The sequence below is a fragment of the Comamonas endophytica genome (genome assembly GCF_023634805.2).
Classification (GTDB): Bacteria; Pseudomonadota; Gammaproteobacteria; order Burkholderiales; family Burkholderiaceae_C; genus Comamonas; species Comamonas endophytica.
The window spans coordinates 3,235,688-3,290,874 of sequence record NZ_CP106881.1 but is presented as its reverse complement, the minus strand read 5'-3'; the positions used below and the strand labels follow the sequence as shown (position 1 = coordinate 3,290,874).

Here is a 55,187-nt window from a genome sequence, read left to right as displayed (position 1 = left end):
TCTGGGCCAACAGCACCAGTCGAACCCCGGTCAGCAACAGCAATCGAATCCTGGTCAGCAGCACCAGTCGAACCCTGGCCAGCAACAGCAATCGAATCCTGGTCAGCAGCACCAGTCGAACCCCGGCCAGCAACAACAATCGAATCCTGGCCAACAACAGTCGGGCGGCCAGCAGCGCGTGGGCCAGCAGCAGCAATACGATCCGGGCCAGCAGCAGCCCAGCAACAAGTACAGCACCAGCGGCCAGCAGGAGCAGAGCAATCCTGGCCAGCAACAGACCGGTAGCCAGCACCAGCCGGGCCAGCAGCAGCAATCCAATCCAGGGCAACAGCAGCACGGCAATCCGGTTGCCGGCCAGCAGCGCTCGCAGAGCTGAGCGTGCAATGGAGGGGCTTGCATCCCCTGGTATCCAGATGCCATGACTGCACAGCAAAGGGCCTTCGGGCCCTTTTTGCATGGAGCGGCCAACACCTTGCCCACCAGCTGTCGTGTTCCATGCCGGATGCCGCGCCATTGCCTGTAAGCATGCGCATCAATGCGGCGGCATCCTACCTGCGTGCATTCACCCGCCAAGTATGGTTTGAACCAGGGGCGCATCCAAGGCTGCAGGCCGAGGGCAGCGACCGAAACCCTAGCGGATCGACGGAGGGCTCGCCCTACAACAAGATCGATCTGCACACGCTACAGGAGCGGGGCCTTTCAGGCACGCGCTCACTGGCCCACCGAGTCGCGGTGTGCCTCCCAGCCGGCGCAAGCCGCTGCAGCCTGTCCTGGTGGAGCATTTTTCGTGCACTGTCCGGACAGGAGGTCCACCGGAATGTATCTCGGACCAACTTTCGCCATATTGCTATCGAGTCCACGACTTTTAGGAGGCCCTGACATGAAATCCATCAAACGAATCACCCTGGCTTCGCTGACCGGCGCTGCCCTGCTGAGCCTGGTTGCCTGCAGCGGCATGGATACCCGTGATCGCAACACCGCCATCGGCGCTGGCGTCGGTGCCGTGGGCGGCTCGGTGCTGTCGGGCGGCAGCGCGCTGGGCACGCTCGGCGGCGCAGCCGTGGGCGGCGTCATTGGCAACCAAGTGGACAAGCGCTGATCTGCGCCTTGAGGTGCCGATTTCCATCAACCACAAAGAAAAGAGTGAACCATGGCCATTAGCACCATTTTGTTGATCGTTCTCATCCTGCTCCTCATTGGCGCTCTGCCTTCCTGGAACTACAGCCGCAGCTGGGGCTACGCCCCCAGCGGTGTGCTGGGCCTGGTGGTGGTGGTGCTGATCGTCTTGCTGCTCATGGGCCGCATATAGCCTTGACGGCACGTTGAGCGATACAGGCGCCCGCGCCTGCCCGCTCATCAGGCAAACGCCCGGCAACTGCGCAAGCTCTGCTTGCAGCAATTGCCGGGCGTTTGCCTGTGCGCTAGATGGTGCCGGCCCAGTGGGCGCGAACACGCACGTCCCCGCTTCACTGCTGCAGGCGCCGGCTCCTGCGTTGCTGCTTGATGCGGTACATGGCGGCGTCCGCTGCCTGCAGTGCCTCCAGCGCATTGCCCGTGCCGGGCGCCACACCTAGCACCCCCACGCTGGCCCCGTCGTAATGGATCTCGACGGCGCCGAGCTGGTAATCGCCCTGCGTGGCCTCGAACACCCGCCGCTGGAATGCGCTCTCGGCCGCGGACAGTTGCTCAGATTCCTGCGGGCCCAGCGCAAGGACTGCGAATTCATCGCCGCCCAGCCGCGCCGCGAGGTCCTCGGCGCGCAGCAGAACGCGCAGTCGGTCGGCCAGGGCCATCAGGAACCGGTCTCCCACCTCGTGGCCGTGGGTGTCGTTGATGGCCTTGAAGCCATCGAGATCGACGAATGCCACCAGCACGGCCCGTTGCTCCCGCGCGCCCTGCTCCAGCAGTCGGGTCAGCGCCTGCTGCAGCGCGCGCCGATTGGGCAGCTGGGTCAACGCGTCGGTCGAGGCATAGACCATCAGCCGCGCGTTCGCATCCATGAGCTGCTGCACCAGTTGCTCGCGCTCCACCTGCTGGGCAATCAGTGCGGCAAACAGCGTGAAGATATGCTGCGCCTGCGGCGGCATCACGTGGCGCCCGGAACTTGCGGCGCACAGCGTGCCGTACAGCTCGCCATCGGCCAGGCGCACCGGTGTGCTCATATAGGACTGGATCTGCAGTGCGCGCCCGATCTCGCAATCGCTCCAGCGCTTGTCCACGTCATTGACGAAGGGCTGGTTCTCGTCGATCGCGCGCCGGCACAGCGTGTCGCCCCAGGGCACGGAGATGCCCTCGCTGATCTGCATCTCGCCCTCGTTGCGCGCATACAGCACCTCCAGCACTTCGCGCTTCCAATCCATGGTGGTGAGGAAGGTCGACTCCATGCCGGTGACCGCGGCCAGCATGTCCAGCAAGGGGCGTGACATCTCCTCGAGGGTCTTGGCCGAGGTGACGGCTACGGACAGTTGATCAAGTAAAGGCTCCATCGCTGCATTATTCCCCGGTATCCGGCGCGCTTCCAGGCGCCAGGGTCAGCCATCGCGGCTTGCGCCTGTAGGCACCGGGGCCTGCGCCAGCGCATTGCCGCGTTCAGCGTCTTCGCGCCACGGCCCACACCAGCGCGCAGGCCATGGCTGGCGCGGACCAGTCCAGCATCGATGCGACATTCCAGGCGCTGGCATCGAAGCCGCCCCACCAGGGCAGGTTGGCGCGCAGGCCGGCGCCATGCTGCGCGATCCAGCGGTACTCGGCCTGGGTGTGCTCGCGCGCCAGGAACCAGCAGCAGGCCAGCAGCCCACCCAGCCACCAGTTGCGCAGGCGCAGTCCCAGAGCCAGCTGCAGGCCCACGGCAATGGCGGCATGCTCGAGCGGCGTCCAATCCATGGCGGGCAACAGCGTGTGCCGTCTAGGAGCCGCGCACCATGGCCATGATCTTGGCGGTGTTCAAGCCGCGCGCGGTCTCCTGCATCTGCGGCAGATAGCGCGACTGCAGCTCGCGCCCGTCCTTCATCACGTGCTGGTAGGCATCCTTGAGCATGGCCGTGGAAAGCGTGCGCCCGCCCGCGTAGTACTGGTTCGCCACGTGGCCCAGCGCGTAGGTCGAGGCAAAGCTCATGCCGCTGCTCACCGCCTGGCGCCCCAGCCCGCCCAGCAGCCCCTTGCCGGCACGCCCCAGCAGGCCGCCCAGCAGCTTGCGTCCGGCCTCCTCCAGGTATTGCGAGGTCAGGCCCACGCCCAGCGCGCCCAGCAGGTCCTTGATGTGTCCGCGATCGAGCTCGTAGCCGTAGCTCTGGCCGATCTGGTACACCAGGCGCATCTGCAGCGGAATGATGGCCAGCGTCGACAGGTTCTCGGGCAGCAGCTCGATGGCGCCGTTCATGATCGAGGACTTGAGGATCTTGCTGTCCATTTCCGCGGCGGAGAGCGTGCCTGGACGGCGTTGGGCCGCGGTGGTGGCGAGCTCGTCCACGGCCGCGGGGTGCGGCACCAGCGCTCCCTGGGGGAGGGGCGCCTCGGGGACGGGCGTCTGCAGCGGCGCGTCGGCCACCGTGCGGGCCTGCGCATCGAAGCTGTCGGTGGCGCGTCCCCACTCCGTGCCCATCGCAGCCGTGGAGGCACCGGCTGCCGCAGCACTGGCTGCCCCAGCACCGGCTGCCGCAGCCCCAGACGCCGGCGCCGTGCCTCCCATGCCCCAGGCCTGGCGCACCTGCGCCAGGAAAGCTTCCTCCTTGGCGCTGGTCTGGCCATCGGCATCGCACACGCATACCGCCATCTCGTATGCCAGCTGCCGGGATTCGGTGCCGCTCAGGCGGGCCAGCACGTCCTCGAGCTTCACACGGCGCAGCAGCACATCCTGGTAAAGGCCGGGAAGGTTGACGGCCTCGTCGCCGGCCAGCCCCTCGGCCACCTGGCGGATCTGCTCGCGTTCGCGGTCATGCTTTTCGCCGTCGGCAAACGAGGCCAGCAGGCACAGGGTCAGGGTCGCGCGGATTTCGTCATGTGTCATGGGTACTTCAGCTCCTGGATGGATAACGGACTGTTCGAGCACTGGATCGGGCCAGGGTTCCAGCGCCCTTACCAAAAACAACAAAGCCCCGGATGCTTGCCGCATCCAGGGCCGCGGTGAATCTCGCTGACGCGCCTTACCAAGGTATGAAAATGGCGAACAGCAAGAAAGCCACCACGATGCCGATGACCATGAGACCACGGGAAGTGAAGAAGCGGCTGCGGAAAGACGCATGGCGCTTGGCCTGGGTTTCGTCGGGGGGTCTGTTCATGTCGGATCCTTTCATGGCTTGCCTAAAGACAAGGCCCCAGCCGCATGCGCAACCAGGGCCCGGGCCGGGCCGGTCATGCCGGCCTGGCAGGAGAGACGAAGAATTACTTCGTTGCGTCCTTGGCAACTTCCTTCACGTCGCCATAGGCCTTCTGGGTCTTGCCTTCGACCTGCTTGGCAGCGCCCTTGGCCTGCTGCTCGGGGCTGTCGAACACTTCACCCGTCTTTTGCTGGACCTTGCCAGCTGCGTCCTTGAGCGTGCCCTTGATTTGATCGGTATTCATATGCGTTCCTCTCTGTGGCGAGACCCTCTTGGTGGCCCCTGGGTTGAAGTACAGCTCGAGGATGCCTCAGGCCGCATGCCGCCGCGGTAGGAGTCCGGGAGAACGCGCAGTCGGTCCAGGCTTACGCATGGCCACGTTCATCGCATCACCAGCCCGCCATCCACGGTCAGCACCTGGCCGGTCATGAAGGCGCTGAGATCGCACGCCAGGAACAGCACCGGCCCGGCCACATCCTCAGGCCGCGCCAGGCGCCGCAACGGGGTGGCCGCCATCAGCGATTCGCGAAACGATTCCCGGGTGCCCTGGCTGCCCCGCGTGGGGTGGACCAGCCCCGGCGCCACGCAGTTGACGCGGATGCCCATCGGCCCGAGCTCGCTGGCCAGGTTGCGGCTGAACGCCACCAGCGCGGCCTTGGCGGTGGTGTAGTCATGGTAGGGCACGACCGGGTGCTCGACCAGATTGCTGGCGATGTTGACGATGCTGCCGCGCGCGCGCCGGCGCATCTGCGGCAGCACCGCATGGCAGACATTGAAGGCCGCGCCCACGGCGCCATCGAACTGCGCCTGGTAGTCGCGCCACGCCAGATCGTCGAAGCGCTGGCGGCGTTCGGGGTCGAAGGCATAGGGACGGAACGCGTTGTTGACCACGATATCGATCGCCCCGGCCTCGCGCCCGATGTCCTCGGCCATGGCCCGCACCGCTTCCGCCGAACCCACATCGGCCTTCACGGCCCAGGCGTCGCCGCCGGCGGCGATGCATGCCGCCACGGTCTGCGCCGCCGCCGCATCGTTGGAGAGATGGTTGACCACCACGCTGGCGCCCTCGCGCGCCAGCGCCACGGCGATCGCCGCTCCGATGCCGCGGCTCGCGCCCGTGACAAGCGCCACCTTGCCGCGCAGATCCATTGCTGTCGGCACCATGTCAGGCTCCCGGCAACAGGCTCGTGTCGACCACGTCCGATACCTTGATCCGGCGCTGCACCAGGCCCAGCGCCTGGTAGGCATCGGCGCCCTTTTGCAGCGCAACGAGGTCGAAGTTGCCCAACCGGGACGCGGCGTCCTTGCCCTCGGGCAACGAGGCCACATTGCGCAGCCGGATCACCTCGAGGTTGATGTCGCGCTGCGTGCCGTCAATGGCTCGCCTGGCGGCCAGATCCGCCGCCTCCTGGGGATGCGCCATCATCCACGCCGCGCTGTCGCGATAGCCCTTCAGGAAGGCCTTGAACAGCGCCCTCTTCTCGCGCAGCGCCTCCTCGCGCACCACGAACAGGTCGCTGGACATGTTCAGATGCTCGCGCACCGGCATCACGTTGACCTGGCCGATGCCCTTGCGCAGGCCCACGGCCAGCCCGGTGTCGGTGGCGGCCGTGGCATCGACCTGGCCCTGCATCAGCGGTGCGAAGTTCAGCAGCCCGGTGACGACGATCTGCACGTCCGACTCCTTGAGCCCGGCCTGATGCAGCAGCACCAGCAGGTTCTGGCGCGTGCCGCTCGACAGGCTGTAGACCCCGATCTTCCTGCCCTTGAGGTCGGCAGGCTTGCGGATGCCCGAGGACTTGAGCGACACCACGTTGAACACGTTCTGCGGATAGATGTCGTAGATCGCGACCAGCTTCGCGCCCTTGTCGAGCGCCATGAAGAACGAGCCCGGGTCGGTGAAGGCCACATCGGCCTGGCCGCTGAGCAGGTTGCGCACGGCATCGCCGCCACCCGCGCCCGGCAGGTAGTCCAGCTCCACGCCCTGGGCCCTGAAGAAGCCCTTGTCGGGTTCCGCAAGGATATTGGTGATCTCGCTGATCGGCTTGCTCCAGCCGGCAAGGCGCACCCTGCCCGCTGGCGCCGGCGCGGCAATGCCCGGCCCCGCAAGTGCCAGGCCGGCAATGCCGCCGAGCAGGCCGCGGCGCGAAAGAAACATAGGCAATTCAGTCATATCGGGCAATCAACAAGAGTCTTCGGAAACGGCATGCGCGCGCAGCAGCCGGCGCTCCAGAACCAGGCAGCCCTGGTACAGCAGCAGCCCCAGCGCCGCGATCAGCGCCAGCGCCGCAAACATCAGCGGGGTGTCCATCATTCCCTGGGCGGCAATGACCACCGCGCCCAGGCCGCGGCTGGCGCCCATGAATTCGGCGACCACCGCCCCCACCAGCGCCAGCACCACCGCCACGCGCAGGCCGGCGAGAATCGACGGCAGGCCCGCGGGCAGCTTCAGGCGCAGCAGCGTCTGCAGGCGCGTGGCGCCCAGCATGCGAAACAGCTGCAGCCGCTGGGCGTCGGCCTGGCGCAGGCCGGTCAGCGTGTTTTCCATCAGCGGGAAAAAGCAGATCAGCGCCGTGATCAGCACCGTCGGCAGCAGCCCGAAGCCGAACCACAGCACGAACAGCGGCGCCAGCGCCAGCTTGGGCACGACCTGGCTCACGACGACATAGGGCTTGAGCACCCGCTCGAGCAGCGCGAACTCGGCCAGCGCCATGCCCGCCAGCAGCCCCACCAGGGAGCCGGCCGCCAGCCCCAGCAGCAGCGCCTGCAGCGTGGCGGCGATGTGCGGCCAGAAGTAACCCGAGTCCAGGCCCGTCCACAGCGCTGCGGCCACGGCCGAGGGCGCGGGCAGCACCAGCGCCGAGAGGCCCCAGCCGCGCACCGCAAGCTCCCACAGGCCGAGCAAGACGAGCAGCAAGGCGGCGGCCATGAGCCGTATCCGGAATGGCGTCGGATTCATGTACCGGCCCGGTCCATGCAGGCGCGCACGCGCGCGCAGTATCCGTTGAAGGCCGCGCCATGGCGCATGGCCTGGGTGCGCGGTGCGGGAAGCACGATGGCGATATCGTCGACGATGCGCCCGCCATGCATCAGCGCGATGCGGTCGCCCAGGTAGACCGCCTCGTGGATGTCATGCGTGACGAACAGCACCGTGGTGCCCAGCGCGCGGCAGGTGCGCAGCAGATCGTCCTGCAGCTCGGCGCGCGTGATCGCATCGAGTGCGGCGAAGGGCTCGTCGAGCAGCAGCAGCGGCGGCTCCAGCAGCAGCGCGCGCGCCAGCGCCACGCGGCTTTGCTGTCCGCCCGAGAGCTGGCGCGGATAGCGCTGCGCATGCCCGGCCAGGCCCAGCTGCCCCAGCAGCTGCAGTGCACGCTCGCGGTCCTGCGGCGTGGGCCGGCGCTGCAGCGACACCGGCAGCAGCACGTTGTCGAGCACCCGGTGCCATTCCAGCAGCGTCGGCGCCTGGAACATGAAGCCCAGCTGCGGCCCGGGCGCGGTGAGCGCGGCGCCGCGCAGCAGGATGCGCCCCGACTGCGGCCGCAGCAGGCCCGCCGCCAGCTTGAGCAACGTGGTCTTGCCGCAGCCGCTGCGCCCGAGCAGGCAATGGATCTCGCCGGCCGGCATGCGCCAGTCCACGCCATCCACCACGGGCGCGCGGCCGGGGTAGCCGAAGGCCACCTGCTGGATCTCCAGGAATGCCATGCTCGTCTCAGTCCGCATAGGTGGCAAAGGGCTGGGCCGCGATTTCCGCGGACTGCTCGATCTCCGTCATGCGCACCAGATCCAGCAGATTGAAACGCCCGTCGTTATGCCAGCCGGCCTCGGGCGTGCTCATCGCGCCGATCGCGCAGATGCGCGTGGCCCCGGCCGCGCCCAACAGCCCGGCCAGCCGGTAAAGCTCTTCGGGCCCCGCGGCAACGCCCGCGGTCTGCAGGTATTCGCGCTGTGCCGCCACCACCGGCACCACTTCATCGAGGCTGTCCACACCCACCACCGCAATGGTGCGGTACAGCGCCGTGGGCGCCAGCGGCTGCAGGCTGTCGCTGTATGCCACGCTCCAGGGCGCATCGACCGGCCCGATCAGGATGTTTTCGTCAGCGCCCCACTCCACCCCCTGCTGCCATTTCGCCACGGCCGCGCCCTCCTCCAGCGCCAGCGCGCGGCGCGCGAAGCGTCGCTGCAGATTGGCCAGCTCGGCCGCGAGATGATCGGCAAACGCGCGCGGCTCCACCTGCGCGCCGCGCTGCACATAGAACACATGCGGCGAGTAGCAGCCCTGCTGGTCGTAGCGCATCACATCCCAGGCCGCCAGCCGTGCCAGCGCCGGAGCCTTCAGCGCATCGAGCGCCGCCACGCCGATCAAGCCAAAGCCCAGCCGATGCCCATGCGGCACGAAGCGCGTGGTCACCGGCAGCCGCCGGCGCAGCGCATCCAGCGTCTGGTTGCCGCCATAGGCCAGCACCGTATCGGCACGGGCATACAGCGCCTGCGCCCCTTCGGCGCCGATGCCTCCGGCGCCGTCCCACCAGACCACGGCCAGGCATTCGGCCAGCGGTGGATGCACCTCGGTCAGCAGCCGCGCAAACCACCCGGCAAACAACGGCTCGGCGCTGGCCAGCTTGCCGATGCTTGGCGCCTTCACCAGCAGCCCGCAGACCAGGCTCCACAGCGACAGCGCCGGCACGTTGCCGGCCCAGCTGTGCACCAGCAGATCGGGCCCGAAGGCGCGCACGGCCCCGCCCTTGGGCGCAGGCTGGAAGCCGTCGAGCACGCCGGGGTTGGCGAAATCCTCGGCCACGAAGCGCCGCAGCTGCGCGGCTCTGAAGGTCTTGAAAAGCCCCGTCAGTCCCAGCCGCACCATCTCCGCGTCATACCCGGTCACCACCGGCAGCCAGGCCTCGGCCTCGCGGCGCGCGGGGTCGTTGCGGTCCAGCAGGCGCGCGATGGCCCGGTCGATGGCATCGATGATCTGCGCGACCGGCATCTGGCGCAGATGGCGGTCGGCAGCCGCGCGCACCCGCTCGGCCAGCGCCTGCATCTGCGCTTCGGACAGCACCGGCACCGCCACCTCGAGCCGCAGCCCGTCGCGCTCGAAGGGCAGCAGATGCCAGTGCACCCCCTCTTCGAGCCCCCCCGGCAGATAGCCCGCAGTGATCCGTTGGACATTCATGCGCCGGCTGCCTTGACGAATTCCTCGACGGCCAGCGAGCAGCCCTTGGCTGCTGCGCCCTCGGCGCGCCCCAGCAGCAAGAAGCCGCCTTCGGCCCACAGGCCGACGTCCTCGGTCAGGATGGTGGTGACGGCGTTGTAGTTCGCCAGATCGCAATGCACCAGGATGCCGCGCTCGCCCGGCGCCACATCGCGCCCCGTGACGGGCTCGACCAGGCGCGAGCGGATCCAGTGCGGTCCCGACTTGACGGAAGGGATCACGGCGTTGCCGTCGTCATAGAACTGCGTGCTGAGCTCCGTCATGCCATACATGTTGATACAGTGCGAGCGCGGCACGCCCAGCAGCTGCGACAGCCCGGCATAGAAGTCCTCCAGCGGCAGCTCGCGCGACTGGCCCTTGTAGCCGCCGGTGTCCAGGATGCGGCTGCCCGCGGGCAGCCGAAAGCTGCGGCCTTGCGCGCGCAGCGCGTCCATCACATGCACCAGGCTGAAGCTCGCGCCCAGCAGCGCATAGGGCTGGCCGCTGCGCTCCGACTCCGCAAGCGCAGCGCACAGGCCGGGCATGTCGAGACCTTCGGGCGAGAGGAAATAGCGGCTCTCGGCAGTGCCGAACTCGGACTTCGCCAGCGCCAGGTAATGCGCGAGCGATGAATTCGGCATGGCCTGCTCGTCGGGAAACAGGATGCCCATGGGCATGCGCCCGGTCCCGTGCATGAAGCGTTGCGCGAAATTGCGCACCATCGACAGGTCATAGACCTCGAGTTGCGGATGGAAGTGCCGCCCGCGCGCCGCGCGCCCGGTGGTGCCGCTGGTCATGAAAACGCGCTCTTGTTCGCAAGGCGGTGCGCTGCGCAGTTCCAATGCCTTGAAGGCATCGATGGGCACGGCGGGAATGTCGCTCCAGGTGCGCACATTGCGCAGCGTGGCGCCGCGGCGCTGGCAGAAGCTGCGAAACGGCAGGTTCGATGCGTACTGGTAGGCAAACAGCCGCAGCGCGAGAGCGTCGAACTGGGCGTCGGTGCAGCCACCCTGCGCGATGAATGCACGCAGGTCTGCAACCAGTGAAGCGGCTTGGTCCATGGATTTCCTTCGGGAGCGTTGGCATGGTGCTCCGAAGGCTCCCCTGCCGGGCGCGCGGGCAGGCGCGGCCACATCGGGGTGCAAGCTCTTCTTCCGCCGGAATGACCCGGGTCAAGTTCACGGGTATGGATCTCAGCACTGGCGTGCACCCCGGAGCACTTGCCATCTTACCGCAGCCGCGCCATCCGGCCAATGCCGCCGGGCGCAAGCGCCACCGCGGAATTTGGGAAATTACAGCGGCGCTTGCAAAGCTCCGTCCTACAGCAGCGCTTGCGGCGTTGCGATGAGACTGGGACCTTCGCAAAAGCCAAGAAGGATTCCAATGATCTCCAGCATCACTTCCCGCCGGGCCCTCTTTGCCACGCTGGCTTCCGCGGCGCTGCTTGCCGCCTGTGCACAACCGGGCAAGATGCCGGCGCCCCAGGCCAACGCCATCGTCGGCACCGTGGACCTGGCAGAGCGCGTCATGGTGCCGCCGCAATCCACGCTGATCGTGGAGCTGCACCAGATCGCCCAGCCCAGCGCACCCGCGCAGATCGTGGGTCAGACCGCCATCAACATCGAGACGCTGAAGCCGCCCTTCAAGTTCATCCTGCCCACCAACAACGCCCCCATCAACCAGGAGGCGGAATACCGGGTGAGCGCGCGCATCACCCTGGGCAACCAGACCACCTTCGCCAGCGACACCGCCTACCCGGTGCTGACGCGCGGCGCCGGCAAGACCGCCAACCTGATGCTGGTGCGCGTGGCGCCCTGATCCCGGCTGGGCCCCAAGCGCGAGCCCACCGGCACTCCGGTGGGCTTTTTGCATTTTGTCCTCCTGCGCCGCCGATTCAGCCTTGATGGCGTTGTTCCCGAGGGCCTGGCCCCGCTGCCGCGGCCCGGTGCGCATCCATTGCATGAGCTGCCGGCGAATCATTTCCGAAGGCCCGCAAGCCAGCGCCTGAAGATGCCTGGCGAACCCGGCATTAGGGTAACCACTCTGGCGCGCTCCGCGCCCTCATGCAATGCAATACCGCGCAAACGACTCCAGCGGTGCCCAAAAGAAACTAGAATCGCTCCGGTTGCCCGGGTGGCAGCGGCACAGCGCAACGAAACGGCCTGCCACGGCAATTCTTCCCTTTCTCTCGATCTAGCGGCTCCCTCGATGTCTTCCCCCGATTCCCTTTCCCGCCGGCAAGCCTTGCTCGGTGCGGCGGCAGCCGTGCTGACCGCCTATGCAGGCCCCTTGCAAACTTCGGCCCTGGCCGGCAGCGGCGCCGCGGCGCCCGGCGCGCTGGCGCCTGCAGCGGCAGCAGGCACCTCGTCCTTCATGAGCCTGTCGCAGCTGCTGGTCAACCACGGCCTGAACGCGGCAGCAGGCGCCAAGATGGAGGCTTACGCAAGCCAGCACTTCGCCGATTTCGCCGGCAACTCCGCCGCCATCCTGCAACTCGCGCAGGAGCGCAAGGCGACGGCAGTGGAAGATTTCTACGACGACATTCCCGAGGGACCGCAGCGCGAACTCGCGCAGTGGATCATCTTTGCCTGGTACAGCGGCATGGCCGGCCCGGGTAAGAAGGACGCCATGTTCACCTACGAGCATGCGCTGACGTACCAGGTCACCCGCGACGTGGTGCCCATTCCCTCCTACGGCTTCACCGCGCCGAACGCGTGGCAGCAACTCGACAACGCGCCGCTGCTGCCGATCCCGCAATTCTGACAACCCCGGAGCCCGCGGCGCGCCCTGGCAATTGCTCGAGCGTGCCCCTTGGGCGTTGATGCAAGCGTGCGCCGCGCACGCGCGAACACTTTCCCCACATGAACAAGAATATTTCCGCCGACGTGGTCATCGTCGGCACCGGCGTCGTCGGCCTGACGATCGCCGAGCAGATGATCGATGCCGGCATCAGCGTAGTGATGCTCGAGGCAGGCCCGCGCGTCTACCGCAACGAGATCGTGGAAAACTTCCGCAACATGCCCCTGTCGAACAAGGGCAGCGCCAACTCGATCTACCCGCCGGCCGACTGGGCGCCGCACCCCATGCCCGGCGATGACTATCTGCAGCTCTCCGGCCCGGACAGCTACGACCAGACCTATATCCGCTACGCCGGCGGCTCCACCTGGCACTGGGCCGGCACCAGCTGGCGCCTGACGCCCGAGGACATGCGCCTGCACTCGCTCTACGGGGTGGGCCGCGACTGGGCTTTCGGCTACGACGTGCTGGAGCCCTACTACGTGCGCGCCGAGCACGCCATCGGCATCTGCGGCCCGTCCGATCCCGAGCAGCAATGGCCGCGCCTGCGGCGCTCCGCGCCCTACCCCATGCCGGCCCTGCCGCTGTCGCCGGGCGAGAAGAAGTTCACGGAAGTGGTGAAGTCGCAGCTGGGCCTGTCGAACATCCACGTCTCGCAGGCGCGCAACAGCGGCATGCCCTACCACGGCCGCCCGGCCTGCTGCGCCAACAACAACTGCGTGCCGGTCTGCCCCATCGGCGCCAAGTACGACGGCGAAACCGCCCTGCTGCGCCTGGAGCGCAAGGGCGTGAAGATCATCTACAACGCCGTGGCGCACCGCATCGAATCGGGCGAAGGCAACCGCATCACCGCGGTCCACTACATGGATCCGAACAAGCAGAGCCACCGCGTCACCGGCGGGCACTTCGTCGCCGCCTGCAACGGCCTGGAGAACCCCAAGCTGCTGCTGATGTCGGCCGACGAACGCAATCCGAAGGGCATTGCCAACAACAGCTCCGACCAGGTCGGCCGCAACATGATGGACCACCCGCAAAAGGGCTTCACCCTCACCACGACCGAGCCGTACTGGACCGGTGCCGGCCCGGTGGTGAACTCCGGCATCATGGAAACCTCGCAGGGCGACTTCCGCTCGCGCCATGCCGGCGCCTATTTCCGCCTCAACAACTTCGGCCGCAACCGCTTCGTCACCTTCAACGCGCTCAAGACCGGCAAGGTCGGCCGCGCGCTCGACGAGGAAATCCGCCGCGAGGCCGGCTGCACCACCAACGTGGTGATCGCCTTCGAAACCCTGGCGAACCCGGAGAACCGCCTGACCCTGTCGGACAAAAAGGACTGGCTGGGCCTGCCCAAGCCAGCGATCTATTACGACGTGGGCGACTACACGCGCCGCTCGGCCGACGAATACGCCGTGCCGCTGCTGCACAGAATCGCCAAGGCCATGGGCGCCGTCAAGGTGCAGGAGCCCAAGGGCTTCGCGCAAAGCAAGCACATCATGGGCGGCACCATCATGGGCAACGACCCCGCCACTTCCGTGGTGGACGCCGACTGCCGCTCGCACGACCACGCCAACCTCTTCATCCCCGGCGGCGGCGCCATGGCCAGCACGGCCTGCGGCAACTCGACCATCACCATGGTGGCACTGGCCATCAAGGCAGCCGATGCGCTGCAAGCGCAAGTGCGCAAGGCTTGAGGAAGGGAACGACCATGCGAAACACCACCTCCCTCCTGCGCAATGCACGCGCCTTGCTGGCCATCGCCGCGCTGGCCGTGACCGGCGCCGCCATGGCGCAGAACTATTCCACCGAGCTGATCGAAAAGGGCCGCTACCTGGCCACGGCATCGGACTGCATTGCCTGCCACACCGCCACCAAGGACAAGCCCATGGCGGGCGGGCATGCGATCTCGTCGCCCGTGGGCGAGATCGTCGCCACCAACATCACGCCCTCCAAGACCCACGGCATAGGCAACTACACGGAGCAGCAGTTCTCCGATGCGCTGCGCAAGGGCGTGCGTGCCGACGGCGCGCGGCTGTACCCGGCCATGCCCTACACCGCGTTCGCGCGCTTGACCAATGAAGACGTGCACGCGCTGTACGCCTATTTCATGGAGGGCGTGAAGCCGGTGGACGAGTCGCCCAAGGCAAGCACCTCGCTGCCCTTCCCGATGAACGTGCGCGCCTCGATGATCGGCTGGAACCTGCTGTTCGCCGATGACAAGCCCTTCGAGGCCGACGCAGCGCAATCCGCGCAATGGAACCGCGGCGCCTATCTGGCCCAGGGCCCCGGCCACTGCATGACCTGCCACACCCCGCGTGGCGCGCTGATGCAGGAGCTGGGCAGCGAGAGCCTGAGCGGTGCGCAGATCGGTGCCTGGTGGGCGCCGGACATCACCAACAGCAAGACGCACGGCATCGGCAGCTGGTCGGTGGATGAGCTGACGACCTACCTGCGCACCGGCCATCTGCCCGGCAAAGCCCAGGCCGCGGGCCCGATGGCGGAGGCGATCACGCACAGCTTCAGCCGCATGACTGAAAGCGACCTGCGCGCTATCTCCACCTATATCCTGTCGGTGCCCAGCCACAAGCCGGAGGAGCCCGCCGGACGCAACCGCTTCGCGCACGGTCAGGCCACGGACGCCACCGCCAGCTTCCGCGGCACCTCCTTTGCCGAAGGCATGAAGCAAAGCGGCGTGGCGCTCGGGTCGCAGATCTTCACCGCCAACTGCGCCTCCTGCCATGGCGCATCGGGCCAGGGCACGCAGGACGGCTATTACCCGGCGCTGTTCGGCAAGTCGATCACCGGCGAAGCCAACCCGTCGAACCTGATTGCCGCCATTTTGAGCGGCGTAGACCGCGAGACACCCCAAGGCGGCCATGTGTTCATGCCGCCCTTCGGTGGCCAGGACAATGCCATGGTGCCGCTGAACAATGACGAAGTGGCCGCGCTGTCGAACTTCCTGCTGACCAGCTATGGCAATCCTGGCGTATCCGTGACCGCGGCGCAGGTGCAGACCATCCGCGAAGGCGGAGAGAAATCCAGCCTGATCCTGCTAGCCCGCGTGGGCATGGCCGTGGCCGCGGTGATCTTGCTGCTGCTGATCGTTCTGATCGCCAGAAAGCGTCGCAATCGCGTTTGAGGCTCTGCACTCTTGCCCAGCAAACCCGCCGGTCTACCGGCGGGTTTTTTCATGGGCATTCGAACTGCTTTCACAAGGCCTCGGACTTCCACTTTTACAGCCGTAGCATCTTCCTGAACGCAGCAAAGCTTGGTTACCAAAAGAGTGAGTACTCCCACAAACAGGCCAGCGACCTCCTACACCACCAGCTCCGGGGCTGGCGCAAAGTGCGGTGACCGGGCTCGAGGAATCGTCTTCGGGCAGGCCTGCAGCAACGCTGCGTCAATTCTTTTGGAGATGGATATGGCTTCACGTGATCACGACCACCGCCGCAACCGAGGACAAGAGCAATACGACGACCGCCAGTCAGTACAGGGCGAAAACTGGGGCTCGGGCCAATCCGGCGGTGCGCGCGGCCAGCACAACTATCAGGACCGCAATTCCGGACAGCAATCGCAAGGCAACTTCGACGACTACGGTGGCCAGGCCCGCGGTAACGACTTCGGCTCCGACTATGGCTCAAGCCGTTACGGCGGCCCCGGCAACTCCACCTACGGCGGTTACGGCGGCGGACAGAACTACCAGGACGACCGTTCCGGCTGGGGCCGTCAGCCCGAGGGCTATGGACAGCAGCAAGGCCAGAACTATGGTCAGGGACAGAATTACGGCCAAGGACAGGGTCAGAACTACGGCCAGGGCCAGGGCGGACAGAGCTATGGCCAGGGCCAGGGATACGGCCAAGGCTATGGCAGCGGCGGCCAGCGCTACCAGGAAGACCGTTTCTCGAGCAATCGCCAGCAGCAGGCTTTCGACCAGGGTAGCGGCGGCCGCCAGTCCGGCGGCGGCTATGGCTCGGGCGGTTATAGCTCCGGCGGTTATAGCTCCGGCGGCTACGGCTCGGGCGGCCAGAGTTCGGGCGGCTACGGCTCGGGCGGCCAAAGCTCCGGCGGCTACGGCTCGGGCGGCCAGAGCTCGGGCGGCTACGGCTCCGGCAGCCAAGGCTCCGGCGACCGTTTCGGCGGAGGCTTCTATGGCGATTCCAGCCGTTTCTCCAGCGGCGGCATGCGCGACCAGACCTCCCAATCCCGCGACAACTGGGGCGACGGCTCGTATCAGTCGCGCAGCAACTGGAACGAGAGCTCCGGCCAGTCGCGCGGCAACAACCAGCACGACTCCGACTACCAGCAGTGGCGCAGCGAACAGATGCGCAACCTGGATGAGGACTACGAGGGCTGGCGCGCCGAACGCTACAAGAACTTCTCCGATGAATTCACCAACTGGCGCACCAACCGCAACAAGGGCGGCAACCAGGACCAGCAGCAAGGCAGCTCCGGCAGCTCGGGAAGCATGGGTTCCGGCAGCTCCGGCAGCTCCGGCAGCTCCGGCAGCTCGGGCAGCATGGGTTCCGGCGGCATGGGCAGCTCCGGCACCTCGGGCAGCAGCTCGGGTGGCTCCGGAACCTCGGCCAGCTCCGGCACTTCGGGCGGCACCTCGGCCAGCTCCGGTACCTCGGGCAGCTCCGGTGCATCGGGTCACTCCGGCAGCACAGGCACCTCGGCCAGCTCGGGATCCAAGGGCAAGGACCAGTCCTGATCGATGAACGCTGCGGGCCCTGGCCCGCAGCCCGGTGAAGACCTGCATGAGGTTCCAGGAAGCCTCTGCCTCAACAGAAAGGACCACGATATGCCACAACAGGCAAACCAGCCCGGAACCAGCCAGGTTCCCGGCCAACAGGAAGGCAAGATGGGGCAATGGAGTCCTGCCGAGGGCGACCCCAACCTGCAGAAAAAGCAGCCGCAAAATCCGGGGAACGACTCGGACCAGCTCGGGGAAACGCGGGCCAATTGAAACCTGCGGTGCGTTGGAACGACGCATTGCCTCAACGCAAAGAGCCCGCACCTGCGGGCTCTTTTGCTGGCTGAGGCCAGCTTTCTACAGCGCTGGTTTCTTGCGCGTCTCGGGCAGGAAGGCGGTGGCCAGCCCCAGCAGCGGCAGGAACGAGGTCAGCCCATAGACCCACACGATGCCATGCTTGTCGGCCAGCTCGCCCAGGCCCGCGGCGCCAATCCCGCCAATGCCGAACATCAGCCCGAACATCAACCCGGACACCAGGCCCACGCGCCCCGGCACCGCCTCCTGCGCATAGACCACCAGCGCGGCAAAGGCCGAGGACATCACCAGCCCGATGATGATCGCCAGCACCGCCGTTGTGACCAGGCCCGCATAGGGCAGCGCCAGCGCAAAGGGCGCCACGCCCAGGAACGAGATCCAGATCACCGCCTTGCGGCCGATGCGGTCGCCCACGGGTCCGCCGGCAAAGGTGCCCAGCGCCACCGCCGCGAGAAAGATGAACAGGAACAGCTGGCTGTGCTGCACGCTCAGCGCGAAGCGCTCGATCAGATAGAAGGTGAAGTAGTTCGTGAACGAGGCGATGTAGACGAACTTGGCAAACATCAGCACGCAGATCACCGCCACCGCGCGCACCACACCCGCGCGGTCCAGGCCCGCACCATGGCTCTTTGCGAGCCCCTTTGCCTTGGCCGAGCCGTTGTGCCGCACCCAGGCCGTGAGGCGGTACAGCACGAGGATGGCCACCAGCGCCACCACCATGAACCAGGCCACCGCGGGCTGGCCATGGGGAATGACGATGGCTGCGGTCAGCAACGGGCCGATCGCGCTGCCGGTGTTGCCGCCCACCTGGAAGGTCGACTGCGCCGTGCCGAAGCGCCCGCCCGAAGCCAGCCGTGCAATGCGCGATGCCTCGGGGTGGAAGGTGGCAGACCCCACACCCACCACGGCCGCCGCCACCAGCAGCATCTCGAAGCTGCCGGCCATAGCCAGCAGCGCGATGCCGATCAGCGTCATCACCATACCCGAGGGCAGCAGCCAGGGCATGGGATGCCTGTCGGTATACATGCCGATCCACGGCTGCAGCAGCGAGGCCGTGGCTTGGTACACCAGCCCGATGATGCCAATCTGCCCGAAGCTCAGCGCGAAGTTCGCCTTGAGCATTGGAAAGATGGCCGGCAGCATGGCCTGGATCATGTCGTTGAGCAGATGCGCCAGCGCTGCGCCGCCCACGATGGGCAATAGAAGGCCGTGGGGCTTCTGTTCGGCCTGGGCGGGGGCAGATGCCGGGTCCAGGTGGTCAAAGGTTGCAGTTTCGACAGTCATGGCGCCAAGAGTAATGGCGTGCCGGATGTCTGTCTCCCGCCAATCTGCCAACATCTATAGAATTCCTGCCATGAAGCTGCATCCGATGGAAAGGCACAAGCAGTACGACAACCTCCCCCGCCCGGTGGTCGTGATGGAGACCCGCTGGCCCACAGGCGTGTCCAGTGGCTGGCACTCCCATGCTCGCGGCCAGTTGCTCTACGCTACGGAGGGGATCATGGTCGTGCACACCGACGCCGGCTCTTGGGTCGTGCCTCCGAACCGTGCCTTGTGGATGCTCCCCGGCCTGCGCCACACCGTCACGATGTCGGGCGACGTGCTGATGCGCACGGCCTACATAGACACCGGCAAGATATCCACCCTGCCCACGCAAAGCGGCGTGATCAACGTCTCGCCCCTGCTGCGCGAGCTGCTCGTGGCGGCCGTCGACATTGCGCCCGACGGCGCGCTGCAGGGCCGGAATGCGCGGCTTCTCGAACTGCTGATCGAAGAGATCCGCGAATCCACCAGCATTGCGCTGCACCTGCCCATGCCCGATGACGAGCGGCTGCGCGCCCTGTGCCATCGGTTGATAGCCACCCCGTCGGACGCCTCCAGCGCCGCCCACTGCGCTGCCTCCATCCATGTGGCCGAGCGCACCCTGCACCGCCTCTTCGCCCGCGAAACCGGCATGAGCTTCGCCCAATGGCGCGAACAGGCCCGGCTGATCCATGCGCTGCGCCGGATCGCCAATGGCGACAGGATCATCGAGGTGGCACTGGACTGCGGGTACTCGAGCCACAGTGCCTTTGCGGCAATGTTCCGCAGGCATTTCGGGGTAGCGCCCTCGAGTTTCTACCGGTAGCCGGGGTCCGAGTCCATGCGAGCACGCCGCGTGCGGTTCAACCCGAGGCTTGCAGCGCCGCTTCCAGCAGCGCCACTTCCCGCTTGACCGTCTGCACCACCATAGCCTCGCGCGGCCGCATGCGCTCGGTCATGGCGCTCACGCTGATGGCGCCGATCAACGCACCCGACGCGCTGCGGATCGGCACGCCAATGCTCGACACGCCCGCCACCGCGTAATTGGTGATGATCGCGTAGCCTTTTTCCTGCGCTTCGCGCACCAGCTGCAGCAGGATGGCGCGCGTGAGGCCGCCGTACTGCGCCAGGGAGGGCTCGATGCGATCGAGCACCTTGGGCAGATCCTGCCCGTTCATGAAGCTCAGCAGCGCAAGCCCCCCACCGCCGATTCCCAGTGGCCTGCGCCGGCCCACGTCGACGGTGAGCACCTGGATTGGAAAGCTGCCGGATTGGCGATCCAGGCAGAACGAATCCACGCCGCTGCGCACCACCAGGAATGCGGTATCCCCCGTGGCGCTGCTGATGCGCTGCAGATAAGGCGCGCACTGCTCCTTGAGCACGAAGTGCTTGGACGCGAGCAGGCCCAGCTCATAGGCGAAATGGCCCAGCCGGTAGCGGCGCTTCTCATCCTGCATGACGAGGCCGCCTTCGACCATTTGCTTGAGCAAGCGGTGGGTGGTGGGCTGAGGCAGCCCACTGGCTGCCACCAGGTCCGAAAGGCGCGCTCCCGTCTCATGCTCGACCGAAATGTGGCGCAGCAATTCGATGGCGCGTTCCAGGCTCTGTACGGTACTCATAACGATTGCTTTATTTTCAAATAATCCGCGATACGGACTAAATCGCTTAAACACAAAATTACGTTCTGGAACAATCCAGCGACATAAAGCGGTGCCAGGCACGCGAATGGTTCTCGACCGCCGATCATCTCATTGAAAGTCCGTATCCCGGATTAATTATGTATCCAATAGATTTCTTCCTCCGGTCCGCACGGCAGTACCCCGAGCGCCAGGCCCTCATTTCAAGCCACCAGACCCTGACCTATGGGCAGCTTGCCGAGCAGGTGAATGCGCTGGCCTGCGCATTCCAGGCGATGGACCCTGACGAGGGTTCGCGCGTCGGCATCTGCGCCGGCAACAGCGTGCAGCACATCGTCGCGCTGCTGGCGGTGCTGGCCGCCGGCAAGGTCTGGGTGCCCTTGAACCAGCGCAACCCCGCGGCGGAACTGCAGCGCGTGATTGCCTTCACCGAGCCCACCATCGTCGTGTCCGAAAGCGCGCATGTCGATGCGCTGGCGCTCGATGAGCGGATCAGCGTCGTGTTGACGGAGGGCGGCGATGCCACCGCGCGCACCCTGGCATCCGCCATGGCAGGCCATATCGGCAAAACCCCGGAACCGCACCACCGCACGCGCGACGAGGTACAGGCCATCAAGTTCACCGGCGGCTCCACGGGCCAGCCCAAGGGCGTGATGCAGCCCTACCGCGCCTGGGAAACCTCCATCGTCAATCAGATCCACGCGTTCGGCTTCAACGGCGACGACCGCTATCTGATCTGCGCGCCGGTCACGCACGGCACCTCCACCTACCTGCTGCCGATCCTTGCCGAGGGGGGTTGCCTGGTGCTGCCCGCCAGCAACAAGCCGCCCGAGCTTCTGCGCTGCCTGCGCGAGCACGGCATCACCACCACGTTCATGCCGCCTACCCTGATGTACATGCTGATGGCGGAGGCCGGCGGCGCGCGCCTGGAGCTGCCGAAGCTGCGCCATCTGATCTACGCCGGCGCGCCCATGCCGGTCGAGAAGATCCGCCTCGTGCGCGAGTGCTTCGGCCCGGTGCTGGAGACCTCGTACGGCCAGACCGAGGCGCCCCAGGTGGTGACGGTGATGCGCGCCGAGGACTTCGCCGACGAGCACAACTGGCGCGCCGTCGGGCGCCGCGGCCTGCTCAGCGACCTGGCCATCATGGATCCCGAAGGCCGGCTGCTGGCCGTGGGCGAGGTCGGCGAAATCGTCGTGCGCGGCGACCTGATCATGGCCGGCTACTGGCGCATGCCGGAGAAGTCCGCCGAGACCATTGTGGACGGCTGGCTGCACACCGGCGACCGCGGCTATCTGGACGAGCGCGGATACCTCTATCTGAAGGACCGCCTGCGCGAGGTGGTGATCACCGGCGGCTTCAACGTATACCCCATCGATGTGGAAAGCGTGCTCGACCAGCACCCGGCGGTGCATGAATCCGCGGTCTTCGGCATTGCCGATGACAAGTGGGGCGAGGCGGTGCACGCGGCCGTTCAGCTCAAGCCGGGACAGCAGGTCGGCGAGCAGGAGCTGATCGCCTTCGCCAAGCAGCAGCTCGGCTCCGTCAAGACCCCCAAGCGGATCCACTTCTACGCCGATCTTCCGCGCAGCGTGGCGGGCAAGGTGCACAAACCCACGCTCAAGGCCGAGATCCATCAGCAAATGAACAGCAAGGAAGAAGTTGCATGAGCAAGCCCATGGAAAAGCCGTACACCGAGCTGTGCACCCACTCGCTGACCTCCATCCATTACCGCAACGAGAACCTCACGGAGGACATCCTCGGCAAGCGCGGGTTCACCGAGGTGGTGTTCGCGCAGATCCTGGGGCGCTGGCCCGACGCCGATGACATCCGGGTGCTCGACGCCGCGCTGATCGCCATCATGGAGCACGGCCTCACGCCCAGCGCCATCGCCACGCGCCTGGTGTACATGAGCTCGCCGGAGAACCTGCAAAGCGGCGTGGCAGCGGGCCTGCTGGCCGTGGGCAGCCAGTTCGTCGGCACGGTGGAGAACTCCGCCATCCTGCTCAAGCAGCTCATCGACTCGCCCCTGGGCGTGGAGGCCGCGGCCCGCGCGGCGGTCCGGCAGTACCGCGAGGACCGTAAGCCGATCCCCGGCTTCGGCCAGCACATGCACAAGCCGGACGATCCGCGAGCCGCCAAGCTGCTAGCCATCGGCCGGGAGCACCCGCGCTTCGAAGGCCGCTACCTGGCCGCCATTCAGATCCTTTCGCGCGAGGTGGACGCCGCCTTCGGCAAGCACATCACCATCAACGCCACGGGCGCGGTGGGCACGCTGCTCGGCGAACTGGGCGTGCCACCGGTGCTGATGCGCGGCTTCTCCGTGATCTCGCGCGCCGCCGGGCTCGTGGCCCATGTGGCCGAGGAGCAGCGCGTTCCCACGGCGCGCTTCATCTGGGACCTGGTGGACCACGAAGTTCCCTACCGCGGCACCGGCGAAGGCCACAACCGTTCAGGAGAGTAAAGCCATGGCAGCGCCGCTCAAGATACTGGTATGCGACTCGGTCACCCAGATGGGGCCGCAGGCGCGTGGCAGCGTGGTGATCGCGGCCTCGCACGGAGGCCTGTATGCCGTGCACCTCGCGCTGGGCGAAGGCGTGTGCGGACTCGTGGTGTGCGACGCCGGGGTGGGCCTCGATCAGGCGGGCATCTCCGGCCTCGCCTACGCGCAGCAGTTCGACGTGCCCTGCTGCGCCATCGCCAGCGCATCGGCGCGCATCGGCGACGGCGCCAATTGTGCGCAAAGCGGCGTGGTATCGCATGCCAACGCACCTGCCCGCCAGCTTGGCATCACCGCGGGAATGCCCGCCATGCAGGCGGCACACCTCATGGCGGCAGCCACGCTTGCACCCGTCGCGGTCGGGCGCCCGCCCGAGGAGTCGCGCATGGAGATCGCGTCGACCGGCAGGCGCATCGTGCTCGTCGATTCCGCCTCGCTGGTCATGCCGCAGGACGTGGGCGCCATCGTGATCACGGCCTCGCACGGCGGCTTGCTGGGCGGGCGGCGCGAGACGGCCATCAAGCAGGCTGCCTTTGCCGCGCTGTACAACGACGCCGGGCTGGGGCGCGACAACGCGGGCATATCGCGGCTTCCCGTACTGGATGCACGCGGCATCGCGGGTGCCACCGTGGCGGCCCATTCGGCCCGGATCGGCCAGGCACGCTCGGCCTGGGAACGCGGCGTCCTGTCCCATGTGAACCAGCGCGCGGCGGCGCTGGGAGCGCGCGCCGGACAGAGCGTCCAGGAATGGGCGCGGCTGATGGCCAGGGCGAAGCCCTAGAAAACCAAGGATGAAACGATGGCGGTTGCAGACAAAATTTCAGGCCACTTCCCCCCGCTGGATGCGGTTCCCGGCAAGGGGCGCGTCGCCGGCCGCGTGGCACTGGTGTTCGGCGGCGGCTCGGCCGGCCCGGGCTGGGGCAACGGCAAGGCCGCGGCCATGGTGTATGCGCGCGAAGGCGCACGCGTGGCCGTCGTGGACGTACGCGAGGAAGCCGCGCAGGAAACCTGCGAACAGATCCGCGCCGAAGGCTACGAGTGCGAGGCCCATGTGGCCGACGTGACGCGCTCCGGGCAGGTCGAGCAGGTCGTGCGCAGCGTGGTGGCGCAGTGGGGCACCATCGATATCCTGCACAACAACGTCGGCATCACGCGCATGGGCAGCGTGGTGGAGATGGAGGAGTCGGAGTGGAGCCAGGTGCTCGACACCAACCTCACGGGCGTGTTCCTCACCTGCAAGCATGTGATCCCGGTCATGCTGCAGCAGTCGCGCGGCGCCATCGTCAACATCTCTTCCCTGGCATCGCAGCAGATCAACAATTACCCCTACATGCCCTACTACGCCGCCAAGGCCGGGCTCAACCACTTCACGCGGGCGCTGGCGGTGCAGTACGCTGCACGCGGCATCCGCGCCAACGCCGTGCTGCCGGGCGTGATGAACACGCCGCTGATCCACCAGCAGATATCCGGCCAGTTCGCGAACACCGAGGAAATGCTGCGCACCCGCAACGCGGCCAGCCCCATGAACCGCATGGGCGAAGCGTGGGACGTGGCCTACACTGCGCTGTTCCTGGCAAGCGATGAAGCACGCTATGTCACCGGGGTCTGCATCCCGGTCGATGGCGGCAAGGGCTGCGCCGGCAGATGAGCAACAAGGCGAGCAACAGATTCGCCTGCATGAAATCGGCCAACCGCCGGTTTGAACACTAAAAGATCAACGAGGAGATGACATCATGACCACAACCAAGCGTTCACCCAACCGCCACCACTGCGTGGCAATCCTGCTTGCCGTTGGCTCGGCAGCCTTTGGCGTGCAGCCCGCCATGGCGCAGGCCAAGTACCCCGACAGGCCGGTGCGCCTGGTCGTGCCCTTCCCCCCGGGCGGCACCTCCGACATCAGCGCACGCGTGCTGGCCGAGGCACTGGCCAAGGAACTGGGCCAACCCGTCGTCGTGGAAAACAAAGCCGGCGCCGGCGGCTCGGTGGGCGCGCGCTATGTGGCCGAGGCCAAGCCCGATGGCTACACCCTGCTGCTGGGCACCACCAGCACCAACGGCACCAACTCGGCGGTCTACAAGAACCTGCCCTTCGACGCGGTCAAGAGCTTCACGCCCATCACCCGCATCCTCACGGTGCCTGGCGCGCTCAGCGTGAACAAGAAATTCCCCGCCGCGAACTACCAGGAGTTCGCCGCACTGGTCAAGACTTCACCGGGCAAGTTTTCCTACGCCTCGTCGGGCAACGGCGGGGCGACCCACCTGGCAATGGAATACTACAAGACGCTCAGCGGCATGCGCGTGGTGCACATCCCCTACCGCGGCACCGGCCCCGCGCTCAACGATGTGATCGCCGGCCAGGTCGACATGATCTACGACACCCTGGCCTCGTCGATGCCCCACATCAAGAGCGGCGCCATCGTGCCCATGGCCATCGCCTCCCCCGCGCGCCTGAAGGAACTGCCGAACGTTCCGACCTTCGCCGAACTGGGCCTTCCGCGCGCCAACGAAGGCTTCTGGAACGGCGTGCTGGCCCCTGCCGGCCTGCCGCCCGAAGTGCTCAAGCCACTGCATTCGGCCATCGTCGCAGCGCTCAAAACCCCCCTCGTACGCGAAAAGTTCGCCGCGGCCGGCGCCCTGCCCGTTTCGGATACGCCCGAGGCCTTCACCAAGATCATTGCGGATGACGTGGAGAAATGGTCCACGCTGGCCCGGAACGGGGGGATTACGGCGGAGTGAGGCTTTCATCGGCCCGATGTGGCGCTGCGCATGCGGGGCTGCATCGGGACTGAGGAAATTCCTCTAGGTAGCGTTGGTTGAACTGCCGTTGCGAGGTGGAAAGGCGCAGTCTATCCCTTGCCTAAGGGGGCATTTCATGGGCTGACGAAGATTTTGACGGAATTCATTGAGGGATATGATGCGTCGATAAATTTAAATTAAATCAAAATGCTTTGGTGGCAAAGGCCAAAGGGCTGAAAAGCCGCTGTTTCCAGAGCCAAACGCCATAGCCTACGTTGTACTCGCAAGCGGTTATCTCGAGTTATTGCAGTGGTGCATAACCGGATGCTGCGTTAGGATTGACGGCTCTCCGGGCAGCTACAGAAAGGTGCAGAACGTCGGGAGACGCTGCTTATCGTGACTTAATAGCTTTAGGTCTAATTGAGGATTCGGTGGTCGGGGATGTCCAGCTTGAGGAAGCCTCTTTGGCTTCCGCTTGTCCTGAGCGGAGTATACGAGCCGAAGTCTTGCAAGTCGTTCAAAAGAAACAGCGGGCCTCAAAACACGCCATAGCGTTCACCGTTTCAGCCCTCCCACCGTAACCCGCGCGGGTTGAAGCTGAACAACACCCCGCTCGGCCGCAGTTGGCACAGCACCTAAGGCAGCACTTGGCTGGGCACATGAAACAGCACGGCATTGGCAAGCACATCATTGAAGCCCTGCGCGGGCAGTTCAAGCTGCAGAAAGCTCTGTTCCAGCGTTTTGCAGCCGCTATGCACGCGCGCCATCGCCATCGAACTAGGCGCGCCCTCCAAGCCCACGGCACGGTGGCTCATCTCCTTGGAGGTGCAAGTCGCGCCGCGAGCCCTAGCCAAAATCCAGCAGGTTAACAGCGCTGGTATGGCTATATGCTTGGGCAGCGCCGTGATGTTCTGCCTGACATCGTAGTCGCGCTTTCACCATTGCCTCAATCTGAGTGCAAAGTGTCGCCCACGTGCACGTGCCTTGGTGTTGTAACATCCCACCACATAAGACGCGTTGTACCTATCTATTGGTACCATGAAAGCGCAAGCTGTTGAAAGTGGCAAGTATGCGGTTGCTTTCACATAACGATAACTTTTCAGGAAAAAAATTGGCTGTAGAACCTATTTCCCTCATAAGCCTTGCGCGACTAGCTGCTCCGATTATTAATGAAATACTAAAGTTATCGAAAAAAGCTGGAACTAGAGGACTGCAAAAATGGGAAGCCAGCTCCTTCCCTCGCAAAATCGCCACTCGGATCAAGAGCCTCGACACGGTGCGAACCATATGGAAATCACAACCATTATCTTTGCAAACATTTTTCCATCCACCAAAGCTAGCTTTCCAAGAAAAACCGGAGTTTGTGACCAGATTGTCTGCATTCGAAGACAATGCTGTAATCATAGAAGGAATCGTCGGCCAAGGGAAATCAATCTTCCTGCGCAGCCTTGCAATCAATGAAATCACCAGCAATGATGCTCAACGTCTTCCGCTCTTTATTGAACTGAAAGACTTAAGTATCAAGACAGACCTGCAGGGGGCAATTTTTCGAGCACTGGAAAGCTACGATATTGACATCGATGAGGCCACCATCGATTTTCTCTTCAAATCTGGAAAGTTTTCTCTTTTGCTGGATGGCTTCGATGAAATCGAAGAAAAACTTGTCAAGGCGGTGTACTTACACATTGAACATCTTGCACGGCGCTATCCAGAATTATTAATAGTCGTCACTTCCCGGCCAGGAAACGAGATACAAAAATCGCCAACTTTCAAGACGCTACGAATAGCTGAATTAACTCCGGCCGAGTTCCCTGCATTTTTGACAAAATTAGGCGTAAGCTCGGAAAAATCGCTTGAATTAAGACAGGCCATTCGCAACAGTCCGAGCAAACTCAGCAATCTCATAAAAACGCCGCTAATGCTGACTTTAGTCGTTATTGTTTATGAGGCTGAAGTAAGAATTCCTGAGACACTTCCAGAATTTTTTGACCGACTTTTCCAAGTTGTTGTCTCTAATCACGACCGTCTGAAAGGTGGTTTTACACGCGTCCATCAAAGTGGACTTTCGGAACGTGGGTTGCAGACAGTTTTCGAGGCATTTTGTTTTATGACCCTTCAGCTTGGGCACAATCGAACACTGACCGCAGATCAGTTTGAAGAAGTTTTCAAATACGCAATAAAATACTCCGACGGATTAAAGTGTGATGCAGATAATTTTAAGGCGGATATAACAAATACCGCATGCCTCATGCTAATGGAGGGAATAGATTCCATCACATATCTACATAAAAGCATCTTAGATTACTACGCAGCTTCTTTTGTGCGGAAATTGAACGAAAAAAACTCCTCACATTTCTACCAAGCAATGTTAAAGAAAACGCTTGGATGGGAGGACGTGCTGTCATTTCTTAAATCAATAGATTCTTTTCGCTATTCCCAGAAATTTATTCTACCCTTCGTTGCATCGGAAAAAGAAATTTTTTGTTGCGACCTCTCAAAAAAAAGTCCTGCAGAACTGTCAAATATTATGGAGGCGGCATATCCTAATTTTGGACTTTGTTTTCAGAGGAACACTTCGCCGGCAGACACAGCGACCATAATTTCCTTTCAAACTGAGAAGGAGCGGGCAGGCGAGCACTTGGCTGGCTTGGTGTTTCTGATCATGGAGGCCTTAGATACAATGATGCCGTCGCCATTTCCCATCAAAGAGATAGAGGATTTATTTAAAATTCATTTTATGGCAGACGCAATCGATGCAGAAGAAATATTTATTCCTGGAAAATCAATTATTAACGCGTTTGGCACCAAAGAAATTTGCACGAAACTCGGGATTTATGAAACTCGACTTGAAAAACTCCGCACTGTTGCCCAAGAAGTTGTAGATGCAGAAAATAAGAAGGAACTCATCTTCACTCTAGGAGATTGATCTAAGGAAATTTCCGGGATTAACATTTGGAGACCGAGACGAATCGAAATCTCTAGTTAGTTGAGAAGCGTCTGGCGCTATCGGATAAAAGTCTGAGCTAAGACGCGGGTGCCATATCGCAGGCGATCTGGTGCCGGCTTAGCCAATGCTCCTCGAGCCAGCGATACAGCACATTGGCATTCAGGCCATGTTCATGCGCCGCGACGGCAATCGATGCACCGGGCTGCAGGCATGCGGTGATCAGTTCGGCCTTGAACTGTGGTGCACAGGTGCGGAGCGTGCGCGGCACCAAATAGCGAAGGGATTAAGAATCTTTGAGCATCGTGTGCACGGTTGTTTCGTGGAAGCGATATTGCTCAAAGAGTTGTTCAGCATAAAGATGGGATCAGCGGACAGATAGCTTGTGAGCGGGCATGTCCGCCGTGCTATCGTGAGTAGAAACGGCCTCAAACATGCTATCGACGGCAGCGCGGTTATCGGCGTTTAGGCCCGAAGGTAACATGATTGTGAATGAGCTTAAGTGGTCGTTATCTCTTCATGCCAAGTCCCTTACAGGCTGTCATGCCTCTTTGGCCAGTCCAGCGGAATTAGGGCATCTCCCGAAAGCTTGTTCCACCTCTTACGGGTAGCACTTACGTAACGGGGGTCATCGCTGAAATACGCGTGCTCAATCAGCAGAACCTGCAAATCTTTCTGTTCAGTGGTAGCGTTGAACAAAAAGTCTAGGTGACGACGCATTGCCAAGACCTCCTCATTCTCTCCAAGACTTGCTTCATCGTCTCCGCTTTGAGGGTAGTAAGGACGACTGATCTGATCGAATGCTAGAAAAGCCGGTACAGGGGCGTTGGTATTTCCGAGGTGCTTTTGTAAAGCGAAAGACAGCGCGATGTGGATAGCCAAGTAGTTCTCATCCGAGCCTGCATCTGGTAGTCGCAATACCGCTCCAGAATCATTCTCGATGATCGCGATAGCTGGTGGCTTGGTCGAAAACTCCAACTCGGCGTCAACGCAAGGTGCGACAGTGGGCAGCAATGCGAACGCTTCAGACAGATATTGCGAAACCTTTCGCTCAGCACGTGCGAGCAAAACTTGTTTAGCGTCGTTATCAATGAGCGCCTCTAGCTCCTCAATCTGCTCACGTAGGACGTTGACGTCAGGGCCTGGAAGCGGCGTCGCAGGATTCATCTCTAAGAACTGCGAAACCTTTCCCATCAAGTGCGCGTGATACTGCGCAAGGTTATCCATCTCCTGGGCTTCACTGCTTTGCCTAATCCAGGTTTTTATACGCTCGTCGACGCCCTTAAGTTTGTCATTGAGCCTCGTAAGCTCCAACTGAAGCGTTTCCTCATGATCCACCAAGCGAGGCCGTACATTTTCAACCGCTGCACCTTCAGAGCGAACGATGTCAATTGATTGGCGTATGGCCTGGGCGGCAGCGATCCCGCGTTCACTGGGTGCATCACACAAGGGGCAAGAGTGGGCCACCGGCTCAAGATGCTCGGCAATTTTCAACTTCTCATATTGCCGCTTTACTGCTCCCTCAAACCCCGACATTTCCTGGAGCGCCACCTGTGTAGCTCGCGAGCTACGCCTTGCCTTTTCGATCTCACTGAGCAAGCTTCGACGCTGCGTGTGGAGGCTAGAAAGCTCCCCTTCGCTCGGGTTCTGCCCTTTGCTGAACTTCAATCGTTTGAGCCTAAATAGTGCTTCTTGAAGAACCGTTTCTGAAGCATCGTCAGGCAGGAGTTCACAAAGGCCAGTGCGATGAGCATCCATCAGTAAACGCGTCGCATGCTTTTTGTATTCGCTACCTTCCGCTTGATGAATTCGAAGCCGACGCTGCTCCCGATCAAACCGCTTGCGAAGATCCTTTAACTGACGCTCCTGGATCACAGTGTCTTGAGTGATGACACCGAGAAAGTAAGGCATCGTTTCAATAATACCCGGAGCTTCATCGGCTTGGTCCAAGCCATGAAGCAAAGCAGTCTCGTTATAGATAACGTCTTTGGGAACAAACATATAAGCTGTCGCGTGGCGCACTGTCGGTCGCCATTTTCGAACAGCGCTTTCATCCGATGCGTCGACTACTCCTCCGATCCCAAATGCTCGCTCAATAAAGGACTTCCCTGCTATTAGATTTGTAGCTCCTTCAAACTCCTCTAACGACGTTGGGATTCGAAGGTTCCGTCCGCTGCTGACGAACATTTTGGTACTGGTGTTTTGTCCCAGCGGCGGAATGACTCTGCCAGTGATCATTTCCGCATCACCTAACACCCACTTGATGCCGACAGCGATACTGTGGCGCTTCACGTGGGCTGCAAGCTCACACACACTGGATCCTAGACAATAGTCGATGGCTTTGATCAGCGTCGATTTACCAGTTCCCGACGCTCCGGTGAATATATTCACCTTGCCGAGCTCCAGTTCGAAGGAACGAGCACGGCCGCCCTCACCAATAAAGAAAATTCTCGAAATATTCCAGCGACTCATAGTTCAAGACCCATCAAGTTGAATACCGTCCTTGTTGAGCCGGCCGAAGCAAACCAATGACCAATTCGGTCGATATTGTCGAAATTCTTCCGAGTGTCCTGCGTTAGCTCTGCTCTGAGCTGCTTAGGCACAAGTGACATGCCAGGGGCTACTTTTCCATCAGTTTTTATTTCCAATAGATTACTAAAACATCCAAACCTGATTGCTTCTGTCACGATATCCAATGAACCATTTACTCGAGCAGCAAGACGGATCTGAATTACAGGGCTACGACGCAGCCACTCCAATAATCCCGTCCTACGATTCGTACCGTTGAACGTAGGAGTCAAATCTCCAGACAATGCCAATGGCAGAGCAGCGTAACACAGTGTGATATCTGGCTCTGATTTATTTCCGATACGGTAGGATCGGACGAATGTGGCTAACAGAGACGCGCAATAAGCCGGATTGGTTTCGGCAAAAATGTCGTGAGCAATCGCCATGGCCTTAATCCTTGAGAAGCTTCAGGTAGTTTGCGTGCCAACCTACGCGAAGGTCGATTGCAAGCACTTGGAAGGTGCCCTGTACATAGTAATGAGCGGTCCAGCCACGCGAGATAGGCTCAACTTGAGTCGGAGCTTTCTCATGAGTCCAACGCAGAAGTTCTAGTCCTTTGTTTGCCACTTGGGATGGCTCGAGTTCAGCGCAGTCCTCTACCATCTGGGAGTGGCGATCTGACCAGCGTTCAGTAAGTACTGAATCATAGCCCGCTATTTTCGAGCGCATTTCTGGATTATTTGTAATCCATTTGGACCGTTGCTCTTTAGCCCGCCATTGTGCTCGGATTGCCTTCGCGATATCCGAAGGCCTACCATCTACAAGCGCAATTTGACGAGTCAGTAGTCCATCAGGCTCATAATCCTCGGGTTGTGTGAACTCGGAGAAATCAGCCACTAACGTTCCATTATCTAGATCCGCGATAATAGAAGATATCTGATACTCCATTTCGCTCCGTTGGATTACCCGCTCACGCTTTTCACACAAGCTGAATATGACTTGTTGATCCCACCATTGTAGCAGACGTTTTGCAGCCTCCAATCGTTGTACTTGAGGAATGAGGTGCAGTCGCTTGGCTACCTCATTAGGTATTTCTCCAATGCTTGCAGTGTCCTGCTGAATGATTACTCTGCGCAGGAGGCTTAAGCGAGCGGAAGGAGCAAGGGCGTGAAAGGCAAGACAGCCAGGTGCTCGAGCAGAATGAGGGGGCTTAGCACCAGCTGACTTTGCGTCCGATCTTTCAGTCAATACACGATCCGCTTCTTTCTCCATCGCCTGCAGTAGCGCCTTGCGATCACTGTCCAAATCGCATAAAGACATCAACGGTGAATCAGTAGGCACCTTTCCAACTGCAACGAGGTGGAATGTCGTGTCTGCAAGGGAAACAAAAGGGAGAGCGTCAATCCAGACCTTGATAGTCTTCCACAACGCCACTGAGGCCAGCGTGACGGGGGGAGGGAATTCTTTAATAGAATGCTTAAGCTGGTAAAAAAGTTGCTGTCCGTCGACCTTCAACTCGACATCATCCAATCGCTCAACCGCTGCTGCGGCATCACTGCTCGTCTGTGAAATGAGCTTCAACAAAGCAAACTGGCTTTGAAAATAAAACCCGAGGGCAGCGGCTGTCGCTTCATGGACAGCGTTAGATTTAATGTTCTCCGTCACTTTTTTGCGCCTCTCTCCATTAATTCCTTGTCGAAAATTGTAACATAATGCAAGCATTGAAGCCAAAATAGGCGCCAGTAGTCCAAGGCTACGTGCGAATACAAGGTACGATCACGCCGATGGTAAAGCGGATGTAGAAGGCCGGACTTATGACGAGAAGATGTGATACGCAGGATGACCGGAATGTCATGGTCGAATTGACTGCTCAGAGGCTCGAATTAGGCCCCAGCTTTGCAGCAGTGCTTGACAAGATCAATGCGGCATGTCAGATCACCGATAAGCGAGCCGACGCGATCCGCTAAACATTGGAAGAGATAAGTGGTCGAGCTCGCGGAATAGAGTGAGTGCGATGCATCACGATTTGTCGAGTGTCTGCTCATCGTCTGGATCTGCTGCTCGCGGAGTTAGCTAACGATAAGTCAAACGGTTATCGCGAGTAATTGCAATCGAGCATGTTTGCGCCTCAAAGGTGCACAAGTACGAACATGGCTAAGGCAGCAAGGCCAACCAGGTCCGCTTAGTCACTGACTGGTCGGGATGGTGTCTGCCAATTGAACGTTGCGGCGCAAAGCCCACAGGGCCAGAAATGCGGTGATGGCGAGCATCGAGGAAAGCCACAGGGCTCCCAATCCCCATCGGGAGACAGCCATGCCGAATAGAAGCGGGGAGCCGGCCTGCACGATGCGCGCAGGCACCATCAGCCAGCCCTGCCGCTGGCCATAGCCCTGGGCACCAAACACCTTGAGCGGCAACGTGCCCACGGCGATGGTCAGAATGCCGTTGCCAAGGCCGTGCAGGATGGCGAAGGCACTGGCGGCCGGAGCGCCGATCAGGCCCAGGCATATGGCCGCAACGGGATGGGCCAGGATCGCCAGCCTGGCGGACAGCAATGGATGGGCATTCTTCAGTAATCCGTATTCGATCAAACGCCCTGCCACCTGTGCCGGCCCCACCAGCGCGGCAGCCCCGATGGCCAGCGCCACCGCGGTCCCCGTGCTCTGCAAAAGTTGCGGCAGATGCGCGGCCATGGCCGTGCTGATAAACCATGAGACGGCAAACACATAGGCCATGAAGTATGCGGTATGTCTGCGTGGTTGCGCTTTCGTGCTGGAGTCCTGGGTGTCGGCTGGTTGGCCGTCAACTTGCTCTGGCCCAGCTGCTCGCGTAGCGCGCGGAAGCAGCAGATTGAGCGGCAGTCCCAGAAGAAGATGAAGCAGCGCCCATGCCAGACACGCTTCGCGCCATCCAAATTCATGCGCGAGATAGCTGGACAGGGGCCAGCCTATGGTGCTGGCGAATCCCGCAAACAGCGTGATCCCCGTGATGGCGCTTCGGGCACCTTGGCCGTACAGGCGCACAACGGTGGCAAAAGCTGCTTCGTACAGGCCACTGCCCATGGCGATGCCCATGATGGCCCAGGCCAGGAACACCTGGCTTGCCTGCGTGGCCTGGCTCAGGAGGGCCAGCCCTGCGGCAAACACCAGGTTGCTGGCGATCAGCACCGGACGGCCGCCGAAGCGGTCGATGAGCCGGCCGGCCACCGGTCCTGTGGCCGCGGCGACCAGCAGTGCCATAGAGAAGGCAGCAAACACACTGGCGTAAGCCATTCCAACGGCACGGCCGATCGGTTCCGCAAGAACCGCGGGAAGGTAATACGAAGAGGCCCAAGACAGCGTTTGAGCCACACCCAGCATGACGGTGGTCTGTGTGCGGCGCTGCATCGTGACGTCGCCTTAAATGCTGCGTTGGTGGACCCGCTGCGACAGCGCCTCGGTGCTTTCGCGACGTTCGCTGTACCGGTCCACCAGGTAGTCCGCGCAGTCGCGGGTCAGGATCGTGAACTTGATCAACTCCTCCATCACGTCCACCACCCGTTCGTAATACGGAGACGGCTTCATTCGGCCTGCATCATCGAATTCCATAAAGGCCTTGGCGACGGACGACTGGTTGGGGATGGTGAGCATGCGCATCCAGCGGCCCAGCACGCGCATCTGGTTGACGGCATTGAAGGACTGCGAACCCCCAGAGACCTGCATCACGGCCAGGGTCTTGCCCTGGGTCGGCCGCACGGCGCCCACGGCAAGGGGAATCCAGTCGATCTGGGCCTTCAGGATGCCGGTCATGGCCCCATGGCGCTCCGGCGAGGTCCAGACCATGCCTTCCGCCCATAACGCCAGTTCACGCAGTTCCTGCACCTTGGGGTGGTCGTCCGGCGCATCGTCGGGCAATGGCAGTCCGCGCGGGTCAAAAATCCGCGGCTCGGCCCCCATTGCGCGCAGCAGCCGGGCCGCCTCCTCGGTCAGCAGCCGGCTGTAGGAGCGCTCCCGGGCCGACCCATAGAGCAGCAAGATGCGAGGAAGATGTACAGCCCGCTGCGGCAGCAGCAGGCGCACCAGGTCGGGCACTTCGAACGATTGAAAATCCAGGTTGGGCAGATCAGTGCTTTGCAACACGTTGTCCTTTCGCGTCGATGACAGCTTCGCCATCTTCCTTGGAGAGTGCACCCTGTTGGGGCCCAGGCAATATGTCCAGCACGGCCTCGGAAGGGCGGCACAGACGGGTGCCAAGCGGTGTCACCACGATGGGACGGTTGATCAGGATCGGATGCTCGAGCATGAAGTCGATCAGCTGCTGGTCGGTCCATTTCGGGTCGGCCAAGCCCAGTTCCTCAAAAGGCGTGCCCTTTTGCCGTAGGAGCTCGCGCACGGGAATGGCCATCTCGGCCAGCAAGCGCTCGAGCGTAGCCCGGTCGGGTGGCGTCTTGAGATACTCGATGACGCAAGGTTCCTCGCCGCTGTTGCGGATCAAGGCCAGCACGTTGCGGGACGTGCCGCAGGCGGGGTTGTGGTAAATGGTGATGGTGTTCATGCCAGGTCCAGAACAGAGGGTGGCTTCAAGCGAAAAGGCTCAGGCGCAGTGCCAAGGCCGCAAGGGTGGCCAGCAGGACCGGCACGGTCAGCACCGTACCGACCTTGAAATAGTAGCCCCAGCCAATCGTCATGCCCTTCCTGGCCAGCACATGCAGCCACAGCAGCGTAGCCAGGCTGCCGATCGGGGTGATCTTGGGACCCAGGTCGCAGCCGATCACATTGGCATAGACCATGGCTTCCTTGACGATGCCACTGGCATTGGAGGCGTCGATGGACAAAGCGCCCACCAGTACGGTCGGCATGTTGTTCATCACGGACGACAGCAGGGCAGACAGCAGGCCGGTGCCCATGGCAGCACCCCAGATGCCGCCCTGCGCAAAGCGGTCCAGCATCGCGGCCAGGTAGTCTGTCAGGCCTGCATTGCGCAGACCATAGACCACCAGGTACATGCCCAGCGAGAAAATCACGATCTGCCAGGGAGCGCCGTGCAGCACCTTCCTTGTGCTGATGACCGGCCCGCGGCTCGCCACGGCCAGCAAGATGGCTGCGCCCACTGCCGCGACGGCGCTGACCGGCACGCCCAGGGGCTCCAGGCCAAAGAAGCCGATCAGCAGCAGGGCCAATACCACCCAGCCCGCACGGAAGGTGGCAGGGTCCTTGATGGCATCGGCCGGGCGTTTGAGCTTGCCAAGGTCGTAGGCCGCGGGAATGTCACGGCGGAAGAACAGCAGCAGCATGGCCAGGCTGGCCAGCACCGAGGCGATGTTGACCGGCACCATGACCGAGGCGTACTCGTTGAAGCCGATATCGAAGAAATCGGCCGAAACGATATTGACCAGGTTGGACACGATCAGCGGCAGGCTGGCCGTGTCGGCGATGAACCCTGCCGCCATGACAAAGGCCAGGGTGGTTGCTGGCGAGAAGCCCAAGGCCACCAGCATCGCCATCACGATGGGCGTGAGGATCAGGGCGGCCCCATCGTTGGCGAACAACGCAGACACGGCCGCGCCCAGCAGCACGATGAGGGCAAAGAGCTTGGTGCCGCGGCCGCCGCCCCAGCGCGCAAAGTGCAGCGCGGCCCATTCAAAGAACCCCGCCTCATCGAGCAGCAAGCTGATGATGATCACGGCGACAAAGGTGGCGGTGGCGTTCCACACGATGTTCCAGACCACCGGAATGTCCGTCAGATGCACGACCCCCAGCAGCAGCGCAATGGCCGCGCCCAGCGAAGCGCTCCAGCCGATGCCCAGGTTACGTGGTTGCCAGATGACCAGAACCAGGGTGAAAACAAAGATCAGGGCAGCCGTGAGCATGGTGCGAGAGTGCAATGGGTGAGAGGCATGCGTTCGTGGACGAAGGCGCAGGAAGTCAGGAGGCGGACATTTCGCGCGCCGTGCTTTGCAAGCGTGTCTTGTCCAGCTTGTCGGCAGGCAGATTGACCAGCAGTTCCAGGCGGCGACGCATCAGGTGCATGGTCTGGCGGAAGGCTTCCAGCTTGGTGTCTTCAGGCGCATCGCCTGCGGAAGGGTCCGGGTAGCCCCAGTGCGCCGTGGCCGGGTGCCCGGGCCAGATCGGGCAGACCTCGCCCGCAGCTTTGTCGCAGACGGTGATGATCAGATCCATGTGGGGTGCTTCGGGCGCGGCGAACTCGTCCCAGGTCTTGCTGCGCAGGCCTTCTACCGACACGCCGGCGCGCTGCAGCACCTGCAGGCCCAGCGGGTTGGGCTGTTGGTTGGAACGTGGGCTGCTGCCGGCCGAATAAGCCTTTAAGCGGCCCCGGCCCATGTCGTTGAGCAGGGCTTCGGCCAGGATGCTGCGCGCCGAGTTGTGGGTGCACAGGAACAGGACATTCAAGGGGGCAGTGGTTTCGGTCATGAGTTTTAGCAGCAGGACTTGAGGGCAATGGCGCGAGGCGCCGCAGTGGTCACCGCTGGGGCACGCGGGGAAAGGCAGGCGTTGGCAATAAGCGTTGCAGGCCGGCTGATCAGCAGCTGCAGGAGATGGCGTCCGCAGGCGTGCAGACGGCGCCCTGGCAGCAGTTCTCCGTGAGATAAGCCAGCAATTCATTCATCGTCGGGAAGGCCGCGCGGTACAGCACATTGCGCCCCTGGCGCTCCTGGCTGACCAACTCGGCATGGGACAGCTCCTTGAGGTGAAAGGAGAGCGCGTTGGGCGCAATGCCCAATTGCTCTGCCAGGGCGCTGGGGGTGAGGCCCTCCGGCCCAGCCACTACCAAAGCGCGGAACACACGCAGGCGGGCTTCATGGGCCAGGGCTGAGAGGGAGCGAATGATCTTGGCTTCTTGCATTTATCAATAATACATCAACTATTGAATAGTTGAAAAGTTGTTTCTGGTCAATAAGGTTGAATAGCCCCGACGAATGCTGAAGACACCCGAACTTAGTGACCCAAGCAAGTGCGTCACTTTAGTAACGATAAGCGCCGCTTATCGTTAATAAACGGTCGGCAGATACCAATGCCCTCACTGTGATTTGCCACCACAGAGGCCCTCCGACAGCACACTCCATGAGGTCGTAAATCCACCCGCTCACCCTAGTCCCCCAACAGAATTTCCGCCAGATCCAGCTCGGCGCGCGGCAAGTCTTCCAGGTTCAAAGCCTCTTCGATGTGGGCTAGATGCTGTGCCATGATGGCCTTGGCGGCCTCTGCATCGCCCTGTTGAATAGCATCCACCAGCTGTGCATGTTCGTCATGCAGGCACGCCGCCCTGGTGGGTGCCTCGAACGTCAGGATGGCCAGGCAGGTCAAGGGCGTGAGCTCCTTGATGAGCCGGGTCAGCCAGGGGCTGCCGGACAGCTCCGCCAGCATCACATGGAACTCTCCGGACAGGCGCACCGCCTGCCTGCGGTCGCCGGCAGCGCGGGCTTTCTGCTCGGATTGCAAAATGGCCTTGAGGCGCTTGATAGCGCCGGGCGCTGCGCCCGACTGGATGCGTGCGATCACGCGCTCCACGGCCGCAGGCTCGAGCGTGCGCCGGATCCAGAGCACGTCCTTGGCTTCCTGGGCGGTGGGCTGCGACACGAACGCACCCCGGTTGGGATAGAGCGTGACCAATTGCTCCATCGCCAGGCGCTGCAGCACGCTGCGCACCTGCGTGCGGCTGACCTGGAAAAGCTCGGCCACGCGCTCTTCGGACAGCTTCGTGCCCGGCAGCAGGCGATGCTCCACGACGGCGTTGTAGATCTTCTGGTAGATATCGACGGGCGCCACGGTTTTTCTGTTCTCCATGCAGTTCTCGTTATTCGTTGCAAAAAGGTGGCGCCGAGGAGCCGGCGCCGAATTCGAGCCAGGCTTGCGCCAGTCCGTCAAAAGACACGCCCACCCGGCTGCCAGCCCGTGCCTGGAGTATGCCCGTCCAGCTGCCGGTGGTGACGACGCTGCCGGCCTCCACGCTGCCCCAATGTTCCGTGGCATGCAAGAGCCAGGGCAACAGCACCGCGGAGGGGTCACCCAGCGGATGCGAGCCCTTGAACTCTCTCACAGCTTCGGCATCGATTTGCACCGTGCAGCGCTGCGCCGACCAATCCCGGGGTAGATACGGTAACCAATCCTGGCCCAGCACCAGCGCCCCATGGCTGAGCCTGTCGGCTTGCAGCAGGGGCAACGGTGCCTGCAGATTCTGCCGCCAGCGCGAATCCACCCACTCGATGGCCACCGTCATGGCATCCACGAGCCCATGCACGCTGTCCGCGGTGAGCGTCAAGGCAAGAGCCCGGTCCACCCGGCGTCCTATGCGCAAGGCGATTTCCGCCTCCACCCCATACAGCGTGCAGGCCGGCTGGCCGATACGCGCCGGGTTCCGTTCCGAATGGCTTGGCAACACCCCTTGTGTCGGCAGCGGGGCATGGAACAGGGGCAGCGCAGGCGAAGGGCCGCCTGACTTCCAGTACGCCGGGGCGCTGCCGGGTCTCCAGCCCCCGGCCGCGGCGGCATGCTGCAGCACGGCCAGCACATCGATGTCGTCGCGAACTCCTGACGCATCCGCTGCCACGCCGCTCTGGTGGGCTTCGCGCAGTGCCTGCAGCACTTGCGACTTGTGAAATTCCGGTGCACGCATTTTTGTAGCCAATCCGATCGTTGTTTCAGTACATCCGGCAGCACGTTCTGTGCCTGCTTGTCGGCATGGGCAACAACGGTGGGAGGCGAAAGCGGCACCAAAGCCGGGCAACGCATGGTCATTGTGCAGAGAATCCCGAAAAAAGTGCAGATGACCGGGATGAAGCGTAGCCAAAACTTCGATCTTTTGTACGCAATTTCTGGCACAGCAATTGCGTAGCTGTGCGCTCCAGCCCTTTTTCCAGAATGGAATGCACCATGTTCAAACGCACTGTCAAAACACTCACCCTGGTTGCCGCACTCGGCAGCGCATGGGCCGGGACCGCCGCCCATGCCGCGGACAGCATCAAGCTCGGCTATGCCAAATGCGCGCACTGCTCCGCAGTGGCATTGGTTCCGGCCCAGGCGGAAAACGGCGTGCAGATCGAAGGCGTGAACTTCAATACCGGCAATGACGTACTGACGGCGCTGGTTTCCAAGAACCTGGATGTCGCCCAGGTCACTTACCTGCACTTCGTGACGGCTCTGGATAAGGGTTTCGACGTCGTGGCCATTGCCGGCCAGATCAACGGCGGCTCGCGCCTGCTGATCTCCAGCGCCCTGCCGGTGCAAGCCGATGACTGGGCCGGCCTGAAGAAAACCATCGCGGATTTCAAGGCCCAGGGCAAGCCGTTTCGCGTCGGCGCGTCCCGCGGCAATGCCCAGGATCTGCACATGCGCGGCACCTTCGCCAAGCATGGCATCGACGTGAACAAGGACCTGCAGTTCGTCAACATCCCCAACCCCGCGGACCATCTGCAGGCGCTGCGCCGAAACGAGGTGGAAATGATCAGCGCGGTCGATCCATTTGCCGCGCAGATCGTGCTCAGCGATGCGGCCAAGCTGTTCAGCTTCCCTTATGACCAGGCCGCGGGCAAGCTGTCCAACCTGATCGTGACGCGCTCCGATGTGCTCAAGGCGAAGCCCGCCGGCGTGCTCGAAGCCGTGCGCGGCGTGATCAAGGTCAATGCCGCGCTGGGCAAGAACCAGACGCTGTTTGTCGACACCATCCAGAAGGCCACGGGCCTGCCCCCGGCGGTTGCCCAGGGTTCGGTGAGCAACCTCTACCCGGACCACCATATGTACCGTCCGGCCACCAAGGCCATCGCCCAGATGATGTACGACCTCAAGTACCTGCGCACCGATGTCACGCCCAAGATCGACAAGGCCATGGACTACAGCTTCCTGGAAAAAGTGACCGGCCAGCCCAAGGCCGCCATGGGTTATTGAGGCGCATCACCCATGAAAGCTGAACACGCAGCGTTGCGCGCCCCCCCGGGGCGCAGTCTGTACCGGCGCATTGAAAAGTTCATCGTGCCCTTCCTGATCCTGGGCGGATGGGAGATTTTTTCCCGCTCCGGCATCCTGCCCCAGGCCCTGCTGCCGGCCCCCAGCCAGGTGCTGATCGCCTGGGCGGACTGGGTGTTCGAAACCGATGGGAATTCCCAGATGTACAGCGGCAAATGGATCAGCGATGTGCTGGCCAGCGCCACGCGCGTGTTCTCGGGCTTTCTCATCGCGACGACGGTGGGCATCGCCGCAGGCATCGCCATCGGCTGGTCCAAGACGGTGGAGAAGCTGTTCGAGCCCACGCTGCAGACCCTGCGCCCCATTCCTCCGGTGGCCTGGATTCCGCTGGCGATCATCTGGTTCGGCATCGCCAACAAGCCCGCCATCTTCCTGGTGTTCATGGGCTCGTTCTTCCCTATCCTGTTGTCCACCATCCACGGCGTGAAGACCTGCGACCGCAACCTGCTGCGCGCCGGCGCCATGTGCGGTGGCAGCAGCCGCATGCTGCTGCGCCACATCGTGTTCCCTGCGGCGCTGCCGAGCATTTTCTCGGGCCTGCGCATCGCGGTGGGCTCGGCCTGGATGCTGAGCGTCACGGCCGAGATGGTCGCCGTCAAAAGCGGCGTGGGCTATGTGCTGTGGGATTCGTATTACTTCCTGCGCTACGACATCGTCATTGCCGCCATGTGCAGCATCGGGCTGATGGGTTTTCTCAGCGACGCGCTGATCCGCAAGATCTTTGCCCGCCTGCTGCGCTGGCAGCACGCCACCACATTGCAGTCCAAGGAGGGTTGAACCATGTCCCTGATCACCATCGACAAGGTCTCGCGCATTTTCGAGGACCCCCAGCGCAAGGCGCCGGTCACGGCGCTGCAGGAGGTCAGCATTCAGGTCAAGCGCAATGACTTCCTGTGCCTGCTCGGGCCCAGCGGCTGTGGCAAGTCCACCCTGCTGAACATGATTGCCGGCTTCGACAACCCCTCCTCGGGCACCGTCAACGTGGGCGGAAGCGTCGTCACCGCGCCGGGCACGGACCGCGGCTTCGTGTTCCAGCAGGCCAATCTGATGCCGTGGCTGCCGGTATGGGAGAACGTCGCCTTCCATCTGAAGATGCAGGGGCGCGGGGGCGGCGACGAACGCCGCCAGCGCGCGCAGAAGTTCATCGACATGGTGGGACTGCGCGGCTTCGAGAACCACTATCCTAGCGAACTCTCCGGCGGCATGAACCAGCGCGTGGGCATCGCCCGGGCATTGCTGATGAATCCGGAAGTGATCCTGATGGACGAACCCTTTGGCGCGCTGGACGAGCAGACCAAGATGGACATGCACGCCGAGATCATCCGCATCTGGCGCGAGAGCAACACCACCATCGTCTTCGTGACCCATGGCATCGATGAGGCGCTGACGCTGGGCACCCATGTGGCGGTGATGTCGGCGCGTCCCGGCCGGCTGAGCGAGATGATGGAGATCGACCTGGAACGCCCGCGCGACCCGACCTCGGCGCGCTTCAACGACTACAAGCGCACCATCTTGCAGCTGCTGCGGCCCTCTTCCGCAGCCATGGCCGCGTAATCGGCCTGCGCTTCGCCATCCGGCCGATGTCCGCTGCCTTCAGCGGGCATCGGCCTTCTTGTTGGCCGCCGGCGCAAAAAAGGACACTCGATGGTGTCCCGTGGGAGATGGCCGCTTCTGGGTCCTAGATCCGGGCCGGGACCGCCTCCTCGAAAAGCATGCCCCATGGGCTCAGCGGCGCGGTGGGCCACTGCGCGCGCCGCAGCATGCCCCAGACGGTGGTGCTCACGGTGTCCAGCAGCGGAACGCCGAATTCGGCTTCGAGGGCCGGCGCCAACTGCGCGGCGCGCAGGTTGGTGCAGTAGGTGATCAAGGCCTGTGGCGCGCGTTCGTGCCCGGCCAGGGCGCGCAGGCGCTGCAGCAGCAGCGCGGGCTCGAGCATGCCGAACTGGTGGTTGTCGCGAATGCCTTCGTGCGTCTCGGCCACGACCTCGATACCGGCACGGGCGTAGTTGTCCGCGATCCGCTGCTGCACGTCCTGGGTATAGGGCGAGGCGATGGCGATGCGCTCGATGCCGCGCAGCGCCAGCAGTTCGTTGAGCGCCAGTACAGCGGTGGTCGCCGCGATGCCGGTGCGCTGCTCTATTCTCTGCACCAGCTGCTGGTCCTTCTCGAACCCCAGCCAGCCGGCGGCCGTGCCGCTCCAGCCGATCACATCGACTTTCGCATCGGCCAGCAGATCCGCCGCGGCCAGGATGTGGCTGTCGTCGAACTGGTTCAGCGCCTGGTGGTTCAGGCCGATCTCGGTGACCTTGAAGCGCGCGAAGTGGGCCGTCACCGCGCCGGCATCGGCCGCCTCCAGCGCGCTGCGCTCGGGCCGGTAGCTGGCGACCAGCGCGCTGGTCAACGGCTCCAGCGCCGTGTTGGACGAAGGGGTGAGCACACCCAGGCGCAAGGTTTTGGGGGTTTCGGCGGTCATGGAAATTCCTGTGGGCAAATGGCAGTTGGAAGCAGAACGCTCAGCCCAGCAGCGCGGCCAGGCTGTCCGGCAGGCCCTGGTGGGGCTTGCGTGGAGGCCGGGCATAGCTGCCTTGCGTGGCCTTGCGCGGCTGCAGGTTGACCAGGCTCTGGGCGTGCTGCACCGCGCTGGACACGCCATCGACCACCGGCACGCCGATGCGGTCCTTGAGCTTGCGCGCCAGGCCCGCCAGCGGCGCACCGGCGATCACGATGACCTCGGCGCCGTCGTCGCGGATGGCTTGCTCGCACAGGCTAAGCAAGGCGGCCTCGTGGTCTTGCTGCACCGCGCCGATATTGGCCAGCTGCTCGTCCAGCGCCCGGATGCTGGCCAGCCGGCCCTGCAGCTGGTGGCGCTGCACCTCTTCGCGGTACCAGGCCTGGATGCGCTGGCTGATGGCGATGATGGAAAAACGGTGCCCGAGCAGGCAGGCCGTGGCCAATGCCGACTCGGTCATGCCCAGCACCGGCACCGGCAGGGCTTCGCGCAGGGCCGCCAGGCCCGGGTCGCCGAAGGCCGCCACGATCACTGCGTCGTGCCCGGCCACATGCTCCGCCGCGACCTGCGCCACGGCATAGGCCCCGATCAGCGCCTCGAAGCGCGTCTCGATATAGGCTACGCCAAAGGGCGCGGTCCGCATGGTGAGCGCCGTCTGTGGCCCCGCGCTCAGGCGGGCCTCGGCCTCGATCAGCTGCGTGACGCTCTCGGAAATATTCGGGTTGATGATGAGCAAGCGCATGCGTGTCTCCTGAAAAGCAGCGCCGGCGCATGTACGCGCCAGCCGCTGGTGGAAAAGAAAAGAGGGTCGGTCGGCCCTGGCCCTCAGCAGCCATCGTCCGCGGTGCACTGCGGCCGGTAGCGGTGCGTGAAGCGCGCGCGCTCGGCCAGCAGGCTCGGCTCGCCGCACGCCAGCAGCTGGCCATGCCCCGGCGCCGGGGTGAAGTGCCGGCCGTCCCACAGCACCTGGCCGCGCGCGATGGTCATTGCGGGCCAGGCCTTGAACTGCATGCCTTCATAGGGCGTGTAGTCGACGTTGTGGTGCAGCATGCCGTTGGTGAGCGTGAAGTCCCCTTCCTGCCAGATGACCAGGTCGGCATCCGCGCCGATCGCGATGCAGCCCTTGCGCGGGTGCAGGCCGTAGGCCTTGGCGGGCCCGGTCGAGGTCAGCTCGACGAAGCGCTGCGGCGTCATGCGCCCGGCCAGCACGCCTTGCGACCACAGCAGCGGCATGCGGGTCTCGATGCCCGGAATGCCATTCGGGATGCGGCCGAATGCAACCTCCTGGCCCTGCGGCCTCTTGCCCTGCTCGCCATCCCAGCGAAAAGGCGCATGGTCCGAGGAGAACACCGAGAACAGGCCGTCATTGAGCCCATCCCAGATCACTTCCTGGTTGGCGCTGTCGCGCGGCGGCGGGCTGCACACGCATTTGGCGCCTTCGTAGCTGTCGTCCAGCCCCAGGTCTTCGCTGGTCAGGAACAGGTATTGCGGGCAGGTTTCGGCGAAGATCTTCAGGCCCTTGGAGCGTGCCCAGCGGATCTGCTCCACCGCCTCGCGGCCCGAGACATGCACGATCAGGATCGGCACGTCCACCAGCTCGGCAAGGGAAATCGCGCGGTGCGTGGCCTCGCGTTCCACCAGCATCGGCCGGGCCACGGCATGAAAGCGTGGCGCGGTGCGGCCTGCGGCTTCGAGCTTGCGCGTCAGCCAGGCGATGCATTCCGCATTCTCGGCATGCACCATGGCCATCGCGCCATGCGCGCGCGCCACCGACAACACGTCCAGGATCTGCCCGTCATCGAGCTTGAGCGCGTCATACGTCATGTAGATCTTGAATGACGTGAAGCCCTCGGCGATCAGCGCGGGCAGCTCGCGCTCGAGCACTTCGGGCGTGGGGTCGGTGACGATCATGTGGAACGCGTAATCGACATGCGCGCGCCCCGCGGCACGCTGGCGGTATTCCTCCACGGCGGCGCGCAGGGAATGGCCCTTTTGCTGCGCGGCAAACGGGATCACGGTGGTCGTTCCGCCGCAGGCCGCGGCACGCGTGCCCGTGTCGAAATCATCGGCCATGCGCACCGGGCCACTGGTGATTTCCTCGAGGTGGCAATGGGCATCGACGCCGCCGGGCGTGACGGCCCGCCCCTGCGCGTCGATCTCCCGGGTGCCGCCCGCCAGGCCAGCGCCCATCTGCATGATGCGCCCGTCCTTCACGCCGATGTCGCAATGCATTTCGTCGGCGGCCGTGATCACGCGGGCATTGCGCACCACCAGGTCGAAGGCTGCGGCAGGTGGAGATTCGGTCATACGGGTCTTTCTTGGGGAGCGGCGTGGTTTGCGGGGTGCACATGTAATGCAAATCGTGTGCCAGGACACAGCGTATTTCCAGCAAAACAACCAGTACATGTATACAAAGTTTCGCTAGTCCATCCAAAGCTGGAACCGGAATTGCATACAGATCTCTGCACTGCCCGTTCATTTGAGCCCTGCCGCACCCCATCGGGGCACTGCGTGTGTCTCCTTGGTGCAGCTGCTTCAAATTGGATACAACTTCCCATCAACCATCTGCTCTGCCATGCCCAGCACCGCTCTCCATCAATGGTCCGCCCAGCACACTGCCCAGCAGGTCCTCGCCGGCCAGCTCCGCGCCACCGATGTCGCCCGCCACATGGTGGCGCGCATCGAGCAGCTCAACCCGCAGCTCAACGCCTTTGCCTTCTTCGATGCCGCGATCCCGCTGCAAGCCGCGGCACAGGTCGATGCGCGCCTGGCTGCCGGCGAATCGCTGCCCATGGCCGGCGTGTGCTTCACCGTCAAGGACAACCTGTGGCTGCAAGGCGCACCCGCCACCTTTGGCTCCCTTCTGTTCGAGGATTTCATAGCGCCGCAGGACAGCTGGTGCGTGGCGCGGCTGCGCGCCCTCGGCGCCATCCCCCTGGGCGTGACCACCTGCTCGGAATTCGCCTGCATGGGAATCACAACTACCAAGCTGCACGGCACCACCCGCAACCCCTGGGATACGCGGCTGACGCCCGGCGGCTCGTCGGGCGGCGCCGTGGCGGCGCTGGCCGCGGGCATCGGCCATCTCGCGCTGGCCACCGATGCCGGCGGCTCCACCCGCCGCCCCGCCGCGCACACCGGCTTGGTCGGCATGAAGCCCACCCTGGGGCGCGTGCCCAACGCCGAAGGCTTCGACGATCCCAATCATCTGCTTTCGGTCATCGGCCAGCTGGCGCGCAATGTCGGCGATGCGGCCTGGATGCTGGACTGCCTGACCGCCTGGGAGCCAGCCGACCCACTGTCATGCCCCGCCTTCGCCCAGCCCGATGCCATGGCGCAATTGCACCAGGACGTGCGTGGCCTGCGCCTGGCCTGGTCGCCACAGCTGGGCTGCGATCTGGCCATCGACGCCGATGTGCTGGCCGCCATGGAGCATGCCGTGGATGCGCTGCGCCAGGCCGGCTGGAACATCGAGCGCGCCGACCCCGTCTGGCCCGAGGGCGCGCGCGAATATCCCTTGATTGCCATCCAGCAGGCCGGCCTGGCCCAACGCTTTGGCCAGGACTGGGCCGCCCACCCCGAGCGCATCATGCCCAACCTGGGCGAGCAGATCGAGCTGGGTGCGGCCCTCAGCGGCATGCGCATCACAGAACTGCTCAAGCTGCGCGAGCAGTTCCACGCCAGCTTCACGCGCTTGCATGCGCGCTACGACGCCCTGCTGTGTCCGACGGCGCCCGTCGAAGCCTGGCCGCACGGGCTGATGGGCCCGGCCATGATCGGCGGCATGCCTGCCGGCCCGCGCGGCCATGCCGCCTTCACGCCGATCTTCAATTACGGCGCCGTGCCCGCCGTTTCCGTGCCCTGCGGCTTCGGGCGCAACGGCTTGCCCCTGGGGCTGCACATCTCGGCGGCACGCTTCCAGGATGCGCGCGTGCTGCAACTGGCGGCGCAGGCGGAACGGATCTGGCAGCTGGATATGCGCAGCCCGCTGATGCGCGAGGATTGAGCGGAATGCAGGGGCTGCAGATCTGGTCCCCTTGCGCCACCCGCAGGCTACACGAGCGCCCGCATTCGGGCCGTCAATTGCGCTGGCATCCCGCTCACCTCCCGTCCCATGACCCGGGAAAAGCTGCCGATGCGCGCTTTGGCGCTGCCCATTCGGGCCATGGCCACCGCCTGCCAGGCGGCCGCCTCGATGCCGTCGATGACCGGCACCGGCAGCTGCGCCTGCAGCGCCGCGCGGTAGCCGCTGAGCACCGCGCCGCTCAGGACCAGTACATCCAGGTCGTGGCTGTCGATCATCTGCTCGGCATGGAGCTGCAACTGTGCCAGCACTTCAGGCTCCACGGCCTGGGCGTGGGGGGCGAAGGCCTGGGGCAAGGCCGGCGCGCTCCAGGCATGCATCAAGCCGTCGAGCTGGTACAGGCGGGCTTGCTCCTGATAGACCGGCAGCATGTGCGCGCCCAGCGTGATGAGACCCACGCGCTGGCCCAGCTGGGCGGCACAGAGCAAGGCGGCCTGGAGCATGCCGACCACGGGAATGTCCAATATCTCGCGCAGGGCCCACAGGCCGGCATCGGTGGAGATGGCCAGAATGACGGCGTCCATGCCCGGGGCATGCGCCACGCCCAGCGCCAGCGCCTGCTGCGCGGCAAGCACGTTCTCGGCCCGGCTGCCCACGATGCGCGGGCCTTCGGTGGCCGTGACGCCCACGATATCCGCCGCGCCGCTCAAGGCGGTCTGGGCCGTCTGCCGCATGCGCTGCGTGACGTGGTCGCTGGTATTGGGGTTGAGAAGCAGCAATTGCATCAGTGGCCTTGGATGATGGATTTCAGGATGTCCGCCACGGGCGCGCAGGGGCGTGGCTGCATGCGCTGCAAGACGCGGTTCTGCACCAGCAGCAAATGCGCCTTCATGGCCTGCGCGGCGCCCTGCGCATCGCGCTTCTCCAGCGCCTGCAACACCTGGGCATGCTCCTGGGGCGCACATTCGCTGGCGCTTTGTGGTTCATACAGCGCCACATACATCTGGGTGCGCGCAATCAACTGCCGGCACATGGCCAGCAGCGTGGGCGAGCCAAGGATCTCCACCACGGCCGTGTGAAAGTTGCCGGCCATGCGCACCGAATGCTGGCGTGCCTGGCCGCTGGCCGCGGCGCTGTGCTCGTGCCTGACCATCTCCTGCAGCTGCTGGAGCTGGGCAGGTGTGATCCTGGCCGACAGCTCCATCAGAGCACCGCACTCCAGTGCCACACGCGCCTGGTAGGCGTCCACCACCTGCGCCGGCGTGGGCGTGGGCACGAAGGCGCCACGGTTCGGCTGCACATCCAGCTTGCCGTCCTGCCCCAGGCGGATCAGCACCTTGCGCACCATGCCCCGGGTGACCTCGAAGGACTCCGCAAGATGCCGCTCCCTGAGCGGCGTACCCGCAGGCAGGCGCCCTTCCAGCAAGGCGCATTCGATGCTTTGGTACAGCACTTGCTCGGTAATGGCCACGGGCTCTGCAGCCTGACTTGTTTCTTTCTTCATGCGCTCGCTGAAACAGCTCCAAGAATTTTTAACATTAGAATCAATTTTGGTTAACCAAATTTTTTATGATTTCTTGACCTTCCGCGCAATATAACGCACCGCACCTTGCCTCCCAACGCCATGACCGACTCCACGCCCACTCCCCTCGCCAATGCGCCTCTCGCGTTCGACCTGCTCCTGCGCGACGCCATTTTCCTGACCGCCGACCCGGAGCAAGCGGAATGCCGGGGCTGGTGCCTGGGCATTTCCGACGGCTGCATCACCTGGTTCGACCGCGAGCCGCCTGTCCACTACACCGCCCGGCGGGAACTGCGCCTGCCGGGCCACTTCGTCACGCCCGGGTTCGTGAACCCGCATGTGCATTCCATCCTGAGCATGGTGCGCGGGGTGGCGGTGGACCTGGGTTTCGCGCCGTCCTATACGCCAGGCATCCCCAAGGGCACCGAAGTCAACCCCGAGCAGGCCCGCGCCCTGGCGCGGCTGGGCGCCCTGGAGGCGATGCTGTTCGGCTCCACGCTGGTGGGAGACAACTTCGTGCACGCGGACACCAGCACCGAGGCGATGCTGGAGCTGGGCCTGCGCCTGGCGCCAAGCTGGCGCATCCATGACGTGGACTTCGCGCGGGTCGCGCATGGCGAGTGGAACTACGACAGCGCCATCGGCGAGCGCACCCTGGGAGCTGGCTTGGCGCTGTACGAGCGCTGGAAGGACCACCAGCGCGTCTATGTCAATCTGGCCGCGCATGCCGCCGATACCTGCTCGAACGGCTTTCTGGCCACCATCGCCCAGGAGGCGCAAAAGCGCGATCTGGTGGTTTCCACCCACCTGGGGCAAAGCCAGGTGGAGGTCGAGCGGGTGCGCGAGCGCACCGGCAAGACTTCCGTGCAGGTCCTGGAAGAAGCGGGGCTGCTCAACCACCGCCTGATGGGCGGCCACTGCATCTACCTGACGCCGGACGACCTGTCGCGCATGGCTCGCGCCGGCGCGCATGCCGTCCATATCCCCAAGTGCAACATCACTTCCGGACGCATGGCCAATACCCCGGCCATCCTGCGCGCGGGCGTGAACATGGCGCTGGCCACCGATACGCAGCATGGCGACATGGTGGAGCTGATGCGCTGGGCGCTGAACACCGCACGCGTGCAGGAAGGCGGCGTGAGCGATGAGTTCCAGCCCCGGCACGTGTTCCACATGGCCACCATGGGAGGCGCCAAGGCATTGGGCCTGGAACACCTGATCGGCTCCATCGAAGTCGGCAAGCGTGCCGATCTGGTGCTGTTCGACGCCAACCGCCCCCACTTGGTGCCGCACGTCAATCCGCTGGGCAACCTGGTGCACACCGGCCAGGGCCGCGATGTGTCCATGGTCATCGTCGACGGCGAGATCGTCGTGGAGCAAGGCCGCCCTGCCAAAGTCGATATGGAGCAGGTCTGTGCCGAGGCAGAGGCGGCATGCCGCCAGCTGTGGGGAGCACATGGCAAGCAGTACTGGCAGCCCCATTGAGCGGCAAATATCCATATTTGGTTAACCATACGGCATATTAATTTCAACCATACCTGCCGATGTGGCACGCAGTTTGCATGAGAGCTTCCATTCTTTGATCCATGGAGCTCTGCCGTGCAAACCCCCTTCTCTATCCGCCGTTCCCTGCTGGCCACCGCCGTGGCCCTGTGCGCCCTGCATGCCGCAGTACCGAGCCTGGCGGCCAGCGAATTTCCCAGCCAGCCGGTCAAGATCACGGTGCCCTTCCCGCCCGGCGGCTCGGCCGATGTGTTTGCCCGCATCGTCGGCGACGGCCTGTCGCGCAAATGGGGGCAGGCGGTCGTCATCGAGAACAAGCCCGGTGCCGGCGGCGTGGTGGCCACTGGTGCCGTGGTGCGCATGCCGGCCGATGGCCATCACCTGATGGTGGTGACCGTAGGCCATGCCATCAACCCGCATCTGTACGCCAAGCTGCCCTACGACACCACGAAGGACCTGACCGCCATCGCCAAGCTGGCAACCATGCCCAGTCTGCTGGTGGTCAACCCGCGACGCGTCCCCGTGCAGTCCGTGCAGGAGCTGGTGGCCAAAGCCCGAGAGGCCAGCGGCCAGCAAACCTATGCCAGCTCGGGCAACGCCTCCACCAGCCATGTGGCGGCAGCCCTGTTCAATACCACCGCCGGGATCGAAACCACCCACATTCCCTACAAGGGCTCCGCGCCGGCCATGACGGATCTGCTCAGCGGCCATGTCGACTGGATGATCGACCCGCTGGCCACCGCCTTGCCGCACGTCAAGGCCGGCAAGCTCAACGCCCTGGCAATCACCACCCGCGAGCGTTCGCCGCTGGCACCCGACATTCCCACCATGCAGGAAGCGGGCGTCAAGGGCTACGACTTCTCCTCCTGGTTCCTGATGCTGGGTCCCCAGGGCATCCCAGCCCCGGTGGTGAAACGCATCAATGAGGACGTCGCTGCGGTCCTGAAGGAAGAAGCCGTGCAACGGCGTTTTGCCGAGCTTGGCGCCGAAGCCGGAAGCGGCACGCCCCAGGCCATCAATGCCTTTCTCGGCCAGGAGATCCAGCGCTACGGCGCGCTGGTCAAGCAAGCCGGCATGAAGGTGGAATGATGTCTCTCAACCACCCGATTCCCTTTGCCGTTGCGCGCGACCTGCTGGGATACCAGGGCCGGCCACCCCATGCGCGGTGGCCTGAGGGGGCCCGCCTGGCGGTGTCGCTGGTCGTGAATTTCGAGGAAGGCGCGGAATATGCCATCGCGGAGGGCGACCGCCACAACGAAGCGGTATATGAAGTCATCGACCGCCTGGACACGGTGCCCGACCCCTGCCTGCAATCCCACTTCGACTATGGCACCCGCGTCGGCTGGTGGCGCATCATGCAGGTGCTGGAGGAGTTTGGCGCTGCCTGCACCGTCAGCGCCTGCGGCGCGGCCGTGCAGCGCTTGCCGGAACTCGCCCGGGACGCCTTTCGCCGAGGGCATGAGATCTCGGCCCATGGCTGGCGCTGGGAAAGCCACGCCCAGCTGCCGGCCGAGGTGGAGCGGGACAATATCCGGCGCACGGTGGCGGCGATCGAGCAAGCCACGGGCGTTCGCCCCGTAGGCTGGCACACGCGTTCGGCGTCGTCTCCCCGCACGCGCGCGCTGCTGATCGAACAGGGCTTTCTATACGACAGCGATTTCTACGGCGACGACCTGCCGGTGCGCGTGCCCAATCCCCAAGGCAGGCCATATGTGATGCTGCCCTATGCCTTCGACACCAACGACATGCATTTTCAGCACACGCAGCGCTTTTCCACCGCCAAGGAGTTTGCCGACTATGTGATCGAAGCCATCGACTGGCTGTGGAAGGAAGGCGAGACCCAGCCGCGCATGCTCTCCATCGGCTTGCACCTGCGCATGCTGGGGCGCCCCGCACGCATCGGCGCCTTGCATCGCATACTGGCCCATATCCAGCAAAAAGGCAGTATCTGGGTGGCCAGGCGCGACGCCATTGCCAATCACTGGCTTCAGCTGGATGCGTGATCCGGCAAGGCACTGCCGGAACCGGCCGTGACAGGTCAGGCGCCTGTGACCGATGCCGGGTTTCATCGCCAGGCGTCGGAATGGGCCATGGGCACGGCAGTTACCAGCTTCGATGGCATGCGCTCACCTTGTCACTACAACGATGCATAAACATCAGCGCCCTGCGCGCCGATCAGCTCGAAATCCCAGGCGTAGCGTCGATTCAAATCAGTACGTCCCAGATATGCTTCCATACATCGCATATGCCATCAGGGTGGGCAGTGTGGAACCTGGCATACCGCCCTCTCTCGACATGATGCGTTGCCAGCCCAATGCTTGGCTAAGAAGCATGTGGCTGGAGCACTGTGCCCAGGAGAATGGTGGAGTGACCAGCGCGCTGCATTGGGCGGCAACCGCAAGTGAGACAGCATTCATGCTTAGGCAGTTGATGGCTTGGGCCACGATGCTTTGGATGTGCAAGCCACTGTTCGCGGCTTGCTGAATCGAGGGATAGCCGTTGAGGTGCATGGCCTGGGGCGGATCGCTCCGGGTGTTGGAGAACTGATCCTTGCAGTGCTGGCTCGGGTTGCGGACATGGAGCGCAAGCGCATTCTTGAGCGCACAGCATAGGGACGCGCAGTAGCGCGCGATCAACTTGTCCTGACCGGCAAAACACAGCATGGAAAAACTTCTCCTGGGCGCCCAGCAAAGGCCGATGCAGACGCTGTGCAAGCATGGCGCAAGACCAACAGCGCTAGCATCGCAGCTACAGCCGCGCATTTTGGCCTCGGCAGCGCCACAGTAAAGCGCTATTGCCGAGGTAACGCTAACAGCGCCTGACACAATCCTCAGGCATCATCACGTTGTCTTGCCCTGCTACCGTCTGCGGCAACACCCCTGACTGCTACCGCAAATCTCCTATTCGCTGGCAAGTGTTGGGTTCTGCACTACGCGAAGCCCTTGTGCTGGTCCTAGTGCTGATCGTGCGTCGCAGAAGATGAAGGCCTCCGGCGCGGGGCTGGCGCCAGTTCCATTTGCTCTATGTGCGCAGCTGGGTGCGACGTTGCAGTGAACCTAGGTGTGGCCTACCAATGGAAGGTGCTGCATTGTGTTGTTGGAATTCGATTTTCAAAAAATTGCGATTTCCTGATTTTTGAGAGCAATTGGTCATGATTGCCAGGCACGGTTGACAGTGGGATCACCGCAAGAGTTGACTTGAATTTTTCACTGTAGGAGATGGCACGGCCTGTTTTGGAACTTTATCTTATCCAAAAAAATTCATTGAATTAGTATCATGAAGAAAAACCGAAGGGATCATGAAAAAATTCCATGAAAAAGCGGATGGATTTTTATGCAAGGCCATTTACTCTACTGTGGTTCTTCATGGCAGGAATTTCACCTTTGAATGCCCAAGATCTACCGGTGGTGACCGTGACAGGCGGCTATGATAATTATTCAGGCTTCGGAATGTCAGGTGGATTGGAGTTTTCGCATGGAGCTCTATGAAGCAGGGAAGTGGGATTCCTCAGCCGCACCCAGTGTGCAGGAAGTCTTGAGATGAAAATACAATATAAATATGTGATTATTGCGATAACTATTTTTTTAATCCTGTTTTCTTCATTGATTTATTGGCGGGGGGAGCGTGGACAAGAAAATACGGCATCAAACGTAAATTCCTGGGAGCATGTTGTAATTCCATCTATTGATCCAATCGATAAATCGACTGATCCGCCTTTGACGCAACCCACTGAAGGAGCCGATTCTTCGAATGTTGAAGAGATGATGCGGACATCGCGTGACTATCGTGTTGTCTATGAGGCATTATTGCGATCTGGTTCGCCTAAAGCACGATTTTATGCCAAGGATATATTGGGACGTTGTTTTTCCTTAAAAAATCTAGGATTGCGCGAAGTTCCAGCAATAACTGCACAGCAAGATTCGGCAAGGCAATTGCAACAAGAGCGCTGTGGTTCATTCAGTTCTGATGAATTGTCTTTCGATACCTTGCGACAGGTCGCTGTGGACCCGCGTTTTCCGAAGGGCTTGTCCGAGATAAATGAAAAATGGTCCAAGGCTGGAGCAGATCCGACCCGGCAGAAGGAAGTATTCGGGGAGGTTCTGCAAGCCAACGACGCATTGCTTTTGCAATATATCGGCAGTAGCTTGCTAAGTCAGCATCAGGAGTCGATCAAGTTGGGAAACGTCGAATTCAATGGAGATTCCGCGTTGGATTCGATGCGTCTGGCCTGGCTTGCTGCGGTTTGCGAAGGAACCGGCACAAATTGCGGTGCCGGCGACCCTTATGTAGTCGATGCTTGTGCGAGCCTGAACCTCTGCGAGGAATCGCGCCCTCTTGCATTGCGTGCGCTGGTTGCCCACAAGCACGGCGTGACCCAACAGTCCACTTTTGACACAGCGTATGCACTCTTTGTCAATGCCATTCAGTCGCGGAATGCGCAAATGTTTTTCCCCGAGGCGAAGCCATAGCGCCTCGCGCGTAGGTCAGCTCATGCTCTTCAGCCTGTGTCGCACGGTTGGCTTGGGCGATGCTTGCCTTGATCTGAACAAGTTCGTCCACTGCGGTTCCATGTTGCGTCTTCGGCTTGAAAGCCTCTTGAATTGGATCGGCACTACCGATGATTTCATGCATGCGCCGGGCTTGAACAAATGCTGCAGAGCGATCTTCTTGTTCCAGTTAGTCAAGGGCTAGGATTTGTGCCTCTTACTGGCCTCGCACATTGGCCTCCAAAGCGTAAA

General features: G+C 63.1%; 58 protein-coding genes (2 of these 58 running past the window's edge). 24 read left to right on the top strand and 34 right to left on the bottom strand.

From position 1 onward, the window contains the following. Positions 1-457, bottom strand: partial view of a hypothetical protein gene (locus M9799_RS15035; protein WP_231044683.1) — the 5' portion only. 221 nt of this gene lie to the left of the window's left edge; only the first 457 of its 678 coding nucleotides appear in the window; its start codon is at positions 455-457; its stop codon lies beyond the left edge, outside the window. Between the two features lie 423 nt (positions 458-880). Between M9799_RS15035 and M9799_RS15030 the strand changes: the two genes are divergently transcribed. Together M9799_RS15030 and M9799_RS15025 are read left to right on the top strand one after the other, a co-directional pair. Next, a complete protein-coding gene (locus M9799_RS15030; protein ID WP_231044682.1) occupies positions 881-1,099 on the top strand; it encodes a glycine zipper 2TM domain-containing protein in 219 nt (72 codons plus the stop codon). A gap of 51 nt (positions 1,100-1,150) precedes the next feature. Continuing rightward, positions 1,151-1,309 (top strand): DUF3309 family protein, encoded by a 159-nt coding sequence (locus M9799_RS15025; protein ID WP_175503678.1) that lies wholly within the window; start codon positions 1,151-1,153, stop codon positions 1,307-1,309. Between the two features lie 157 nt (positions 1,310-1,466). On the opposite strand, the gene M9799_RS15020 is transcribed toward M9799_RS15025, so the two are convergent. The 11 genes from M9799_RS15020 to M9799_RS14970 all read right to left on the bottom strand — a co-directional run bounded on the left by M9799_RS15020 (position 1,467) and on the right by M9799_RS14970 (position 10,565). Then, on the bottom strand, positions 1,467-2,486 hold the full coding sequence (locus tag M9799_RS15020; RefSeq protein WP_231044681.1) for a diguanylate cyclase domain-containing protein: 1,020 nt from the start codon (positions 2,484-2,486) through the stop codon (positions 1,467-1,469). 103 nt (positions 2,487-2,589) lie between these two features. Next, positions 2,590-2,883 (bottom strand): hypothetical protein, encoded by a 294-nt coding sequence (locus M9799_RS15015; RefSeq protein WP_231044680.1) that lies wholly within the window; start codon positions 2,881-2,883, stop codon positions 2,590-2,592. Between the two features lie 22 nt (positions 2,884-2,905). Then, positions 2,906-4,006 (bottom strand): TerB family tellurite resistance protein, encoded by a 1,101-nt coding sequence (locus M9799_RS15010; RefSeq protein ID WP_231044679.1) that lies wholly within the window; start codon positions 4,004-4,006, stop codon positions 2,906-2,908. A gap of 136 nt (positions 4,007-4,142) precedes the next feature. Beyond that, positions 4,143-4,277: a hypothetical protein gene (locus tag M9799_RS15005; RefSeq protein WP_255662780.1), complete on the bottom strand. Its 135-nt coding sequence runs from the start codon at positions 4,275-4,277 to the stop codon at positions 4,143-4,145. 103 nt (positions 4,278-4,380) lie between these two features. Further along, entirely contained in the window at positions 4,381-4,560 is a 180-nt protein-coding gene (locus M9799_RS15000) for a CsbD family protein (protein WP_231044678.1), read from the bottom strand. Positions 4,561-4,697: 137 nt separating this feature from the next. Then, positions 4,698-5,480: an SDR family oxidoreductase gene (locus tag M9799_RS14995; RefSeq protein WP_231044677.1), complete on the bottom strand. Its 783-nt coding sequence runs from the start codon at positions 5,478-5,480 to the stop codon at positions 4,698-4,700. A gap of 1 nt (position 5,481) precedes the next feature. Then, positions 5,482-6,489 carry an ABC transporter substrate-binding protein gene (locus M9799_RS14990; RefSeq protein ID WP_231044676.1) on the bottom strand — a complete coding sequence of 336 codons (1,008 nt, stop codon included), beginning with the start codon at positions 6,487-6,489 and terminating at the stop codon, positions 5,482-5,484. 9 nt (positions 6,490-6,498) lie between these two features. After that, positions 6,499-7,245, bottom strand: coding sequence for an ABC transporter permease (locus tag M9799_RS14985; protein ID WP_377008398.1), 747 nt, complete (start codon positions 7,243-7,245; stop codon positions 6,499-6,501). Between the two features lie 26 nt (positions 7,246-7,271). After that, complete coding sequence (locus tag M9799_RS14980; RefSeq protein WP_231044674.1) at positions 7,272-8,018, bottom strand: ABC transporter ATP-binding protein; 747 nt, start codon at positions 8,016-8,018, stop codon at positions 7,272-7,274. A gap of 7 nt (positions 8,019-8,025) precedes the next feature. Beyond that, the gene (locus M9799_RS14975) at positions 8,026-9,486 is read right to left on the bottom strand and encodes an acyl-CoA reductase (protein WP_231044673.1); all 1,461 of its coding nucleotides are present in this window, start codon (positions 9,484-9,486) and stop codon (positions 8,026-8,028) included. Further along, a complete protein-coding gene (locus tag M9799_RS14970; RefSeq protein WP_231044672.1) occupies positions 9,483-10,565 on the bottom strand; it encodes a LuxE/PaaK family acyltransferase in 1,083 nt (360 codons plus the stop codon). Before M9799_RS14970 ends, M9799_RS14975 begins: the two co-directional genes overlap by 4 nt. A 322-nt stretch (positions 10,566-10,887) precedes the next feature. Between M9799_RS14970 and M9799_RS14965 the strand changes: the two genes are divergently transcribed. The 6 genes from M9799_RS14965 to M9799_RS14940 all read left to right on the top strand — a co-directional run bounded on the left by M9799_RS14965 (position 10,888) and on the right by M9799_RS14940 (position 17,263). Continuing rightward, entirely contained in the window at positions 10,888-11,322 is a 435-nt protein-coding gene (locus M9799_RS14965) for a YbaY family lipoprotein (protein ID WP_231044671.1), read from the top strand. Positions 11,323-11,514: 192 nt separating this feature from the next. Further along, positions 11,515-12,267 (top strand): sugar dehydrogenase complex small subunit, encoded by a 753-nt coding sequence (locus M9799_RS14960; protein ID WP_318530292.1) that lies wholly within the window; start codon positions 11,515-11,517, stop codon positions 12,265-12,267. A 98-nt stretch (positions 12,268-12,365) separates the two neighbouring features. Beyond that, positions 12,366-13,991 (top strand): GMC family oxidoreductase, encoded by a 1,626-nt coding sequence (locus M9799_RS14955; RefSeq protein WP_231044669.1) that lies wholly within the window; start codon positions 12,366-12,368, stop codon positions 13,989-13,991. A gap of 14 nt (positions 13,992-14,005) precedes the next feature. Further along, complete coding sequence (locus M9799_RS14950; RefSeq protein WP_231044668.1) at positions 14,006-15,436, top strand: c-type cytochrome; 1,431 nt, start codon at positions 14,006-14,008, stop codon at positions 15,434-15,436. 282 nt (positions 15,437-15,718) lie between these two features. Continuing rightward, positions 15,719-17,008 carry a hypothetical protein gene (locus M9799_RS14945; RefSeq protein ID WP_231044667.1) on the top strand — a complete coding sequence of 430 codons (1,290 nt, stop codon included), beginning with the start codon at positions 15,719-15,721 and terminating at the stop codon, positions 17,006-17,008. Positions 17,009-17,098: 90 nt separating this feature from the next. Then, complete coding sequence (locus M9799_RS14940) at positions 17,099-17,263, top strand: hypothetical protein (protein ID WP_231044666.1); 165 nt, start codon at positions 17,099-17,101, stop codon at positions 17,261-17,263. Between the two features lie 84 nt (positions 17,264-17,347). Here the strand turns inward: M9799_RS14940 and M9799_RS14935 are convergent, their stop codons facing one another. Further along, on the bottom strand, positions 17,348-18,589 hold the full coding sequence (locus M9799_RS14935) for an MFS transporter (RefSeq protein ID WP_231044665.1): 1,242 nt from the start codon (positions 18,587-18,589) through the stop codon (positions 17,348-17,350). Between the two features lie 70 nt (positions 18,590-18,659). Here M9799_RS14935 and M9799_RS14930 point away from each other — a divergent pair, with 70 nt between their 5' ends. Next, positions 18,660-19,433, top strand: a complete 774-nt coding sequence (locus tag M9799_RS14930; RefSeq protein ID WP_231044664.1) for an AraC family transcriptional regulator — start codon at positions 18,660-18,662, stop codon at positions 19,431-19,433. 37 nt (positions 19,434-19,470) lie between these two features. Here the strand turns inward: M9799_RS14930 and M9799_RS14925 are convergent, their stop codons facing one another. Then, positions 19,471-20,226, bottom strand: a complete 756-nt coding sequence (locus M9799_RS14925; RefSeq protein ID WP_231044663.1) for an IclR family transcriptional regulator — start codon at positions 20,224-20,226, stop codon at positions 19,471-19,473. Between the two features lie 158 nt (positions 20,227-20,384). Between M9799_RS14925 and M9799_RS14920 the strand changes: the two genes are divergently transcribed. The 5 genes from M9799_RS14920 (at position 20,385) to M9799_RS14900 (ending at position 25,479) form a co-directional block, all read left to right on the top strand. Further along, positions 20,385-21,914: a class I adenylate-forming enzyme family protein gene (locus tag M9799_RS14920; protein WP_231044662.1), complete on the top strand. Its 1,530-nt coding sequence runs from the start codon at positions 20,385-20,387 to the stop codon at positions 21,912-21,914. Further along, entirely contained in the window at positions 21,911-22,708 is a 798-nt protein-coding gene (locus tag M9799_RS14915; RefSeq protein ID WP_231044661.1) for a citryl-CoA lyase, read from the top strand. Before M9799_RS14920 ends, M9799_RS14915 begins: the two co-directional genes overlap by 4 nt. Before the next feature lie 4 nt (positions 22,709-22,712). After that, positions 22,713-23,525, top strand: coding sequence for a hypothetical protein (locus tag M9799_RS14910; RefSeq protein ID WP_231044660.1), 813 nt, complete (start codon positions 22,713-22,715; stop codon positions 23,523-23,525). 18 nt (positions 23,526-23,543) lie between these two features. After that, positions 23,544-24,392: an SDR family NAD(P)-dependent oxidoreductase gene (locus M9799_RS14905; RefSeq protein ID WP_231044659.1), complete on the top strand. Its 849-nt coding sequence runs from the start codon at positions 23,544-23,546 to the stop codon at positions 24,390-24,392. 85 nt (positions 24,393-24,477) lie between these two features. Continuing rightward, a complete protein-coding gene (locus tag M9799_RS14900; protein ID WP_231044658.1) occupies positions 24,478-25,479 on the top strand; it encodes a Bug family tripartite tricarboxylate transporter substrate binding protein in 1,002 nt (333 codons plus the stop codon). 635 nt (positions 25,480-26,114) lie between these two features. On the opposite strand, the gene M9799_RS14895 is transcribed toward M9799_RS14900, so the two are convergent. After that, entirely contained in the window at positions 26,115-26,294 is a 180-nt protein-coding gene (locus M9799_RS14895; protein ID WP_231044657.1) for a hypothetical protein, read from the bottom strand. Between the two features lie 245 nt (positions 26,295-26,539). Between M9799_RS14895 and M9799_RS14890 the strand changes: the two genes are divergently transcribed. Beyond that, entirely contained in the window at positions 26,540-28,405 is a 1,866-nt protein-coding gene (locus tag M9799_RS14890) for an NACHT domain-containing protein (RefSeq protein WP_231044741.1), read from the top strand. Between the two features lie 97 nt (positions 28,406-28,502). On the opposite strand, the gene M9799_RS20660 is transcribed toward M9799_RS14890, so the two are convergent. The 12 genes from M9799_RS20660 to M9799_RS14835 all read right to left on the bottom strand — a co-directional run bounded on the left by M9799_RS20660 (position 28,503) and on the right by M9799_RS14835 (position 39,544). After that, complete coding sequence (locus M9799_RS20660; RefSeq protein ID WP_377008729.1) at positions 28,503-28,694, bottom strand: transposase; 192 nt, start codon at positions 28,692-28,694, stop codon at positions 28,503-28,505. Between the two features lie 260 nt (positions 28,695-28,954). Next, complete coding sequence (locus tag M9799_RS14885) at positions 28,955-30,895, bottom strand: DUF3732 domain-containing protein (RefSeq protein ID WP_231044656.1); 1,941 nt, start codon at positions 30,893-30,895, stop codon at positions 28,955-28,957. After that, on the bottom strand, positions 30,892-31,377 hold the full coding sequence (locus tag M9799_RS14880; RefSeq protein WP_231044655.1) for a three component ABC system middle component: 486 nt from the start codon (positions 31,375-31,377) through the stop codon (positions 30,892-30,894). The genes M9799_RS14885 and M9799_RS14880 overlap by 4 nt, the downstream gene beginning before the upstream one ends. 4 nt (positions 31,378-31,381) lie before the next feature. Beyond that, entirely contained in the window at positions 31,382-32,596 is a 1,215-nt protein-coding gene (locus tag M9799_RS14875; protein WP_231044654.1) for an ABC-three component system protein, read from the bottom strand. Positions 32,597-33,117: 521 nt separating this feature from the next. Beyond that, positions 33,118-34,317: an MFS transporter gene (locus M9799_RS14870; protein WP_231044653.1), complete on the bottom strand. Its 1,200-nt coding sequence runs from the start codon at positions 34,315-34,317 to the stop codon at positions 33,118-33,120. Positions 34,318-34,329: 12 nt separating this feature from the next. Further along, complete coding sequence (arsH, locus tag M9799_RS14865; RefSeq protein ID WP_231044740.1) at positions 34,330-35,046, bottom strand: arsenical resistance protein ArsH; 717 nt, start codon at positions 35,044-35,046, stop codon at positions 34,330-34,332. Further along, positions 35,033-35,464: an arsenate reductase (glutaredoxin) gene (gene arsC / locus M9799_RS14860; protein WP_231044652.1), complete on the bottom strand. Its 432-nt coding sequence runs from the start codon at positions 35,462-35,464 to the stop codon at positions 35,033-35,035. The genes arsH and arsC overlap by 14 nt, the downstream gene beginning before the upstream one ends. 25 nt (positions 35,465-35,489) lie before the next feature. Continuing rightward, entirely contained in the window at positions 35,490-36,779 is a 1,290-nt protein-coding gene (locus M9799_RS14855; protein WP_231044651.1) for an arsenic transporter, read from the bottom strand. Between the two features lie 55 nt (positions 36,780-36,834). Next, on the bottom strand, positions 36,835-37,341 hold the full coding sequence (locus M9799_RS14850) for an arsenate reductase ArsC (protein ID WP_231044650.1): 507 nt from the start codon (positions 37,339-37,341) through the stop codon (positions 36,835-36,837). 109 nt (positions 37,342-37,450) lie between these two features. After that, positions 37,451-37,774 (bottom strand): ArsR/SmtB family transcription factor, encoded by a 324-nt coding sequence (locus M9799_RS14845; RefSeq protein WP_231044649.1) that lies wholly within the window; start codon positions 37,772-37,774, stop codon positions 37,451-37,453. 245 nt (positions 37,775-38,019) lie between these two features. Beyond that, on the bottom strand, positions 38,020-38,715 hold the full coding sequence (locus M9799_RS14840; protein WP_231044648.1) for a GntR family transcriptional regulator: 696 nt from the start codon (positions 38,713-38,715) through the stop codon (positions 38,020-38,022). A gap of 10 nt (positions 38,716-38,725) precedes the next feature. Further along, on the bottom strand, positions 38,726-39,544 hold the full coding sequence (locus tag M9799_RS14835; RefSeq protein WP_263725518.1) for a fumarylacetoacetate hydrolase family protein: 819 nt from the start codon (positions 39,542-39,544) through the stop codon (positions 38,726-38,728). Between the two features lie 257 nt (positions 39,545-39,801). Here M9799_RS14835 and M9799_RS14830 point away from each other — a divergent pair, with 257 nt between their 5' ends. The 3 genes from M9799_RS14830 to M9799_RS14820 are packed head-to-tail and all read left to right on the top strand — an operon-like array spanning position 39,802 to position 42,444. Beyond that, complete coding sequence (locus tag M9799_RS14830) at positions 39,802-40,812, top strand: ABC transporter substrate-binding protein (RefSeq protein ID WP_231044646.1); 1,011 nt, start codon at positions 39,802-39,804, stop codon at positions 40,810-40,812. A 12-nt stretch (positions 40,813-40,824) separates the two neighbouring features. Beyond that, positions 40,825-41,667, top strand: a complete 843-nt coding sequence (locus tag M9799_RS14825; protein WP_231044645.1) for an ABC transporter permease — start codon at positions 40,825-40,827, stop codon at positions 41,665-41,667. Between the two features lie 3 nt (positions 41,668-41,670). Then, the gene (locus M9799_RS14820) at positions 41,671-42,444 is read left to right on the top strand and encodes an ABC transporter ATP-binding protein (protein ID WP_231044644.1); all 774 of its coding nucleotides are present in this window, start codon (positions 41,671-41,673) and stop codon (positions 42,442-42,444) included. A 124-nt stretch (positions 42,445-42,568) separates the two neighbouring features. On the opposite strand, the gene M9799_RS14815 is transcribed toward M9799_RS14820, so the two are convergent. From M9799_RS14815 to hydA, 3 genes are all read right to left on the bottom strand, one after another. Continuing rightward, positions 42,569-43,363 (bottom strand): maleate cis-trans isomerase family protein, encoded by a 795-nt coding sequence (locus tag M9799_RS14815; RefSeq protein WP_231044643.1) that lies wholly within the window; start codon positions 43,361-43,363, stop codon positions 42,569-42,571. Positions 43,364-43,403: 40 nt separating this feature from the next. Next, on the bottom strand, positions 43,404-44,141 hold the full coding sequence (locus M9799_RS14810; RefSeq protein WP_231044642.1) for an aspartate/glutamate racemase family protein: 738 nt from the start codon (positions 44,139-44,141) through the stop codon (positions 43,404-43,406). A gap of 83 nt (positions 44,142-44,224) precedes the next feature. Continuing rightward, positions 44,225-45,706, bottom strand: coding sequence for a dihydropyrimidinase (gene hydA / locus M9799_RS14805; protein WP_231044641.1), 1,482 nt, complete (start codon positions 45,704-45,706; stop codon positions 44,225-44,227). A 268-nt stretch (positions 45,707-45,974) separates the two neighbouring features. Between hydA and M9799_RS14800 the strand changes: the two genes are divergently transcribed. Further along, positions 45,975-47,405 carry an amidase gene (locus tag M9799_RS14800; RefSeq protein WP_231044640.1) on the top strand — a complete coding sequence of 477 codons (1,431 nt, stop codon included), beginning with the start codon at positions 45,975-45,977 and terminating at the stop codon, positions 47,403-47,405. 47 nt (positions 47,406-47,452) lie between these two features. Here the strand turns inward: M9799_RS14800 and M9799_RS14795 are convergent, their stop codons facing one another. Together M9799_RS14795 and M9799_RS14790 are read right to left on the bottom strand one after the other, a co-directional pair. After that, entirely contained in the window at positions 47,453-48,208 is a 756-nt protein-coding gene (locus tag M9799_RS14795; protein ID WP_231044639.1) for an aspartate/glutamate racemase family protein, read from the bottom strand. Next, a complete protein-coding gene (locus M9799_RS14790) occupies positions 48,208-48,927 on the bottom strand; it encodes a GntR family transcriptional regulator (protein ID WP_231044638.1) in 720 nt (239 codons plus the stop codon). Before M9799_RS14790 ends, M9799_RS14795 begins: the two co-directional genes overlap by 1 nt. 120 nt (positions 48,928-49,047) lie before the next feature. Between M9799_RS14790 and M9799_RS14785 the strand changes: the two genes are divergently transcribed. From M9799_RS14785 to M9799_RS14775, 3 genes are all read left to right on the top strand, one after another. Next, entirely contained in the window at positions 49,048-50,430 is a 1,383-nt protein-coding gene (locus M9799_RS14785; protein ID WP_231044637.1) for an amidohydrolase family protein, read from the top strand. Between the two features lie 114 nt (positions 50,431-50,544). Next, positions 50,545-51,537, top strand: a complete 993-nt coding sequence (locus M9799_RS14780; protein WP_231044636.1) for a Bug family tripartite tricarboxylate transporter substrate binding protein — start codon at positions 50,545-50,547, stop codon at positions 51,535-51,537. Continuing rightward, the gene (locus M9799_RS14775; protein ID WP_231044635.1) at positions 51,537-52,451 is read left to right on the top strand and encodes a polysaccharide deacetylase family protein; all 915 of its coding nucleotides are present in this window, start codon (positions 51,537-51,539) and stop codon (positions 52,449-52,451) included. The genes M9799_RS14780 and M9799_RS14775 overlap by 1 nt, the downstream gene beginning before the upstream one ends. A gap of 207 nt (positions 52,452-52,658) precedes the next feature. On the opposite strand, the gene M9799_RS14770 is transcribed toward M9799_RS14775, so the two are convergent. After that, positions 52,659-53,111 (bottom strand): hypothetical protein, encoded by a 453-nt coding sequence (locus M9799_RS14770; protein WP_231044634.1) that lies wholly within the window; start codon positions 53,109-53,111, stop codon positions 52,659-52,661. A 648-nt stretch (positions 53,112-53,759) separates the two neighbouring features. Here M9799_RS14770 and M9799_RS14765 point away from each other — a divergent pair. Both M9799_RS14765 and M9799_RS14760 read left to right on the top strand, forming a co-directional pair. Further along, entirely contained in the window at positions 53,760-53,936 is a 177-nt protein-coding gene (locus M9799_RS14765; RefSeq protein ID WP_231044633.1) for a hypothetical protein, read from the top strand. Between the two features lie 51 nt (positions 53,937-53,987). Then, positions 53,988-54,917 (top strand): hypothetical protein, encoded by a 930-nt coding sequence (locus tag M9799_RS14760; protein WP_231044632.1) that lies wholly within the window; start codon positions 53,988-53,990, stop codon positions 54,915-54,917. A gap of 235 nt (positions 54,918-55,152) precedes the next feature. Here the strand turns inward: M9799_RS14760 and M9799_RS20655 are convergent, their stop codons facing one another. Further along, a protein-coding gene (locus tag M9799_RS20655; protein ID WP_422692618.1) for a hypothetical protein crosses the window boundary here: on the bottom strand, positions 55,153-55,187 show its 3' portion. It continues 247 nt past the right edge of the window; the window shows 35 of its 282 coding nt (coding positions 248-282); its start codon lies off the right edge, out of view — the gene reads right to left on this strand; its stop codon occupies positions 55,153-55,155.

Bases quoted from the DNA above. Each gene is read 5' to 3' on its own strand.
- M9799_RS15030 (WP_231044682.1), top strand. From the start codon at position 881: ATGAAATCCATCAAACGAATCACCCTGGCTTCGCTGACCGGCGCTGCC.
- M9799_RS15025 (WP_175503678.1), top strand. From the start codon at position 1,151: ATGGCCATTAGCACCATTTTGTTGATCGTTCTCATCCTGCTCCTCATT.
- M9799_RS15020 (WP_231044681.1), bottom strand. From the start codon at position 2,486: ATGGAGCCTTTACTTGATCAACTGTCCGTAGCCGTCACCTCGGCCAAG.
- M9799_RS15015 (WP_231044680.1), bottom strand. From the start codon at position 2,883: ATGGATTGGACGCCGCTCGAGCATGCCGCCATTGCCGTGGGCCTGCAG.
- M9799_RS15010 (WP_231044679.1), bottom strand. From the start codon at position 4,006: ATGACACATGACGAAATCCGCGCGACCCTGACCCTGTGCCTGCTGGCC.
- M9799_RS15005 (WP_255662780.1), bottom strand. From the start codon at position 4,277: ATGAACAGACCCCCCGACGAAACCCAGGCCAAGCGCCATGCGTCTTTC.
- M9799_RS15000 (WP_231044678.1), bottom strand. From the start codon at position 4,560: ATGAATACCGATCAAATCAAGGGCACGCTCAAGGACGCAGCTGGCAAG.
- M9799_RS14995 (WP_231044677.1), bottom strand. From the start codon at position 5,480: ATGGTGCCGACAGCAATGGATCTGCGCGGCAAGGTGGCGCTTGTCACG.
- M9799_RS14990 (WP_231044676.1), bottom strand. From the start codon at position 6,489: ATGACTGAATTGCCTATGTTTCTTTCGCGCCGCGGCCTGCTCGGCGGC.
- M9799_RS14985 (WP_377008398.1), bottom strand. From the start codon at position 7,245: ATGGCCGCCGCCTTGCTGCTCGTCTTGCTCGGCCTGTGGGAGCTTGCG.
- M9799_RS14980 (WP_231044674.1), bottom strand. From the start codon at position 8,018: ATGGCATTCCTGGAGATCCAGCAGGTGGCCTTCGGCTACCCCGGCCGC.
- M9799_RS14975 (WP_231044673.1), bottom strand. From the start codon at position 9,486: ATGAATGTCCAACGGATCACTGCGGGCTATCTGCCGGGGGGGCTCGAA.
- M9799_RS14970 (WP_231044672.1), bottom strand. From the start codon at position 10,565: ATGGACCAAGCCGCTTCACTGGTTGCAGACCTGCGTGCATTCATCGCG.
- M9799_RS14965 (WP_231044671.1), top strand. From the start codon at position 10,888: ATGATCTCCAGCATCACTTCCCGCCGGGCCCTCTTTGCCACGCTGGCT.
- M9799_RS14960 (WP_318530292.1), top strand. From the start codon at position 11,515: ATGCCTGGCGAACCCGGCATTAGGGTAACCACTCTGGCGCGCTCCGCG.
- M9799_RS14955 (WP_231044669.1), top strand. From the start codon at position 12,366: ATGAACAAGAATATTTCCGCCGACGTGGTCATCGTCGGCACCGGCGTC.
- M9799_RS14950 (WP_231044668.1), top strand. From the start codon at position 14,006: ATGCGAAACACCACCTCCCTCCTGCGCAATGCACGCGCCTTGCTGGCC.
- M9799_RS14945 (WP_231044667.1), top strand. From the start codon at position 15,719: ATGGCTTCACGTGATCACGACCACCGCCGCAACCGAGGACAAGAGCAA.
- M9799_RS14940 (WP_231044666.1), top strand. From the start codon at position 17,099: ATGCCACAACAGGCAAACCAGCCCGGAACCAGCCAGGTTCCCGGCCAA.
- M9799_RS14935 (WP_231044665.1), bottom strand. From the start codon at position 18,589: ATGACTGTCGAAACTGCAACCTTTGACCACCTGGACCCGGCATCTGCC.
- M9799_RS14930 (WP_231044664.1), top strand. From the start codon at position 18,660: ATGAAGCTGCATCCGATGGAAAGGCACAAGCAGTACGACAACCTCCCC.
- M9799_RS14925 (WP_231044663.1), bottom strand. From the start codon at position 20,226: ATGAGTACCGTACAGAGCCTGGAACGCGCCATCGAATTGCTGCGCCAC.
- M9799_RS14920 (WP_231044662.1), top strand. From the start codon at position 20,385: ATGTATCCAATAGATTTCTTCCTCCGGTCCGCACGGCAGTACCCCGAG.
- M9799_RS14915 (WP_231044661.1), top strand. From the start codon at position 21,911: ATGAGCAAGCCCATGGAAAAGCCGTACACCGAGCTGTGCACCCACTCG.
- M9799_RS14910 (WP_231044660.1), top strand. From the start codon at position 22,713: ATGGCAGCGCCGCTCAAGATACTGGTATGCGACTCGGTCACCCAGATG.
- M9799_RS14905 (WP_231044659.1), top strand. From the start codon at position 23,544: ATGGCGGTTGCAGACAAAATTTCAGGCCACTTCCCCCCGCTGGATGCG.
- M9799_RS14900 (WP_231044658.1), top strand. From the start codon at position 24,478: ATGACCACAACCAAGCGTTCACCCAACCGCCACCACTGCGTGGCAATC.
- M9799_RS14895 (WP_231044657.1), bottom strand. From the start codon at position 26,294: ATGAGCCACCGTGCCGTGGGCTTGGAGGGCGCGCCTAGTTCGATGGCG.
- M9799_RS14885 (WP_231044656.1), bottom strand. From the start codon at position 30,895: ATGAGTCGCTGGAATATTTCGAGAATTTTCTTTATTGGTGAGGGCGGC.
- M9799_RS14880 (WP_231044655.1), bottom strand. From the start codon at position 31,377: ATGGCGATTGCTCACGACATTTTTGCCGAAACCAATCCGGCTTATTGC.
- M9799_RS14870 (WP_231044653.1), bottom strand. From the start codon at position 34,317: ATGCAGCGCCGCACACAGACCACCGTCATGCTGGGTGTGGCTCAAACG.
- arsC (WP_231044652.1), bottom strand. From the start codon at position 35,464: ATGAACACCATCACCATTTACCACAACCCCGCCTGCGGCACGTCCCGC.
- M9799_RS14855 (WP_231044651.1), bottom strand. From the start codon at position 36,779: ATGCTCACGGCTGCCCTGATCTTTGTTTTCACCCTGGTTCTGGTCATC.
- M9799_RS14850 (WP_231044650.1), bottom strand. From the start codon at position 37,341: ATGACCGAAACCACTGCCCCCTTGAATGTCCTGTTCCTGTGCACCCAC.
- M9799_RS14845 (WP_231044649.1), bottom strand. From the start codon at position 37,774: ATGCAAGAAGCCAAGATCATTCGCTCCCTCTCAGCCCTGGCCCATGAA.
- M9799_RS14840 (WP_231044648.1), bottom strand. From the start codon at position 38,715: ATGGAGAACAGAAAAACCGTGGCGCCCGTCGATATCTACCAGAAGATC.
- M9799_RS14835 (WP_263725518.1), bottom strand. From the start codon at position 39,544: ATGCGTGCACCGGAATTTCACAAGTCGCAAGTGCTGCAGGCACTGCGC.
- M9799_RS14830 (WP_231044646.1), top strand. From the start codon at position 39,802: ATGTTCAAACGCACTGTCAAAACACTCACCCTGGTTGCCGCACTCGGC.
- M9799_RS14825 (WP_231044645.1), top strand. From the start codon at position 40,825: ATGAAAGCTGAACACGCAGCGTTGCGCGCCCCCCCGGGGCGCAGTCTG.
- M9799_RS14820 (WP_231044644.1), top strand. From the start codon at position 41,671: ATGTCCCTGATCACCATCGACAAGGTCTCGCGCATTTTCGAGGACCCC.
- M9799_RS14815 (WP_231044643.1), bottom strand. From the start codon at position 43,363: ATGACCGCCGAAACCCCCAAAACCTTGCGCCTGGGTGTGCTCACCCCT.
- M9799_RS14810 (WP_231044642.1), bottom strand. From the start codon at position 44,141: ATGCGCTTGCTCATCATCAACCCGAATATTTCCGAGAGCGTCACGCAG.
- hydA (WP_231044641.1), bottom strand. From the start codon at position 45,706: ATGACCGAATCTCCACCTGCCGCAGCCTTCGACCTGGTGGTGCGCAAT.
- M9799_RS14800 (WP_231044640.1), top strand. From the start codon at position 45,975: ATGCCCAGCACCGCTCTCCATCAATGGTCCGCCCAGCACACTGCCCAG.
- M9799_RS14795 (WP_231044639.1), bottom strand. From the start codon at position 48,208: ATGCAATTGCTGCTTCTCAACCCCAATACCAGCGACCACGTCACGCAG.
- M9799_RS14790 (WP_231044638.1), bottom strand. From the start codon at position 48,927: ATGAAGAAAGAAACAAGTCAGGCTGCAGAGCCCGTGGCCATTACCGAG.
- M9799_RS14785 (WP_231044637.1), top strand. From the start codon at position 49,048: ATGACCGACTCCACGCCCACTCCCCTCGCCAATGCGCCTCTCGCGTTC.
- M9799_RS14775 (WP_231044635.1), top strand. From the start codon at position 51,537: ATGTCTCTCAACCACCCGATTCCCTTTGCCGTTGCGCGCGACCTGCTG.
- M9799_RS14770 (WP_231044634.1), bottom strand. From the start codon at position 53,111: ATGCTGTGTTTTGCCGGTCAGGACAAGTTGATCGCGCGCTACTGCGCG.
- M9799_RS14765 (WP_231044633.1), top strand. From the start codon at position 53,760: ATGAAAAAGCGGATGGATTTTTATGCAAGGCCATTTACTCTACTGTGG.
- M9799_RS14760 (WP_231044632.1), top strand. From the start codon at position 53,988: ATGAAAATACAATATAAATATGTGATTATTGCGATAACTATTTTTTTA.